This is a genomic window from Morganella psychrotolerans (genome assembly GCF_001676055.1).
GTDB classification, from domain to species: domain Bacteria; phylum Pseudomonadota; class Gammaproteobacteria; order Enterobacterales; family Enterobacteriaceae; genus Morganella; species Morganella psychrotolerans_B.
Genome location: NZ_LZEX01000043.1, coordinates 115,344 through 173,014, shown reverse-complemented (window position 1 = coordinate 173,014; position 57,671 = coordinate 115,344). Strand labels below are relative to the sequence as shown.

Sequence of the window (57,671 nt, the reverse complement as noted above, 5' to 3'; positions counted from 1 at the left end):
GCCATGCCGGATCAGGCTGTAATGCTTCTGCGTGTAACTGTGATGTGGCTGCAATCAGGACGCCACCGAGTAAAACACGTAAATAAGAGCGTTGCATACTAACCTCTTTTGATATGAATCCCTGGTATGCCTTCTTCTGAGGTTTACCACTGATGCCGGAAATAAATATGACGTCAGGCGACAATGCGCTGGCAAAAATGACCGGCTTCCGGGACGTCCTTATGACTCGTCTGAGCTTAGACAGCAAACTAACCGGGAAGTTTTCATGATGGCCCTGATTTATGCTTATTAAGCTGATTTTGATAGCCTTTTGCTAACAAACCAATCTCATCATCCTCATGATACGGTGAACAGCTGAGCGTTTCTGCCGGCTCAGTGCTGTTCAGCTCACGGGCCATATTACGTAACGGGCGCACCATCAGGCGGTTAATACACCAACTTATCGCGATCACGAGGACAAGTGCCAGTAACAGATAACTGGTTACCATCAGAGCCAATGTATTCATTGCAAAGCGATAAATCCGGTTATCATCCACCTGAAGAATAAGATACCCCTGCGGGGGTTTTGCAACATGTGCCACGCCGTATGCGTAAAGCGGAACCCGGATTTCAACCGGGATCCCGAAGATCATTTTTGCTGCAGCCGGAATAGGCCGGTATGTGGCAAAATCCAGGCTGATAACCTGAATATTATCCGGCGTCATCACGATTGCCCGACCTAAAATACCACTGGCACGCAATGTTATCAGGATAGATTTGATTTCATTTAAATCAGATCCTAACAATGCATCTGCCAGCGGTTTTCTGACCTGGACTGACGAATTAAAAAGCTGATTGATGTAATCATCTTTCCGTTGCTGTATCAAATGCGATAACTGAAGGGTAATAAAAAGTGCGACAGTCACCAAAGTCACCACTGCAACAACTGACATCTGCTTAATTGTCAGCGACTTTTTGACTTTTACACGCATATTTCACGCCTTTCGTTGCAATTCAGTTATCACATCTTTCGTCGTACGCAGTGATTATACGTCATCATTGTGCTTTCTGCTGAGCTAATCTCACTCCGTTAACAGTAAAGGCGATAATGAGGCCTCTCATTATCGCCTTTTGCCTTTCAGGAAAACATGTTTTTCTGTAATTTGCTGTAAAACAGCGCATTTATTCCATCGTTTCTGACTGCTCTTCCCGGTCAACCGCAAAGCAGGCAATAAGCTGTCCGCCATAGGATTTCAACTGCGGCTGAAACTGTGTGCAGGTACTGAATGCATGGCGGCAACGGGCAGCAAAAGCACAGCCGGGTGGCGGATTCAGCGGGCTGGGCAGTTCGCCGGTCAGCTTGATCCGTTCACGCCGTTGCGCCGGGTTCAGACGCGGTGTTGCAGAAAGAAGTGCCTGTGTGTACGGATGACGCGGATTATCAAAAATCTGCGCTTTAGTCCCTTTCTCCACACAACGCCCCAGATACATCACCATCACATCATCGGCAATATGCTCCACGACAGATAAATCATGAGAAATAAACACATACGATAAACCTAATTCATCCTGCAAATCCATCATCAGGTTCAATACCTGGGCACGGACAGACACATCCAACGCGGAAACCGGTTCATCTGCGATCACCACATCGGGTTCCAGCATCAGCCCGCGGGCGATAGCAATGCGCTGGCGCTGCCCGCCGGAAAACATGTGCGGATAGCGGCTGTAATGCTCTGTTTTCAGTCCCACTTTCGCCATCATGGCCAGCACTTTCTCTTTGCGTTGCGCCGCACTGAGAGAGGTATTGATAACCAGCGGTTCTTCCAGGATCTGCCCGACTTTCTTACGCGGATTCAGTGAGCCGTACGGGTTCTGGAAAACAATCTGGATTTTCTGACGGCGCAGTTTTTCTGCCTGTTTGTCTTCAACCAGCAGATTCTGGCCCTGATAAAATAACTCACCGCCGGTGGGTTTCTCAATCATAGTCAGCAAACGCCCCAGGGTGGATTTTCCGCAACCGGATTCCCCCACAACCGCCAGCGTTTTTCCGCGCGCAAGGTCAAATGAGACGCCGTCAAGCGCTTTTACCATCCGCTCCGGTGAAAAAAAGCCTTTCTTCACCGGATAATGTTTTTTCAGATCCTTTACATGCAGCAGGGGTTGCGTGATTTCACTCATGGCCCGGTCTCCCTTGATCATCCAGCGGTGTATGACATTTCACCTGACGTGACCCGACAGTGCGCAGTGCCGGTTCTTCCGTGCGGCAAATCTCTGTTGCATACGGACAGCGCGGGTTCAGCAGACACCCGTCAGGGCGGTCATACTTACCGGGCACGACGCCCGGCAGTGATTCCAGGCGGCTCTTATTGCCCGCAAATTCCGGCAGCGCCCGTAACAGTACCTGGGTGTAAGGATGCCGGGGCGCACGGAAAATATCTGATGCTTTACCGGATTCCACCACCTGCCCCGCATACATCACAATGATGTGGTGTGCCGCTTCCGCCACCAGCGCCAGATCATGGGTGATAAGCACCAGTGCCATATTTTCCTGCTGCTGTAATTCAAGCAATAACTCAATAATCTGAGCCTGGATAGTGACATCCAGCGCCGTTGTCGGTTCATCGGCAATCAGCAGTTTCGGGCGGCAGGCAATTGCCATCGCAATCATCACCCGCTGGCTCATCCCGCCGGATAACTGATGCGGATAGACATCCAGCCTTGATGCCGGATCAGGAATACCCACCAGCAGCAGCAAATCAATGGTGCGCTGTAACCGGGTTTTGCGGTTACCACCCTGATGCACTTTCAGGGCTTCCATTATCTGAAAACCGACGGTATAGCACGGATTGAGGCTGGTCATCGGATCCTGGAAAATCATCGCCACGTCCGATCCCACCAGTTCACGCCGCTCTTTTTCCGAAATAGTCAGCAGGTGGCGGCCGTCAAATTCCAGATTATCCGCCATCACACGACCGGGAAAATCAATCAATCCCATAATGGCCAGTGAACTGACGGATTTTCCGGAGCCGGACTCCCCGACAATGCCCAGCACCTGACCTTCATCAACCTGATAGCTGATCCGGTCAACGGCGCGGAATGGCATCTCTTTTTCACCGAAGTGAACAGATAATTTATCAACTGTTAATAACGCCATGTCTGCACCTCTACTGCTTCAGCTTAGGATCAAGGGCATCACGTAATCCGTCGCCCATCAGGTTAAACGCCAGTACCGTCAGTAAAATCGCCAGCCCCGGGAAGGTCACCACCCACCAGGCGCTTTGCGTAAACTGTAAAACATCGGAGAGCATGGTTCCCCACTCCGGTGTCGGTGGTTGTGCGCCCATTCCTAAGAAACCTAACGCCGCCATATCCAGGATGGCATTGGAAAAACCCAGAGACGCCTGCACAATAAGCGGTGCGAGACAGTTCGGTAAAATATTCACAAACATCTGACGTGCAGCACCTGCGCCCGCCACACCGGACGCCGTGACATAATCACGGCTGACTTCCGTCAGTACCGCCGCTCGCGTCAGGCGGATATAGTGCGGCAGTGCAACAAAGGTCAGCGCCAGCGAAGCATTCACAATCGATGGTCCGAAGATAGCCACCAGCACCAGCGCCAGCAGCAGGCTCGGCAGTGCCAGCATGATATCGACGATGCGCATGATCAGAGCATCAATCCAGCCGCCGAAATAGCCGGCAACTAATCCCACAACCACACCCATAAGTAATGAGAGCGCAACCACCAGACAGCCCACCAGCAGCGAGAGGCGGGCACCAAACATCAGGCGGGACAATATATCCCTTCCGATATCATCAGTGCCGAGTATAAATTCCCATGAACCGCCTTCCTGCCAGACAGGCGGCTGCAATAAATGTGTACGGAACTGTTCATCCGGCAGATGCGGGGCAAGCAACGGGGCAAAAATTGCAATCAGTAACATCAGCAGGATATAAATCAATCCGATTAATGCACCTTTGTTGCGGCTGAAATAAACCCAGAATTCGCGCAGCGGAGAGAGAGGCTCAGGCGCGCGGGTAACAACATTGTTCGTTGAATCAGACATCGTGCGCTCCTCTTATTTTTTGTGGCGGATCCGCGGATTAATGACACCGTAGAGTAAATCCACACACAGGTTAACCAGGATGATAAGGATGGCGATCAATAATACTCCGCCCTGAACCACCGGATAGTCACGGCGTTGCAGTGCATCAATCAGCCAGCGCCCGATACCGGGCCAGGAGAAAATGGTTTCTGTCAGAATGGCTCCTGCCAGCATGACACCGACCTGTAAGCCAATTACTGTCACGACCGGTAACAATGCATTACGCAGCGCATGCACCACAATCACCCGCAGACGGCTCAGCCCTTTGGCGCGCGCGGTACGGATATAATCTTCACCCAGAACTTCCAGCATGGCAGAGCGCGTCATACGGACAATCACCGCCAGCGGAATAGTACCGAGAACGATGGACGGCAAAATCAGATGCATCACGGCATCTTTAAAATCACCCTCCTCGCCCCAGACCAGGGTATCAATCAGCATAAATCCGGTGAGCGGCTGAGTGTCATCCAGGAAAACGCTGTCTGCCAACCTTCCCGATACCGGGGTGAGGTCAAGATTGACCGACACCAGCATGATAAGCATGATGCCCCACCAGAAAATCGGCATGGAATAGCCCGTCAGTGAAATGCCGATAACGGTGTGATCAAACACCGAACCGCGTTTAACTGCTGCCAGTACACCTGCCGGGATACCGACGGAGATGGCGAAAATCATGGCGCAGGTGGCAAGTTCCAGCGTGGCTTTAAAACGGGGAACAAATTCATCCCACACCGGCTGACGGCTCTTTAATGAGATACCGAGGTCGCCGTGCAGGACACCATTGATATAATGAAGATACTGTTTCCAGTAAGGCTGATCTAATCCGAGAGCCGCCATTAACTGGGCGTGACGCTCAGGAGAAATTCCGCGCTCACCCGCCATAATCGTGACCGGGTCGCCCGGGATCAGATGAACAAATATAAACGTCAGTAATGTGATACCGATAAATGTCGGTATAACCATCCCTACCCGTCGGAGGATAAATTGCAGCATATCCCTGATTCCCTTGTAATGCCCGCTGACAGCGCTCAGGTCATAAAGACCGGACGAAAGGGGGGTCTTCCCCTTTATACTCACACCATGAATAATATTATTTTAATTATATGTTCTGCATCGACCGTACTATGCGGTGCGATACAGGGTTCGCCGCCCTTACAGAGACGGCGAACCTGAGACACTAATTACTGACTTATTATTTTTCGATTGAGACTTTATCAAAGTGATGTTTGCCCAGTGGATCAACCACATAGCCTTTCACTTCTTTGCGAACAGGCTCATACACTGTGGAATGCGCAACAATCAGCGCCGGTTCCTGCTCTTTCATCACGACCTGAGCCTGCTCATACAGCTTGGCGCGCTCTTTCGGATCAGCAGTGGTACGCGCCGGCAGGATGATGTTTTCAAAGGATTGATCGCACCATTTCGAGTAATTCGATCCCTGCGCTTTCGCGGCACAGCTGAAGAGTGTCGCGAAGAAGTTATCCGGATCCCCGTTATCGCCTGTCCAACCCATCATAACAGTCTGAGGTTCGCCCGCTTTCGCACGCTTGAGGTACTCACCCCACTCATAAGTAACAATTTTGGCTTTCACGCCGACTTTCGCCCAGTCAGCCTGGATCATCTCAGCCATACGGCGCGCATTCGGGTTATACGGACGCTGAACCGGCATTGCCCACAGGTCAATTTCAAACCCGTTTTCCATTCCGGCTTCTTTCAGCAAGGCTTTTGCTTTTTCAGGATCGTACGGATAGTCCTGTAAGTCTTTGTTATAGCCCCACATGGTTGGCGGGATCAGGTTTTTCGCTTTCTGTCCGGCGCCCTGATAAACCGCGTCAATAATGGCGTCTTTATTCACTGCCATGCTCAGTGCCTGGCGGACTTTGACATTATCCAGTGGTTTTTTCTCAACATTATAAGAGAGATAGCCGACATTCAGGCCCGGCTGCTCTTTCAGTACAATGTTGTTATCCGCGCGCATGCGATCCAAATCAGCCGGGTTCGGGTACGGCATTACCTGACATTCGTTTTTCTGCAATTTAGCATAGCGGACAGAGGCATCAGGCGTGATAGAGAACACCAGGCGATCCAGTTGCGGGCGGCCATTCCAGTAATCATCATTCGCTTTATACAGGATGCGGGAATCTTTCTGATACTGCTGCAATACAAACGGACCGGTGCCGACCGGGTTCAGATCCACTTTTTCCGGTGTTCCGGCTTTCAGCATCTGATCCGCATATTCAGCAGAGAGAATGGAAGCAAAGTCCATTCCGAGGTTTGCAAGGAAAGGCGCTTCTGAACGGCTCAGTTGGAAACGGACAGTGTTATCATCGACTTTCTCGATTTTTTCGATGATTTTATCCATATCCATGCCGCTGAAATATTCATAACTGCCGCCGGATACTTTGTGGTACGGATTATCCGCATTTTTCTGACGATCAAACGTGAAAATCACATCATCAGCATTAAAATCACGGGTTGGTTTAAACTCTTTACTGGTATGGAATTTAACCCCTTTGCGCAGATGGAATGTGTACGTTTTACCATCCGGACTCACATCCCAGGACTCAGCCAGACCCGGCTCCAGTTCTGTCGTTCCGGCTTTAAACTCGACCAGCCGGTTGTAGAGCGGAACAGAGCTCGCATCATAGGTTGTTCCGGAGGTAAATAACTGCGGGTTAAAGCCTTCCGGTGATCCTTCCGAGCAGAAAACCAGCGTGCCTGCCGCGTTAACACTTGCAGACACTGCCAGTGCAATCAGTGTGACACTCAGCTTCATCAATCCTGTCTTACGTTTGGCGACTTTCATCATCGTTATCTCCGCCTGTCATTGTATGTTGTGTTTGTCTGCGGCCCGGCCGGTAAAGCAGTGCGTACCACAGATTTCAGTTTGATTATTATTTTTTGACTCTTCACTAAATCAACTGTCACACAGGCAGTCAATACTATTGACTGTAGACCCCGACAACACATAAGGCACATAAACTAAACGGTTTTATAACAAAAACAGGTAAAATGTTTGAGTTGGCGCACATTAGCGCGCTAATTAATCCGGTTGATAAAAAGTGAGCAGAACAAACAACTGTCAAAAATTATACGATTTTTGTGACTGAATGCTTAATTACTATCCGATTATTTTGCCTGCTCACCCTGAACCAGTGCTTTACGTTGCCTGTTTCATCACATTGCAATACATGATCCGTGTAACACCTGATACACAGAGGGATTATCACGTCACGAAAACAAACGCTCTGCAAAATACGGATCTCATCAGTAGCTCAGACTGACAGAAAAGCCGGCATTAACAGAAAACGGTCGAATATCATCAGCCTTTATCAGCGGTATCCCGGCAAAAACCTGATAACCAACTGATTTATAACTGCCTTTAATACCAATCTCACTTCCCGCCAGCCAGTCCGGCGAAGCCATCCCGATGACTTGCGCATAAGGCTGTGCAGCATCTGCCGCGATATATATATTGTGGTTCACAAAGGGCTGCTGCCAGACAAATTCATTCCGGCTGATAATAGCCCGCTCAGCACTCATGCTGTAAGCAAACGGATACCCCCGTACAGCGTAGCGATCACCTAATGAGACGTAATCCATTCCGTCTGACTTATCCGCATTAGTCACTCCCCGCAGCATACCTTCATAATAAAAAGCCTGCCCGCCGCCACGAAACGGCACGGTCAGTGTTGTTTCTGCAATAACCTGTCTTGTCGGCTTAATTTTTTTAGGTGACAACGGCATGGCACCAAACCGGTTCAGTGAATGCTTATATTGAATTTGATACCGCAAGGTAAACACCGGATGATGATAACGATGGTTCAGCGCAAGATCCCAGTACACGGAACGCCGTTCAGGTGCTTGCAGAGCAGAGCCCGCAAGTGTGATGCTACGGGTCACCGCAGATACCCCGCTGCTGAGCGTCATATCATGTATTGGTGTCAGAAGCAGTTTGCGGGCAATACTGAGATCCAGCATTTTGCTGCGGGTAAAATAATCCAGTGTATCGTTTACCACCGGGTACTGCTGTTTCTGCTCACTGTAGCTGCCGCCGGCCGTAAATTCCCAGTGCTGATACGGTACCCGGTATTGAGCATAGATAAATTTAGTTCCGCCTGAATAGTTTTTATCCAGATCCCGCAGGGTATAAATAAACAAGCGGTCATACAGTCGGAGCGGATTCTCAATACTGAGCCGGTTATTTATTTGCAGGCGACCGGTTGACGGGCTGCCGTGATTGTTAACATCCAGCCTGCCACTCAAACTGCGTGTTTTTTGCTGTGACACCATAATAACAGAGCTGCCGGGCTTATCCGGATCAGGCACAACTGCTGCCTGCGCCCCCAATCCCGCCAACTCATTCAGGTGAGTCATTCCCAGTTCCGTATCACGGATATTCAACTGTCTGTCTGCTCTCTGCGGAAAAATCAGATTCAGACCAAAACGGGATTCTCCGCTCTCCTGATCGCGGTAACCACTCAAATATCCGGGCTGATAACTGACGACAAGTATGCCGTCACTGACATTTTGCGGCGGTACACTGACCAGGGCTGTAATAAAACCCGCCTGATGGATCCCTGATTCCAGCCCCATGATGGCTTCCGCCATTTGCCCGGATGTCAGACACTGTCCTGTGACCTGATGTTCGAATTGATCTGCCAGATGAGATGGTGCGATCAATTCACGCTGTTCAATAATTACTGCTGAAAGTGTGGCGCAAGGTTCTGCTGAAGGTATAGACGAGGGATTTTCCGTGCTCCACGCACAAGTACTGGCTGCTATCGCAATAGCAGCCGTTATTTTCTTTATCATATGTCAGTCCGCTTGACGATATATCCATTTTGAACAGCCAGTTAAGCGGAAAAAAAAGAAGAGAGATATCAAAAAACACCGTAATTTTACGGGAGATAATAAGGCGGAAGGATAAAAAGAGTGGCAGCAGAAGCCGGAAAGCAAAAAGCCCTGCCATAAGGCAGGGCTTTTCTTGAATATGGTCGGCGAGATAGGATTCGAACCTACGACCCACTGGTCCCAAACCAGTTGCGCTACCAAGCTGCGCTACTCGCCGAAGCGGGACGAATATTACTGCCGGAAAGGTAAAACGTCAAGGTAAGAAACCGAAAATATCTACTTTCCGACGCTTTATTTTTGCTTTGCTGGTTTATTGTCCAAATTGATGTTTTCAATCTGCTTATTAGTAATAATATATGTTTTTTATTTGCTATCAGAATGCGTAAAACTGACAAAAAATGACCACTGAATTTATATCGTACATTTGCTACTTCACTTATTGTACTTGTGTTTTTACTCATCAATCAGAACCAGGGAAAGGTTATGCAAACTATTTTTAAACTCTCCGTTATCAGCAGTACACTTTTAATCAGCCAGTTCGCACTGGCAGCACCTCACAACGGCATTATTGTTAATCAGGTATCTGCGGATACAACCCGTGTTGTTACTCAGAACAATCAGACCACTATTAATATTGCACCGGCAAATAATCACGGTGTTTCTTATAATAGCTATAATTCATTTAATGTTGATAAAAATGGTGTGACGTTTAATAATCAAACAGCCGGGGCCGGCCTGATTATTAATGAAGTAGTTTCGGATCAAAAATCGTATCTGAATGGTAACATGCATGTAGATGGTCAAAAAGCACATCTTATTATTGCCAATCCTAATGGGATTGCTTGTAATGGTTGCAGTGTTTCCGGTGCAGATCAATTAACACTGGCAGGCGGAAAAATAGTATTATCTCAGGATGATGTATTGCTTGGTTATCACAATGAAAATCATAAAAGCAATATCCGTATTAACAATACAAATGAAAACACTTTCTCTTCAGTGGATAAACTCAATATTATTGCTGAAAATATTACTTTCCGTGACAGTAAAATAAATACACCCAATCTGACTGTTTTCAGCGGTCATGAATTAGTTAAATATTCACCGGATACCGTACGGGGCCTGGAAGCACTTCCCGGCACGAGTGGTACTCAAAAAAGTAAATTGACTATCAATCAGGATAGCCATATTAAAACAGATAATATGTATATCAGCGCAAATAACACCGACATAAAAAATCATGGCAACATTGAGGTTGGCCCGGTTGGTAATGCGCAAAAACAACGCTATATGAACAGCCAACTGACAATGGATCTGGTCAATTCATACCTGATCAATGGCAGCAAAGGCAATATACGTGCAACAGCAGCAGATTCAATATTGGAAAACAGTGAGTTAACCAATAACGGAAATATTCAGATTGATAATAAGCATAAAATACACGAAATAGGCCACGCTGTTATTAATAATAAGGGAAATAAGTCCTCAGATGCCATGGAAATTACCGGTTCAGATAAAATGACATCCGGTGCCGGTATCTGAAGCTGAGATAAAAAATCCACTTCAGTAAAAAACAAAACCCGGTACTGTCATCAGACAGACCGGGTTTTTTATCTTATTAAAAGTGACGTATTACTGTAACAGCGAAATATCCGCTACTTCCAGGAACAGATTACGTAATTCATTTAATAAGGTCAGACGGTTACGGCGGATATTGTCATCCTTATCCATCACCATCACACTATCAAAGAACGCATCCACAGCTTCGCGCAGTGATGCCAGCTCAGTCAGTGCTTCCTGATATTTGCCTTCAGCATACAGCGGTGTCAGCTGTGCTTTCAGATCAATAACATATGCCGCCAGTCGGATCTCTTCCGGAGCATTAAGCAGAGATGCCTGAACAGCATCATTGAGTGCATCATCACTCTTGGACAGAATATTAGACACACGTTTATTTGCTGCCGCCAGTGCCGCCGCCTCTTCCAGAGAACGGAAGTGAGTGACCGCTTTCATACGGGCATCAAAGTCTGCCGGACGGGTAGGACGACGCGCCAGGACCGCCTGGATAGTATCAATCGCATAACCCTGCTCCTGATACCATGCGCGGAAACGGCCTAACATAAAGTCAGTGACATCCGTGACCACATTCTTATTGGTCAGTTTATCGCCGTACAGACGAACCGCTTCCTGTGTCAGCGTATCGAGATCAAGGTTATAGCCTTTCTCAACAATAATACGCAGCACACCCAGCGCAGCACGGCGCAGAGCAAACGGGTCTTTGTCCCCTTTAGGATGCTGACCAATACCGAAGATCCCCGCGAGGGTATCCATTTTCTCGGCAATCGCCAGCGCAGCAGAAACCAGTGTGGACGGCAAAGTATCACCGGCATAGCGCGGCTGATACTGCTCTTTCAGCGCCAGAGCCACATCTTCAGATTCACCATCGTGACGTGCATAGTGCATACCCATCACACCTTGCGTGTCAGTGAATTCAAAGACCATGTTGGTCAGCAGGTCACATTTTGCCAGCAGGCCGGCACGGGTCGCATGATTAACATCTGCGCCAATCTGACCGGCAATCCAGCCGGCAAGAGCTTGCAGACGATCTGTTTTATCACGCAGAGTACCAAGCTGCTGCTGGAACAATACGGTACTCAGGCGCGGCAGATTATCTTCAAGGCGTTTTTTGCAGTCGGTTTTAAAGAAGAATTCCGCATCCGCCAGACGCGGGCGAACCACTTTTTCATTACCGGAAATAATCTGTACCGGATCAGAGGATTCGATATTGGCGACAAAAATAAAATTCGGCATCAGTTTGCCGCTTTTGTCATACACCGGGAAATATTTCTGGTCACCTTTCATGGTGTAAACCAGTGCTTCTGAAGGAACCGCCAGGAATTTTTCTTCAAATTTCGCTGTCAGAACAACCGGCCATTCCACCAGTGAGGTCACTTCTTCCAGTAAGCTGTCAGTCAGATCAGCCACACCGCCGAGCGCCTGTGCCGCTTTTTCCGCATCACGCTTAATAATGGCTTTACGTGCATCGTAATCTGCCATCACTTTACCGCGGGTTTCCAGCACAGCCGGATACTCGTCCGCGTGAGCAATCGTGAATTCCGGCTCACCCATAAAACGGTGCCCGCGGATAATACGATCAGATTTAATCCCCAGAACCTCGCCCGGGATAATATCCGCGCCCATCAGCAACGTCACGGTGTGAACCGGACGCACAAAGTGCGTGTCTTTATCACCCCAGCGCATCAGTTTAGGGATAGGCAGTTTTGCCAGTGCGCGGCTGACCATATCAGCCAGCAATTCTTTGGCGTTATTCCCTTTTTCCACCGCACGGTAAAGTAACCATTCGCCTTTATCCGTGACCATGCGCTCAGCCTGATCAACGGTAATACCACACCCGCGTGCCCAGCCTTCAGCCGCTTTGGTTGGTTTACCCTCTGCATCAAATGCCTGCGCAACGGCAGGACCGCGTTTTTCAACTTCGCGATCAGCGGCAGAATCTGCTAATGCGGCAATTTTTACCGCTAAGCGACGTGGTGCGGCATACCATGCCACATCCCCGTGTGTCAGATTGGCGGCTGCCAGTTCAGATGTTAAATTCGCTGCAAATGACTCAGCAAGAGAACGGAGCGCCTTCGGTGGTAACTCTTCGGTACCGATTTCCACCAGGAAAGTCTGTTGTGTCATGACGGCCTCTCAGTTCTTTTTACACATCGGAAAGCCCATTGCCTCACGGGAGGCGTAATAGGCTTCTGCAACGGATTTGGTCAGAGTACGGATACGCAGGATATAGCGCTGACGTTCAGTCACCGAAATCGCTTTTCGCGCATCAAGCAGGTTGAAAGAGTGAGCGGCTTTCAGAATACGTTCGTAAGCCGGTAACGGCAGCGGTGTTTCCAGCGCTAACAACGACTGTGCTTCTTTTTCATACTGTTCAAAACAGGTGAATAAGAAATCCACATCCGCGTATTCAAAGTTATAAGTGGATTGCTCAACTTCATTCTGATGATAGATATCGCCATAGGTCGTTTTACCCAGAGGACCGTCACACCAGACCAGGTCATAGACACTGTCCACGCCCTGAATGTACATCGCAAGGCGTTCCAGACCATATGTGACTTCCCCGGTAACCGGTTTGCACTCCAGGCCGCCGACCTGCTGGAAATAGGTAAACTGAGTCACTTCCATTCCGTTCAGCCAGACTTCCCAGCCTAATCCCCAGGCACCCAGCGTCGGGTTTTCCCAGTTATCTTCAACAAAACGGATATCATGAACCGTCGGGTCAATGCCCAGCTCTTTCAGTGAGCCGAGGTACAGTTCCTGGATATTATCCGGTGACGGTTTGATGATGACCTGAAACTGATAATAGTGTTGCAGGCGATTCGGGTTTTCCCCGTAACGGCCATCCGTCGGACGACGGGATGGCTGAACATAGGCTGCCGCAATTGGCTCCGGCCCTAAGGCTCTTAAGCACGTCATCGGGTGTGAAGTGCCAGCGCCGACTTCCATGTCCAGTGGTTGAACAATGGTACAGCCCTGACGCGCCCAGTAATCCTGTAATGTCAGGATAAGCCCCTGGAAGGTTTTGGTATCAAACTTTTGCATGTTAGATCCGCACGCGAGAGAGTTAAAAAAATAAAAGTCATTCAGTATACCCTCTGACCGCCTGACGGGACAGCGCTTACCCGATCATTTTTCCGCACAGGAGGAAAAAAGAGTAAACACCTCATTTACATGTATGCATATACAGTATAAATTACAGGGAAGCCTCTCGCCACCGGAGAAAATAAATGACACTATCTGCCGCTTCACAGGTACGCTGCGCCTGGGTTACCGATGATCCACTCTACATTCATTATCACGACAATGAATGGGGCGTGCCCGAACGGGATAATCACAAATTATTTGAAATGATATGTCTTGAAGGCCAGCAAGCGGGGCTTTCCTGGCTGATTATTCTGAAAAAACGGGAAAATTACCGGCAGGCCTTTTTTAATTTCGATCCGGCCAAGGTCGCCGCTATGACTGAAGATGATGTAGACAGACTGATGCAGAACTCGGGTATCGTCCGCCAGCGCACGAAAATTAAAGCCATTATCAGTAACGCGGCCGCCTATCTGGCGATGGCGGAAAAAGGGGAAGATTTCAGCCGGTTTTTGTGGAATTTTGTCGATAATACACCCCTCGTCAATCAGCACACTGACAGCAGCAGTATTCCGACAGATACCCCGCTTTCCCACTCATTGGCTAAAGAACTGAAAAAACGCGGATTTAAATTTTGCGGACCTGTAATTTGCTACTCTTTCATGCAGGCCATCGGCATGATTAACGATCATCTCCCGCACTGCTGTAACCGTCACTAAAAAAAGCCCCCTGTTGTGTAAAACAAACAGGGGAAAAATATAACAAGGACTTCGGATCTCTTAATTTATACCTAACGTCATTCAAGGTGCAGCCAACGAATCTGCAATTTGGATGAACAAAGGTATAGATAATTAACAGATATGATTCACAAGGCTTATGTGGCTCATACTATCAACTAACAGTCCCTATTTTATCCGGCTCCGCAATACGCAATCGCGTTAGTATCCCTCATTTTATCAAGGTGTTAATACCAATGAATTTCATTCATTGATAAATAACTGAACACTTTTTTACAGATATACATTCATTATTCTGTTAAAACCCCCGCCTGCATCTTGAATGACGTTGGGTATTTTGTCTGTGGTCTGGTTCATTACATAAAATATAATTACCAGGTCAACCAGTCTTGTATAAATACAGTAGTAAAAAAACAAAGACTTCTCAGTACTATCTATTTATGGAATAGTACGCCGGTATGGTAAGGAAGCATCACTACCATCAGCTATACAGGGATATATAATGACACGTACCTATATACACAACAGCATAATAGTCAGCGGATTACTGAGCTTAAGCACGGTACTCAGCGGCTGCTCAAGTATCATGACCCGAACCGGTCCGACCGAAGGCTACTATGCCGGAACAAAAAACAGTATTGCCATGTTGCAGGATGACGAAACAGGTTGGGTAATGAAACCCGTCATCGCCATTGATCTACCTCTGTCTGCTGCCCTGGATACGCTTCTTGCCCCGGTCGACTATGCGCTGGAAGATAAAGATAACAGCCTGACGTCCCCGGCGGCGCGGGTAAAACAACTCGAAGCCGCGAAAACAACACAGCATCAGCCCGACGCTCAGCCGGTACAGGATTAAAACAGCCCGGAGTTGCCGGAGATAAATCTTATATCCTGCCACCGGGCTCAGATACTGTACCGGTTACCGCAACCCGGTATCTGCCACCCAAATTTGCTGCCAGCCATTTGTTTCCCGTAAAAAAGCCACCTGGCGGTTATCCGGGGAAAATACGACGGCATCACCTGAAATCCGTGCCTCTGAACGTGCTGTAATTGCCCTGCACACCCCGGTTTCAACGCAGCACAGCATCACCTGCCCCCGGCGGATAAAAGTCAGATACTCTCCGTTACTGTTCCAGTTGAAAGCCGATTCAATACCTTCTGCCCCGGAGGTTATCTGACGAAGATTTCCGCCATTCGGAGAGAGTGTCCATATCTGGGCAACACCTTGGTCATCCTGCATCAGAAACGCGATTTTATCGCCCTGCGGTGAACTGCGCAGCCAGAAACGCGGGGTTTTTGCCAGCCCGGGATAGACACGATCATGAGTAAATGTCAGGCGGGTCTGAGTCACGCCCGCCGGTGGTGCCGGCATTGTGTACTCAGTGCCCTCAAGAGGAGACGAACCGGGTTTTGCATAATCACCGGCAGCTTCCGGCAGATCAAGGCGGAAGATTTCCGGGATAACATCACCATTCTCAGCCCGCGTATCGCCGATAAACGCGATAGCCCGGCGCTGATGTGTACCATCTGGTTTTATATATCCTTCCCTTCCAATCCAGCCCTCTTCATACGCCCGGCTGATATCATCGCTGCCGGGTAAAGGAGCCGGCGTGGTCTTTGATACCACACAGCAGAAAAATTCACCGTTATATTCACGCGGGTGATCCCCGGCAACTGTCACCGGATGCAGCGGAACGGCGACTGCCACATTGCGTAAATCCAGCGCAGGATCCCGTTCATGCAAAACATGGTCGTTATACGTAAAACTAAGCCATTCTCCGTCCGGACTGAACATATGAACATGCGTTCCGCCCCGCAGCGCACCCGGCTGATATGGCGAGGTAATACAGAAAGCATCAATGTTATGTGCGGTACCGGGTGCAGCATCATTAACAATAACGCCCTGCCGGTGATGAAAATCGTAGTGCCACGCTGTATCCGGATGCTGTGGTCCGCGAATAAACGCGTAACGTACCGGAATTTCAGGGCTGACAGTCACAACACCCACATGAGCCCCCGCCGTCCCCCGGTAAATTTCGGTGATTTTTTTCGTTTTTACATGAATTTTTTCTATCGTTTCACCAGTAAAAGAAGCGCCTTGCGGGCGAACATCATAAACCAGCCATTGGCTATCTGGTGTCCATATATTACTATTAGTAAGCTGATGATTACGGGGTGTTGTTGTTATCTGATATTCATTCATTAGGGTGATACTCTCTTCTTATATCATCAGTTCGGATAACAATAACTAATCCGAATGTGTCAGACTAAAAAAACTCAGTCGAGACTTCCGGCTGCACTGACTATGCTAACCTTCCGATAACCCGGCAATGATAAAATTATGTTACTCAGTATCCTGTACATTATTGGTATTACCGCTGAAGCAATGACCGGCGCACTCGCCGCAGGCCGCCGTAAAATGGATGTTTTCGGCGTTATTATTATCGCCTCCGCAACCGCCATCGGCGGCGGCTCTGTACGCGATATGCTGCTGGGTCACTACCCTCTGGGCTGGGTTAAACATCCCGAATATATTATTACGGTTGCCTGTGCTGCCGTCATTACTATCTGGGTCGCACCGATGATGAAACATCTGCGTCGTCTGTTCCTGATCCTCGATGCCATTGGTCTGATGGTATTCTCCATTATCGGCGCACAGATAGCACTCGATATGAATTACGGCCCCGTAATTGCCGCTATCGCTGCCGTTATCACCGGGGTATTCGGCGGTGTGCTGCGCGATATGCTCTGTAATACGATCCCCCTGGTTTTCCAGAAAGAGTTATATGCCGGTATTTCATTTGGTGCGGCATGGCTCTATATGGGATTGCTGTTTTATACACCGCTGCCCCGTGATGCGGTCATTATTATCACCCTGGTGGCCGGCCTCAGCTCCCGTTTAATCGCTATCCGCTACCGCCTGGGTCTGCCGGTTTTTAATTATGAGAATCAGGATTAGCACCGGTAAATCCGTCCACACCCTGTAATTGTAATGACGCAACCACACCTTCCGCTTCCAGCGCCTGTGCATAGTGGTTGCGCTCAGCTTTCAGCCGGTTTTCCTGCCTGAACAGTAACCAGTCAGCCGGTAACGGACCCTTTCCCGGCACACCCAGCGCCTTTATCCAGACAGAAAAAGGCTTTTGCCGTGCCGCATCAGCCTGCCGGTAAAAATTCACGCCCCTCACGTTACCCAATGCTGCTTTAAGCTGATCTTCGTCCAGCGACATCCAATCCAGCAGGCCGGAAAATGTATAGTGATCTGCCAGCTTACCCCAGTTGCGTACACCGGTTCCGGTCATGCCGAGTTGCTTTCCCAGCCAGACCAGGCGGGCCAGATACTGCTGACGACATACAGGCGTATATGTCAGACAACTTGTGCGGTGAAAATCCGCTTTACCGGGGACATTCAATTCCGGCGGTGTTTCTGTTTTCCGGATAACCTCCCGTACTTTCGGGATACCGTGCCCGTGCAATCCCACCACAATCAGATCTCCCGGATAAATACGCTGTTTCATCCAGACCGCCGGCGACCCCATAGCTACCCGCTTAATCGTTTTTCCGTCAATAATAACCGGCTCAACAGAGAGTAACACCGTAATACGCCCTGTCCGTCCGACCGGAAACTGAACATGACGAACTTCGGTAACCGCTGTTTGTACCGGGTATTTCCATGCCAGTGACCAGTGGTTATGACCCGTCTGCCAGCGGGAAGTGTCCTGTGGCGGCATTTGCTTGAGAACAACACCATCACCGGCAAACGGCATCGGTTGGCGATACCAGGCTTCCCGCTGCTCTGCGGCACTTTCCGGATCACTAACCGCCTTTGTATATTGCGCGGTCAGCGGAAATCCCCATTCTGTCAGGGTATTTAAACTCTGCTGCATATTTGTCGCCCCGCCAGGCCATGCCCAGATAAAAATATCCAGCTCCCGCAGTTGTTTGTCATTTGCCTGCCTCATCAGCAGACCGGCAGTGACTGAGCGGAGATTTTTCCCGCCGTCACGGGACTGCACATGACCATCACGGCGCAGAAAAATTTCTCCCTGCAAAATAACATCTGTAAGCTCTGTTGCAATTTCCTGCGGGATGGCGGGGATACGCCCGGCTTTCTCCGTCCAGTCAAGGCCGTAATGCCCGTCTCCGCGGCTTATCATGTGAGCCAGTTTTCCCTTGCTGTACACGAGGGATACCGCCACGCCATCAACTTTAGGCTGGATCAGAACATTTTTCCGGTGACGCAGCCATTGCGTAACTTCGTTATCTGATGCGGCTTTACGCACACCGGTGTGCACCACCGGATGCTTCACTTTATAGCGTACTGAAGACGGCAGGATAACCGGGGTCTGCGGCCCGTAACACTGCTCAAGCCTGACCAGTCGCGCCCGCATCTGATCATAGGTTTCATCACTGACCTCACTGATACCTTGCGTATGATAACGTTTATCCCAGTGAGCCAGTTGGTTGCGTAATTCAGCCAGTGCTGTTTCCGCCTGCTCCACCATGTGTGGCGGGCATCCGGATTGTATTCCGGTTGCCGCAAATGCCGGCATCACACAAAGCAATCCACCGGATAAAACACCGGCGATAAAAACCCGTTTTATAAGAAATAATTTAATCCTGAACATTATGTCACTCCCTGTCCGCCTGAATTCAGGACATTACACAGCAGCAGACTCTCAGCCCAGAACAACGGAACTGTTTTTCCTGTTGTGCCGCACTGTCATGTAAACAAAGGAGCAATACGTATATTTCTTTCGATCCGGGCGGAAAAAGCGTAAACACAGGTTCATCTGAACGCAAAAATAAGAAATTTTCAGCGGATAATCACCGGAACGCTGCATGTCGCTTCGGGTGCGTGTATACTATATGTGGGGATTTATTTCCTCATGGCTTTTTCAACCTCCAATCAGACAAGACATCAACATGACCCAAGGTACGTTATATATTGTCTCTGCGCCGAGTGGTGCGGGAAAATCAAGTCTTATTCAGGCGTTACTGAAAACACAGCCTTTGTATGACACCCAGGTTTCTGTTTCGCACACAACCCGGGGTATCCGCCCGGGCGAAGTGCACGGCGAGCATTATTTCTTTATAGCTGAAGACGAATTCAAAAGCATGATCGGTAACGGTGAGTTTCTCGAACATGCCTGTGTATTCGGTAATTATTACGGTACTGCCCGTAAAACAGTTGAAGATATACTAAACTCCGGTGTTGATGTTTTTCTTGATATTGACTGGCAGGGAGCCCGCCAGATCCGGGAGCAAATGCCGGCAGCCCGCAGTATTTTTATTCTGCCGCCGTCCCGTGATGAGTTGCTGCGCCGTCTGCGCGGCCGTGGTCAGGATAGTGATGAAATCATTACCGGACGCATGGCGCAGGCGGTGAATGAAATGCAGCACTATGGCGAGTACGATTATCTGATTGTGAACGATGATTTCAATGTCGCTCTGGCTGATTTGCAAACGATCATCCGTGCTGAACGACTTCGTTCAGGTCGCCAGGTTCAGCGACATGATGCTTTAATCGCCAAATTATTGGCACAGTGATACAACTTTCAGTATCATGCCGAGTCATTTATTTATCTGTGGAGTAGTACACTTATGGCACGCGTAACAGTCCAGGACGCAGTAGAAAAAATTGGTAACCGCTTTGACCTCGTATTAGTGGCTGCACGCCGTGCACGTCAGTTACAGTCAGGCGGAAAAGAACCGCTGGTTCCTGAAGAAAATGATAAAGTCACCGTGATCGCCCTGCGCGAAATCGAAGAGAATCTGATTAATGCTCAGATTCTTGATGCCCGTGAGCGCCAGGAACAACAGGAGCAGGATGCTGCTGAAATGCAAGCTGTCTCTGCAATCGCCGAAGGACGTCGTTAAGTTAAGGTAGGTCTGCCTTGTACCTGTTTGAAAGCCTGAACCATATTGTAACGGACTACCTGCCCTCTGAGCAGATTGCGCTGTTAAAACAAGCCTTTGTCGTTGCGCGGGATGCTCACGAAGGGCAGACCCGCTCCAGTGGTGAGCCGTATATTACTCACCCGGTTGCTGTCGCCTGTATCCTGGCTGAGATGCGTCTCGACCTCGAAACACTGATGGCAGCACTGCTGCACGACGTTATCGAAGATACGCCTGCAACATTTCAGGATATCGAACAACTGTTCGGCACAACGGTTGCCGGGCTGGTGGAGGGAGTCTCAAAGTTAGATAAACTGAACTTCCGCGATAAAAAAGAAGCTCAGGCTGAAAACTTCCGCAAGATGGTGATGGCGATGGTAAAAGACATCCGCGTCATCCTCATCAAGCTGGCAGACCGCACGCACAATATGCGCACGCTCGGTTCCCTGCGTCCCGATAAGCGCCGCCGCATTGCGAGCGAAACCCTTGAAATCTACAGTCCTCTGGCTCATCGTCTCGGTATTCACCATATCAAGACGGAGCTTGAGGAGCTGGGATTTGAAGCGCTTTACCCGAACCGCTACCGTGTCATCAAAGAAGTGGTAAAAGCCGCCCGCGGCAACCGCAAAGAGATGATCCAGAAGATTTTATCTGAAATCGAAGGACGTCTGACAGAAGCCGGTATTTCATGCCGGGTCAGCGGACGGGAAAAACATCTCTACTCTATTTACCGTAAAATGCACCTGAAAGAGCAGCGTTTTCACTCCATCATGGATATTTACGCCTTCCGCGTTATCGTGAACAGTGTGGATACCTGCTACCGCGTGCTGGGTCAGGCTCACAGCCTGTATAAACCCCGCCCGGGACGGGTCAAAGATTATATTGCTATCCCCAAAGCTAACGGCTATCAATCCTTACATACGTCTCTGATAGGTCCTCACGGCGTGCCCGTGGAAGTTCAGATCCGGACAGAAGATATGGATCAGATGGCGGAAATGGGGGTCGCTGCCCACTGGGCATATAAAGCACAGGGTGAAGCCGGCACTACCGCGCAGGTACGTGCTCACCGCTGGATGCAAAGCCTGATCGAATTACAGCAAAGTACCGGTAACACCTTTGAATTTATTGAAAGTGTTAAATCGGATCTCTTCCCGGATGAGATTTACGTCTTCACCCCGGAAGGACGCATTGTCGAACTGCCGACCGGCTCCACACCGGTGGATTTCGCCTACGCCGTACATACTGATATAGGGCACTCCTGTGTCGGGGCGCGTGTTGACCGCCAGCCATATCCGCTGTCTCAGCAATTAACCAGCGGACAAACTGTTGAAATTATTACCGCACCCGGTGCGCGTCCGAATGCGGCGTGGCTGAACTTTGTCGTCAGCTCCAAAGCCCGTGCGAAAATCCGCCAGTTACTGAAAAATCTCAAACGGGATGATTCCGTTAATCTGGGCCGTCGCCTGCTGAACCATGCTCTCGGTAACGGACGAAAAATCACAGATGTGCCGCAGGAAAATATCACCCGCGAACTGGTACGTATGAAACTGGCGACAGTGGATGACCTGCTCGCTGAAATCGGTCTGGGTAACACCATGAGTGTGGTGGTTGCCCGTAACCTGCTCAATGAACCACATGTCAATACGGATGAGAACACATCGCGCAAGCTGCCGATTAAAGGCGCGGATGGTGTGCTTATCACCTTTGCAAAATGCTGTCGTCCTGTCCCGGGTGACCCGATCATTGCTCATATCAGTCCCGGAAAAGGACTGGTTATTCACCATGAATCCTGCCGCAATATCCGCGGGTATGAAAAAGAACCGGAAAAATTCATGGCCGTTGAGTGGGACAGTGATATAGACACTGACTTTATTGCTGAAATCAAAGTGGATATGTTTAATCACCAGGGCGCCCTGGCGAATCTGACAGCAGCAATTAATGATGCGAACTCAAGTATTCAGAGCATGAATACAGAAGAGAAAGATGGCCGCGTATACTGTGCCTTTATCCGGCTGACAGCAAAAGACCGTATCCAGCTTGCGAATATTATGCGTAAGATCCGGATTATGCCGGATGTCCTGCGCGTCAGCCGCAACCGGAATTAAGAATGAATCCCCAACGTTATGAGCGCATCTGCCGGATGATGGCGATGCGCCAGCCAGACCTTACACTGTGCCTTGAAGAAGTTCATAAGCCCCACAATGTCTCTGCGGTTATCCGCAGTGCCGATGCAGTCGGTATTCATGATTTACATGCCATCTGGCCGGAAAAAATCAGAACCCGGATCTCATCCGCCGCCGGCAGTAACAGCTGGGTCAATGTCCATAACCACGCCACTCTCAATGATGCTGTCGGTATGCTGAAATCACAGGGGATGCAGATCCTGGCAACCCATCTGTCTGACAGCTCGGTGGATTTTCGTACCGTCGATTTTACCCGTCCGACCTGCATTATCATGGGATCAGAAAAGTACGGTATTTCACCTGATGCCATTAATATTGCCGATACCCATATTATGATCCCGATGTCCGGCATGGTGCAGTCTCTGAATGTATCCGTTGCTGCCGCCGTGATCTTGTATGAAGCCCAGCGTCAGCGCGAAGCTGCGGGGTTATATACCCATCCGCGCTGTGCATTACCGCAGAATGAACAGCAGCGCCTGCTCTTTGAGCGCGGCTATCCGGTTCTGGCTCAGGTTGCGCTTGAGAAGAAACTTCCCCGCCCGCAGATTGACGATCAGGGCCATATCATTGCACCTGACAGTTGGTGGGCTGCGATGCAACAGAAAAAAATATCCGCCTCAACCCAATAAACGGAGCAGAGAATGAAAGGCCAACTGCTTGATGCTATCCCGCTCACGACGCTGCATGGCGTCGGAGCCAGCCAGGCGGGTAAACTTGCCGGTATCGGTCTGCATACTCTTCAGGATCTGCTGTTCCATCTCCCGCTGCGTTACGAAGATCAAACCCGTCTCTATTCAATAACCGACCTTCTGCCCGGGCTTTACGCTACCGTCAGCGGCGAAGTGTTGCGCACCGATGTCGTCTTCGGACGCAAACGGATGATGACCTGCCAGATAAGTGACGGCACCGGGGTACTAACACTGCGGTTTTTCAATTTTTCTGCTGCAATGAAAAATACGCTGGCAGCCGGAGTGCAGATAACCGCTTACGGTGAGGTAAAGCGCGGAAAAAACGGACCGGAAATCTTTCATCCCGAATATAAAATCCGCCGGGACGATCGTGACGTTGCATTGCAGGAAACTCTTACCCCGATTTATCCGACAACAGAAGGTGTCCGCCAGGCCACACTGCGTAAGCTGCTTGATCAGGCGCTGGAATTACTCGATACCTGCGCTATCCGTGAATTATTACCCCCGGAACTGGTACGCCCGCTGATGAGCCTGCCGGAGGCGCTGAAAACACTGCACCGCCCGCCTGCCGATACACAACTTGCAGAGCTGGAAAGTGGTCAGCATCCGGCACTGAAACGTATTGTGCTGGAAGAACTGCTGGCGCATCACCTCAGTATGCTGGCAATACGCGCAGGAGCACAACGCTGCCATGCCGAACCACTGGCTCCGCAGGAAGCGCTGAAAAATCAGTTTCTGGCGCAACTCCCCTTTACCCCGACCCGTGCCCAGCAGCGTGTGACAACAGAAATTGAACAGGATCTGGAAAAAAATGTACCGATGCTGCGTCTGATCCAGGGCGATGTCGGCTCCGGGAAAACGGTTGTCGCCGCACTGGCGGCCATCCGTGCGATTGCGCATGGTAATCAGGCTGCACTGATGGCGCCGACTGAACTGTTAGCCGAACAACATGCCAATACATTCCGCCAGTGGCTGGAGCCGCTGGGGATCAATGTCGGCTGGGTTGCCGGTAAACAAAAAGGTAAAGCCCGTCAGGCACAGGAAGAGGCGATTGCCTCCGGCGACGTCGCAATGGTTATCGGCACACATGCTATTTTTCAGGAACATATCCGTTTTCACTCACTGGCACTGGTCATTATTGATGAGCAGCACCGCTTCGGGGTGCATCAGCGCCTGGCGCTGCGGGAAAAAGGGGAACAGCAGGGCTTCCACCCTCATCAGCTGATTATGACCGCCACGCCTATCCCCCGCACGCTGGCAATGACCGCGTATGCTGATCTCGATACCTCAGTCATTGATGAATTACCGCCCGGCAGAACACCGGTTACCACTGTCGCTATCCCGGACAGCCGCCGGGGCGATATTATTGAACGGGTACGCAGTGCCTGCATGGATGAACAGCGCCAGGCATACTGGGTCTGCACACTGATTGATGAATCAGAGATGCTGGAGGCTCAGGCCGCACAGGTTACCTTTGATGATTTATCCGCCGCACTGCCCGGTCTGCGGGTTGGTCTGGTTCACGGGCGTCTTAAATCAGCGGAAAAACAGGCGGTCATGGCGCAGTTCAAAGCCGGCGAATTAGATTTGCTGGTTGCAACCACCGTGATTGAAGTGGGTGTTGATGTCCCGAATGCCAGTCTGATGATTATTGAAAACCCGGAGCGGCTGGGGCTGGCACAGCTTCATCAGTTACGCGGACGTGTCGGGCGGGGAGCAACTGCATCCCACTGTGTACTGCTGTATAAAACACCGCTGACACAAACAGCAAAACTGCGTCTTCAGGTATTACGGGACAGCAATGACGGGTTTGTTATCGCACAGAAAGACCTTGAAATCCGCGGGCCGGGTGAGTTACTCGGTACACGCCAGACAGGGAATGCAGAGTTTAAAGTCGCAGACTTACTGCGGGATCAGGCGATGTTACCGGAAGTACAGCGTATTGCCCGGCATCTGCACCAGAATTACCCGGAACAGGCAAAAGCCCTGACCGAACGCTGGCTGCCGGAACGCAGTCAGTATACAAACGTCTGATATACCCAACATCATTCAAGTTGCAGGCAGGCGGCAAGGGAAGATAAACGGGGAGCATACATTAGTATGTGACCCGGTTAGCTGAGCGTAGCCAACACACCTGCAGTTTGAATGAATAAGGGTATAATGAAAAAAGCCACCCGAACGGATGGCTTACCTGCTTTAATAATAACGTTCTGTTATCCGCCCACAGTCGGGAAGATAGGTAATGCCAGGAAGAACGGAATGACCAGTGCGTTAATCAAATCAAGGAAGAACGCGCCGACCATTGGTACCACCAGGAAAGCGACATGAGAAGGTCCGAAACGATCGGTTACCGCCTGCATGTTAGCAATCGCTGTTGGCGTTGCCCCCATACCAAAGCCGCAGTGACCCGCTGCTAATACTGCAGCATCATAGTTTTTACCCATCACGCGGTAAGTCACGAAAATAGCATACAGCGCCATCACAACAGTTTGTACCGCCAGGATAACCAGCATCGGCACGGCCAGTGAGGCTATATCCCAGAGTTTCAGGCTCATCAGTGCCATTGCCAGGAAAAGCGACAGGCTGACGTTGCCGAGAACAGATACCGCACGCTCAAATACGCGGTAAAAACCCATTAATGACAAGCTGTTACTCAATATAACGCCGATAAATAGCACGCAAACGAATGTCGGGATCTGAACTTTCCATCCTCTGCTGAGGAAGAAGTCAGATAACACGCCGAACAGATACGAACCCGCCAGCAGACAAATCGCGATCAGTGCAATAGTTTCCAGCAATACCATCGAGGTGATCATGCGCCCGGCCTGCGGTTTTTCAAACGCGCTCGGTGCTTCATCATCCTGCTGATTTACATCATTCATTGCTGTTTTCTTGATAAGAAAACGGGCAACCGGACCACCAATCAGACCACCGAGTACCAGACCGAATGTTGCACAGGCAATGGCCACTTCAGTTGCACTGCTGAAGCCATAGCTGTCTGTGAAGATTTTACCCCACGCCGCACCCGTACCATGTCCGCCGGATAACGTAATCGAGCCTGCAAGCAGACCAATCAGCGGATCAAGACCCATCATTTTTGCCAGTGAAATACCGACCGTGTTCTGCACAATAAGCAGACCCACAACAGCTAATACGAAGATAAATAACGTTTTGCCACCTGCCCGCAGGCTGGCAAGATTTGCGTTTAACCCGATAGTGGCGAAAAATGCCAGCATCAGCGGGTCTTTCAGGGAGTCATCAAATTTAACTTCCAGATCCATCCCCGATTTGAACCCGAGTAATACAATTGCAACCAGAAGACCACCGGCCACAGGTTCAGGAATGGTATATTTTTCGAGGAATGGTACTGATTTTACGAGTTTACGTCCTAATAAGAGGACGAGTGTGGCCGCTACAAGCGTGCCGTAAACGTCGAGTTGATACATTCATGTACCCCTTTTATTGTAGGTATTTATTACATCAATAATCGCGCTAAAAACATCCTTATTACGCAAGAAGAAAAGCAGGTATCCGGATTAAAGGGAAAAAAGATGATAAAGACAAGTTAAAATAAATAAAAGTGTGATTATATTCCACTATAAAAAATAACATCACCGGTACGCAATCGATTGCTTTTGTGGCGCAGATCATTAAAATACGCCCATTGCTTATCCCGGACCCCACTAAATGAACAGTACTGCACCTGATAAAAACACCGTAATTCCCCCGGTAAATACCAATAGTGAGCTAATCTACCACCTGGAAGATCGCCCGCCTCTGCCACAAACACTGTTTGCAGCCAGTCAGCATCTGCTGGCCATGTTTGTTGCTGTGATAACCCCGGGACTGCTTATCGCACAGGCACTCGGTCTTTCAGCGCATGATACCCAGCGCATTATCAGTATGTCGCTATTTGCCTCCGGGCTGGCGTCATTACTGCAAATCCGGACCTGGGGACCGGTCGGCTCCGGGTTACTGTCTATCCAGGGAACCAGTTTTAACTTTGTCGCTCCGCTGATTATGGGGGGAATGGCACTGAAAAATAATGGTGTGGATACTGAAGGAATGATGGCGGCACTGTTCGGCACGCTGATGCTGGCGGCAATGACAGAGGTTATTCTCTCCCGCTTTCTGCACCTTGCCCGCAGAATTATCACGCCGCTGGTGTCAGGTGTGGTGGTGATGATTATCGGTCTGTCACTGATTCAGGTTGGTCTGACATCCATCGGTGGCGGCTATGCCGCTATGTCTGACAATACCTTTGGCTCTGCCGGTAACCTGATCCTCGCAGGGATTGTCCTTGCCGTTATTGTGCTGCTGAACCGCCAGAAAAATCAGTATTTGCGGGTTGCCTCACTGGTGATCGCGATGGCCGCCGGCTATCTTGCCGCCTGGTGGATGGGCATGCTGCCGGATAATCATACCCAACTTCCGGAAGAACTGCTGGTTATCCCTGCACCACTTTATTATGGTTTATCAATAGACTGGAATCTGCTTCTGCCGCTGATCCTGATTTTTATGGTGACATCACTGGAAACTATCGGCGATATTACGGCGACTTCAGATGTTTCAGAGCAACCGGTTTCCGGTCCGCTGTATATGAAGCGCCTGAAAGGCGGCGTACTGGCAAATGGTCTGAACTCGGCTCTTTCTGCGGTATTCAATACCTTTCCCAACTCCTGTTTCGGGCAGAATAACGGTGTTATCCAGCTGACCGGGGTTGCCAGCCGCTATGTCGGTTATGTGATTGCACTGATGCTGATTGTTCTGGGGTTGTTCCCGGCAGTTGCAGGGTTTGTGCAGCATATTCCTGAGCCGGTACTCGGCGGCGCAACTATTGTTATGTTCGGAACCATTGCTGCATCAGGCGTGCGTATTGTCTCCCGCGAGACACTTAACCGCCGCGCAATTATGATTATCGCGCTCTCATTGGCGGTAGGAATGGGTGTCTCCCAGCAACCACTGATACTGCAATTTGCACCGGACTGGCTGAAAACACTGCTCTCTTCCGGGATCGCCGCCGGTGGCCTGACTGCCATTGTACTGAACCTGGTTTTCCCGCCGGAAAAATAATCACTCGTTTGACTGCGTGACCGGAAACGGTCACGCGTGCCACTCATCACAGAAAAACAGCAATAATCCTTGTCACCGTAAATAGCCTCACGCTAGTATGCCCAACGAGCTGCACTACGGAGAGAGTAAATATGAAATGGTTAGGACGAACTGTTTTCCGGCTGATAATACTGGCAATTATACTCATTGTTGCTGCCGGGATCCTGATACAGACATCCTGGGGTACGCGCCAGATTGCCGGGCTAATCAGCGACAATACCCGTTATAAAGTATCGCTGTCCGCTATCGATCACTCCCTGTCCTCTCCGTCTCTGCTGTCACTGCGGGATATCAGTATCAGTACCGTTTCCGGTGACATGGCGCTGGAAGCCGCAAATATTGAACTGACGCTTGATTGGCGCAGTTTCACAGAGCCGGGCTGGTTTTCCCGGATAATTATTCAGAAAGGGGAGATTGAGATCTCCACTGCCGCCGACAACCGGACACTGCCGGTCAGTGCCGGGCTGTTACAGCTTAATCAGGTAAATGTACGCCGTACTGATGGTAATCAGGATATTACCGCCGAAGGTGTCACCGGCGGGATCACGCCGTGGCAGCCACAAGACAGCGCCATTACCGGTGACGGAAAGTATCAGTTTTCTGCCAAAGGTCTGGATTATTACGGTCTGCCGCTGAAAAACGTACTGACACAGGGAAATATCAGCGGTGCGCAGTTCACCTTTGATAATCTCACCGCCACGCTGGAAAACGGGCTGATCACTGCAACGGGACAACGCACTGCGCAAGGCAGTTGGCTGCTTGATAATCTGCTGCTCAATGACATCCGCTGGCAGACGCCGTTATCCCTGACACAGCTGACAGAAAACAGCGGGCATCTGCCGGATATTCAGATAAAAAATATTACCGCGACAAATATTAAGCTCGAGGGGGATCAGTGGGCGGTTAATTATCTGGAAGGCACGCTGAAAAATCTGGCTTACACAAAAGGCAGCTGGCAGACCGATAACGGATTGGCAGACGTTGGTATCGCGGATCTGACTTTGGGCGGGCAGCACTTTTCCGATATTCTTGGAACACTGGAATTTGCCGGTGACCACATTGCGGTAAAACGGCTGAGCGGGCGCTATGATAAAAGTATTCTGCGCTTCACCGGTGACTGGAACCGCACATCACGAACACTGGATATCAGCAGCGGCGTTGTGGATAACCTGCTTTTCAGCTTACCTGAACAATGGTTCACCCTGTTACAGGAAAGCGCGCCACAGGGGATAGACACTATCCGTGTGCAGGATGTGAAAGTCTCCAATGCGTTACTGATTGATACCCGTCCGGCGTTTCCGTTCCAGATGACCAACGTCAACAGTTATATTAAAACCATGCAGATCCTGAAATCAGGCCAGTGGGGATTATGGAATGGCGAGCTTTCTGCCAGCGCGGGCAGCGCCACCTTTGCCCGCGTCGAATTGCACCGTCCTTACCTGACACTCACCGCAGGTGAAACCGGCGCTGAAACCACTCAATTTTCCGCCTCCGCCGGTGACGGTCTGCTGAAAATGCAGTTTCAGGTGACACCATCCGGTACTGCGCCGTTCACATTCAACTTACAGGCAACCGGCGCCGACAGTCAGATCCTGTCACAATGGGGATGGGCATCCGCGCCACTGAACAGCACTGCAAATTACACACTGCGTCTGAGCGGACAGTTGCGCACTGATGATGTACGCAATACGCTGAGTGGCTCGCTCTCCGGACAAGACAAGCTGGGAAATAAGATAAACCGGGCGATTACACAGGGACAAATAAGCAACTCACCTGCACCGGCAGAAAATACCCCGTCAGCACCACCGGTACAGCGGGTTATTCCGGATACATCTGAGAACAGTGATATTCTGTAATACTGATTAGTTATATAAAAACAGCGCCTTATGGTGCTGTTTTTTGAGATTACAGATAAGTAAAATCCTGTTTCCGCAGCTATTGCGCGCTATGTTTCTGACCGGGTAACACCATATAAGTCCCGGTAAAGACAGCCCCGACCTCACTTCCCTGACCGACAGTCACGTCCAGTTTGAGTCTGGCCTTGCTCCCGCGCGCCAGGCGGTCAAGATCCCCGCTGAGCTTATCGCGGGATGCAATAGCTTGCGGGCGGCCTGTCACAGCCTTACGGTAGCGGATATTCGCATCGACCAGCACAATGTCGCCGTTCAGTTCATTTTCCTGAAGCAGCAACCAGATAAGCCCCCAGCCGGTAAGCGTCGCCATCGAAAACTGGCTGCCCGCAAAAATAGTCTGATGCAGGTTTTGGTTCGGTCCCTCAGGCATCGTCGTCATAAATTCCTGCCCGGTATACTGCGCGATACGTATTCCCATTTTTTCACTCAGCGGAATAGTTTCATACCATGCTTTTTGTAATTCAGCGCACCAGTCAGGGCGATGCAAAATCGTATCAAGGGTTTCAACGGATTTAATCATAAAAAAATGTCGAACAGGCGTCGTTTGCGGACCTGTAATCGTTCCCCGGTTTTCAAAGCCTAATTTTTCAAAAAATGCGACCGCTTCCTCACGCGCACTGCATACAATCCGTTTGAGTCCTTCCTGACGGGCCACCGATTCCAGCGCACGCGCGATCAGTGTACCCAGCCCACGTCCCTGTAAATGCGGATCGACTGCCAGAAAGCGGATCGCGCCTTCATTTTCTGCATTTATATACAAACGTCCGGCAGCCACAGGTTGCCCTGTTTCATCAACCACCATCTGATGGTGTGCAAGTGTCTCGTACCCGTCTTTCTCCGATCCCTGCGGCTGATTCAGCGGTTTACGCAGCATCTCCCAGCGGAAAAAAAAAATAGCTCTCCAGCTCCTGATCGGTTTTTGGTACACGTAAGTGATACATCGCACTTTCTCCTGTCAGTAGTGACCGGCGACCGGTCTGAGACTGTTGTATCATACCTGAAGCCAGAAAGTGACCGGACCATCGTTTGTCAGGCTGACCTGCATGTCTGCCGCAAACTGCCCGGTTTCTGTCACCATACCTGTCGCGCGGCATTGCGCCACAAAGTACTCATATAAAACATTCGCTTTTTCCGGCGCAGCGCCGCCTGAAAACCCCGGACGCATACCTTTTTGTGTGTCTGCCGCCAGTGTGAACTGTGAAACCACCAGCAACTGACCTCCGGCCTGCGCCACGTTCAGATTCATTTTCCCGTCAGCATCGCTGAAAATCCGGTATCCGGTTACTTTGTCACACAAGCGCTTCGCTTTTTGCTCATCATCGTCCCGTTCCACACCCAGCAGAACTAACAGTCCCGGTCCTATTTCACCGGCGATATCACCGGCTATGCGGACATCTGCGCGGGTTACACGCTGTATTAATGCAATCATGTCCCGTCCGTTCAAACATAATGACTATTTTATTATTCAGAGACTTCAACAGAGAAATCATGATCTGCAAAATACCGGCGTACGGTGTCGCGATCCTCCACGTACACACCTTTGATGCCCAGTTCAACTGCTGCATCCACGTTTTCACGGATGTCATCAAAGAAAACTGCATCCTGAGCCTCAAACTCTTCGCTTTCGAGAACATACTGATAAATATCCGGATCCGGTTTACGTAACCCTAAATCCTGCGATAAATAAAGGAAATCCGCGGACGCGGCTATTTCCGGATAGTGCTGCGGCCAGTAGTCCTGATGCAGGCGGTTGGTATTAGAGAGCACAACCACACGATGTCCCTGTTCACGCAACCTATTCATGATATCAATGACATCAGGACGGACAGACATAAAAATAGCCTGCCAGCCTTCGGCAAACTCATCAAAACTCAGCGACATGCCCAGTTCATCATTAATTGCTTCGGCAAATTCAACATCCGAAATTCTGCCGCGTTCATGCTGCTTAAATGTCTCACCAGAAATAAAATTACTATTCAGTTCAGATAACGGCTTACCGCTTAAATTACTCCAGACTGATAAAACACGTTGGAAATCAATATCAATAATGACATTGCCCATATCAAAGATATACAGCATACCATCCTCCGGGTTGATGAATTATTTTTACTCTACCCGCAGATCTGCCCGCTGAACAGAGTGAAAACGACATTCAGACAGAAAAAAGATCAATGTCTGCGATCTCCGCCCACATTTCTGACCCGTTACCAGTCTGTGACGGTATTGTGATCAGGGCGAAAAAATGAAACATAGCAAGAAAGGCGGCGGCGGGAAATGCATTTATGTGCAAAATATCTGGCGGGAGTACCCTGAAAAAGCTCAGGGCGCCCGAAAGGCGCCCTGAGTGGCATTGAATAAAAACGACGATTAATCTTTGCTGCGGTGTGCGCGCTTGCGGTCGTTTTCAGTCAGGTAACGCTTACGAAGACGGATAGACTTCGGTGTTACTTCCACTAATTCGTCATCATCGATAAATTCTAACGCCTGTTCCAGCGTTTTCTCAATGAACGGAGACAGTGTTGTTGCTTCATCAGTACCGGAAGCACGCATGTTAGTCAGTTTTTTACCGGTTAAGCAGTTCACGGTCAGGTCGTTAGAACGTGAGTGAATACCGATGAGCTGACCTTCATAGACTTCAGTACCGTGACCGATAAATAATTTACCGCGATCCTGGAGGCTGTACAGTGCGTATGCAACTGCTTTACCCTGGCCGTTAGAGATCATTACGCCGTTCTGACGACGACCAATTTCACCCTGCTTCACATCACCGTAGTGACTGAATGTTGCGTACAGTAAACCTGTACCGGATGTCATTGTCATAAATTCAGTACGGAAGCCAATCAGACCACGGCTAGGAATGCTGTAATCCAAACGTACGCGGCCTTTACCATCCGGCATCATGTTGCTCAGTTCGCCTTTACGCTCACCGAGAGCACGCATGACATCGCCTGATGCTGTTCTTCGATATCCAGAGTAACCTGCTCGAACGGCTCTTGTTTACGGCCATCGATATCACGGAAGATAACGCGCGGACGGGATACCGCCAGCTCAAAACCTTCACGGCGCATGTTTTCAATCAGAACAGATAAGTGCAGTTCACCACGGCCTGATACGCGGAATGCATCCGGGTCTTCAGTCTCTTCGACACGCAGTGCCACGTTGTGAACCAGCTCTTTCTTCAGACGGTCTAAGATCTGGCGGGACGTTACAAACTTACCTTCTTTACCGCAGAATGGTGAGGTGTTAACGCAGAAATACATGCTTACGGTCGGCTCATCAACAGCCAGTGGCGTTAATGCTTCAACACAGCTGGTTTCACAGATGGTATCGGAGATACCCAGTTCGCCCAGACCGGTCAGCGCGATGATATCACCCGCTTCAGCGATTTCTGACTCGATACGCTCCAGACCCAGATGGCTCAGAACTTTACCGACTTTACCGTTACGGGTTTTGCCTTCTGAATCAATAACTGTGATCTGCTGGTTAGGCTTCACTTTACCGCGTTTGATACGACCAATCCCGATTACACCCAGGTAGTTGTTGTAATCAAGCTGGGAGATTTGCATCTGGAACGGACCGTCGAGATCCACTTTTGGTGGCTCAACGTATTTAACAATGGCTTTGTACAGCGGAGTCATGTCTTCCGCCATCTCATTGTAATCATCTCCCGCGATACCCATCAGCGCAGATGCGTAGATGATCGGGAAGTCGAGCTGTTCGTCAGTCGCACCGAGGTTAACAAACAGATCAAAGACCTGGTCGATAACCCAGTCAGGACGTGCGCCCGGACGGTCAATTTTGTTAATAACAACGATAGGGCTCAGGCCGTTTGCAAACGCTTTCTGCGTTACAAAGCGGGTCTGCGGCATCGGACCATCGATTGCATCAACCAGCAACAGTACGCTGTCAACCATGGACATAACACGTTCTACTTCACCACCGAAATCGGCGTGCCCCGGGGTGTCAACGATGTTGATGTGATAGTCTTCCCACGTAATCGCGGTATTTTTTGCCAAAATAGTAATGCCGCGCTCTCTTTCCAGATCGCCGGAGTCCATTACACGCTCTTCCGGTTTGGTACGATCACCAAAAGTACCGGACTGCTGTAATAATTTATCGACCAGCGTGGTTTTGCCATGGTCAACGTGAGCGATGATGGCAATATTTCTTAATTTCTCGATAGACAAAGACTTGTACCGTTTTCGTTAATGGATGGGAATTACGTCACAGATAGCATTCTTTTCAGCAACGCCCATCTATGGAGTAGATGATTGGTGGTATTTTACACGTTATCTCAGGCAAGTGAAAGAAGTGTGATAGATCTCACTTAAAAAATAAATCTTTATAAAACAAAAAGATAAAATTCATCCTGCCATTTTTTACAAATAAGCTGCGCATACCACGCTCTGCGACGAATTCAGAGGCACTTATCATAAACCTATTCAGGAAAAAAGAGATACTTTTTTTGTGACAGTCGGGCAGGAATCTGACCGGGATCAGCATAAAAGCGTGTCATATCAGCAAAATGTCTCTTTTAGCTTAGAGATTCTGCTTATTTGCACCATTATAGTGCAAGCCGGATAGGATAGTAACCGCACCGACTGCACCAAAGCAGTGCAATCCGGTCTGTTTCCACTATCCTTATGTGAGTAACATGCTGGTGTAAGGCGGTTTACGGCGTTACAAAAAAGTTGGCACGCTTTTCGCTTTATATTTATCAGGTAATTTGAGAACCGCAATCAGCGTCCCCCCCGGGTGACCAACTGAAGATTGCCGGGTCATCCCAAACCAGGAGAATTGACTATGTCCGTTGAACATGTACTGAACATGATGGAAGAGCACGGCGTTAAGTTCGTGGACTTACGTTTTACCGATACCAAAGGCAAGGAACAGCACATGAGCATTCCTTACCATCAGGTAAATGAAGATTTCTTCGAAGACGGAAAGATGTTCGATGGTTCCTCTATGGCCGGCTGGAAAGGCATTAATGAATCTGACATGGTGCTGATGCCGATTGCACAATCTGCCCTGATCGACCCGTTCTTTGAAGTGCCGACACTGGTTCTGCGTTGTGATGTATTAGAACCGAATACCATGCAGGGTTATGATCGTGACCCGCGCTCTATTTCAAAACGTGCCGAAGATTATCTGCGCACCAGCGGAATTGCCGATACCGTCCTGTTCGGACCGGAACCGGAGTTTTTCCTGTTTGATGACATCCGTTTCGGCGCAGATATTTCCGGTGCTTACTACCATATTAATGATATTGAAGCAGCCTGGAATACCGGTACCGAATATGCAGAAGGCAATAAAGGCCATCGTCCGCGTGTGAAAGGCGGTTATTTCCCGCTGCCGCCGGTTGATTCTTCCCAGGATCTGCGTTCTGAAATGTGCCTGGTAATGGAAGAAATGGGTCTGGTTGTGGAAGCACATCACCACGAAGTCGGTACTGCCGGCCAGAACGAAATTGCGACCCGTTTCAATACCATGACGCTCAAAGCTGACGAAACGCAGATGTACAAGTATGTCGTCCAGAATGTAGCGCACCGCTACGGCAAAACGGCGACCTTTATGCCAAAACCGCTGGTCGGCGATAACGGCTCCGGTATGCACTGCCACATGTCTCTGGCTAAAGACGGCGTCAACCTGTTCTCCGGTGACAAATATGCCGGTCTGTCAGAAATGGCACTGTATTACATCGGCGGGATCATTAAACACGCCCGTGCGCTGAATGCCTTTACCAACCCGACGACCAACTCATACAAGCGTCTGGTTCCGGGCTACGAAGCTCCGGTCATGCTGGCATATTCCGCCCGTAACCGCTCAGCGTCTATCCGTATTCCGATTGTACCAAGCGCAAAAGCACGCCGTATTGAAGTCCGCTTCCCTGATCCTGCCGCAAACCCGTATCTGGCCTTTGCTGCACAGCTGATGGCCGGTCTGGACGGGATCATCAATAAAATCCATCCGGGCGATGCGATGGATAAAAATCTGTATGACCTGCCGCCGGAAGAAGCGAAAGAAATTCCGACTGTTGCCCCTTCTCTGGGTGATGCACTTGATGCCCTGGCCGCTGATCACGAATTTTTAACCCGTGGCGGTGTATTTACTGAAGATGCAATCAACACCTATATCGATCTGCTGCGCGCAGATGTTCAGCGCCTGAATATGACGCCGCATCCGGTTGAATTTGATATGTATTACAGCGTGTAATTCTGTCTGTGCCGGATATGATTCAAGCGGCACGCAGACTGACACGCTCCGGTTTATTTTGTTGCCGTGAAGCACTTGACCCGCCGTTGGGCGGGTCCTTTTCTCTTACGGGGTAAATACGCTACAATGCACCAAAGTGGTGCAACCGGGGCAGAGACAATGGACAGGGATAATAAACCGCAGGCAGAGCAACTTCTTAACTCACTGATCAATTGTGTACTGTTACTGGATACCGATTTAATTATCCGCTATGCCAACCAGGCCGCCATGCAGCTGTTTGCCCAGAGCACCCGTAAACTCTCCGGCACTCCGCTCCCCATCTTATTCAGTTATCTTTCGCTCGACAGCGCCACATTGCAGGCAACGCTGGCGGAAGGACTCAGTTTTACCGATAACGATGTCACCCTGGTCGTCAATAACCAGATGCACGCCCTCTCTCTGAGTGCCCAGCCGGTTTCCGGTAATTTTATCCTGCTGGAGCTGACGCCGCTCGACAGCCACCGCCGTATCAGTCAGGAACAATTGCAACAGGCGCAACAGGCAGCCGCAAGAGATTTGGTGCGCGGGCTGGCACATGAGATAAAAAATCCGCTCGGCGGACTTCGCGGAGCGGCACAGCTTCTGTCCCGCGCATTGCCGGACCCGGCGCTGCAGGAATACACACAAGTGATTATCGAGCAGGCCGACCGTCTGCGGGCACTGGTTGATCGCCTGCTGGGTCCCCAGCATCCGGGACAAAAAAGCCTGCAAAGTATTCACCATGTGGCGGAACGGGTATTTCAGCTGATCAATCTGGAAAAACCGGAAAACATCCGGCTGATTAAAGATTATGACCCCAGTTTGCCGGAGTTATCGCATTATCCCGACCAGATAGAGCAGGTTATCCTCAATATTATGCGTAATGCCCTGGAAGCTCTGAAAACACCGGGCGGCACCATCACATTACGCACCCGCACTGCATTTCAGGTAACGCTGCACGGCGAACGCTACCGGCTGGCAGCCCGCATTGATATTGAAGACAACGGACCGGGCATTCCGGCCCACATCAGAGATACCCTGTTTTACCCGATGGTCAGCGGGCGTGAAGGCGGCTCCGGTCTCGGGCTGTCCATTGCACGGAGTCTGACCGATCAACACCATGGCAAAATAGAATTTACCAGTTGGCCGGGTCACACCTTATTTTCACTTTATTTGCCAATCCGTCAGTAACTGCATTTATCAGGGGAGGTTCACATGCAACCGGGAAAAATTTGGGTCGTCGATGATGACAGTGCGATCCGCTGGGTACTGGAGCGCGCGCTGAGCAGTGCGGGCTATGCATGTGTCTGTTTTGACAGCGGTGAAAGCGTGCTTACCGCCCTGGAGAACGCGTCACCGGATGTGCTTATCTCCGATATCCGGATGCCGGGTATGGACGGTTTTTCTCTTCTCTCTGCAATTAAACAACATAACCCGTTGTTACCGGTGATTATTATGACCGCCCATTCTGATTTGGATGCCGCCGTCAATGCTTACCAGCGGGGGGCATTTGATTATCTGCCCAAGCCGTTTGATATCGACGATGCCGTAACGCTGGTTGCCCGTGCGCTGGAGCATCACCGCGAACAACACCAGCCATCCCGCCGCGAAGAACCGGCAGATCCGGTGTCTGATATTATCGGCGAATCCCCGGCGATGCAGGAGGTTTACCGGGTTATCGGCAGGCTGTCCCGTTCTTCAATCAGTGTGCTTATCAACGGTGAGTCGGGAACCGGAAAAGAGCTGGTCGCTCATGCGCTGCATCGTCACAGCCCGCGTGCTGATGCGCCGTTTATTGCCCTGAATATGGCCGCTATCCCGAAAGACTTAATCGAATCCGAACTGTTCGGGCACGAAAAAGGCGCATTCACAGGGGCAAACCAGGTTCGTCAGGGACGTTTTGAGCAGGCTGACGGCGGCTCACTGTTTCTCGATGAGATTGGTGATATGCCGCTGGATATTCAGACCCGGCTGCTGCGGGTGCTGGCAGAAGGTCAGTTTTACCGTGTCGGCGGTTATGCGCCGGTGCGGGTGGATGTCCGTATTATTGCCGCAACGCATCAGGATCTGGAACGTCTGGTAACAGGCGGGAAATTCCGTGAAGATCTGTTTCACCGCCTGAATGTCATCCGTGTACAGTTGCCGCCGCTGCGGGAACGTCCCGGTGATATTCCGCGCCTGACACGTCATTTCCTGCAAAAAACAGCGAAAGAGTTGGGAACAGAGGCAAAAATACTGCATCCGGATACCGAAAGCCTGCTGATGCATCTGCCCTGGTCCGGCAATGTCCGTCAGTTGGAAAATGTGTGCCGCTGGCTGACAGTGATGTCTGCCACTCAGGAAGTGTTGCCGCAGGACTTGCCCGCTGATCTGACCGCCGATATCAGTCAGGTAAATAATAGCGCTATTCATTATGACGCCATAAATTATACACAGTCATGGGATAAGCAACTGGCACTGTGGGCCGATGCGCAGTTACGCGCGGGGAAAACAGATCTGCTGGCAGAAGCACTGCCGCTGTTTGAGCGTACCCTGCTGCAATGCGCACTGAATCACAGCGGCGGCCATAAGCAGGATGCCGCCCGGTTACTGGGCTGGGGAAGAAACACACTGACCAGAAAACTGAAAGAGGCCGGGATTGATGATGATGCATCAACCCCGGACCAGTCTCAGATAACGCGGGAAAACTGACGCTGGCGCATCTGATTACGCAGATAAGTATCAAAACACATACAGATATTGCGGATCAGCAAACGCCCGCGCGGGGTGACCACCAGGGCACTATCCAGGATTTCCACCATACCGTCATCCGCCATTGGCTGTAATAATTGCAAATCTTCGGCGAAATGGGCTTTAAAATCGAGGTTATACAGAGATTCAATCTCTGAATAGTCCAGACGGAAATTACAAATCAGTGCCTTAATCACATCACGGCGCAGGCAGTCTTCGTCTGTCAGCACCAGGCCGCGCCACAGTGCGTTTCCGCCCTCTTCCACCTGTGCGTAATACGTTTTCAGGTCTTTCTGGTTTTGTGCGTAATGGTCACCCAGCATACTGATTGCCGACACACCAAAACCGAGCAAATCACACTCTTCATGAGTGGTGTAGCCCTGGAAGTTGCGGTGCAAAATCCCGTTATTCTGCGCTATCGCCAGCTCATCTTCCGGTTTGGCAAAATGATCCATGCCGATAAACTGATAACCGCTGCCGGTCAGGCTTTCAATAGTCTGTTGCAGAATAATCAGTTTCTGCTCCGCAGACGGCAAATCGTCATCTTTAATTTTCCGCTGGGCGGCAAACAGATTCGGCAGGTGCGCATAGTTAAAGACACTCAGGCGATCCGGGGAGAGCTCAGCCACCCGTTTCAGCGTGAATGCAAAACTTTCCGGGGTCTGTTTCGGTAAACCATAAATCAGGTCAATACTGACGGAGTCAAACCCGGTCGCGCGGGCGCGCTCTACCAGAGCAAAAATAGTGGCTTCGTCCTGCTCGCGGTTGACCAGGCGCTGAACCTCTTTATTGAAATCCTGCACACCCATACTCAGACGGTTAAAGCCCTCTGCGCGCAGATGGTCAATAACATCCAATTCAATTTCGCGCGGATCAATTTCAATTGAGAGCTCAGCATTATCCGTAAAATGAAAATACCGGCGCAGCATGCCGGTCAGGCGGCTTATCTGTGCTTTATCCAGATAGGTCGGTGTACCACCGCCCCAATGCATCTGATGCACATCACGTCCGGCAAACAGTGCTGCGCGGGCCGCTATCTCTTTTTCCAGTATTGTCAGGTATTCATCCGCTTTATGTTTCTGCCGGGTAACTAATTTATTACAGCCGCAGAAATAACAGAGTTTATGGCAGAACGGAATATGCACATATAACGACAGCGGGCGCTGCGGGTAGCGGTTTGCCGAGGCGAGAAAATCACCGTCACTGTATTGCTGGTTAAACTCCAGCGCAGTGGGATACGAGGTGTATCGCGGGCCGGAATAGTTATATTTCTGGATCAATGGCAGATCCCAGATGATCGCGTCGGACATGCTCTCCCCTTTGCTTCGCCTTAAAAAATCACATCAATGTGTTTTCCGCTCTGTGACGGACTCATTTAATCATACAGTTTATCGGATCCGCCCGCTGATTCATATGACAGTACAACAGACGGTCTGATCTTCGTTGCACCATTACAGTGCAGTGAGGGCAGCCACCAAACCAAAAAGCACACCGGGTGCATTGGCGATTGCTACCGGCAAATCTTTCACTTTTATACCGTAGATAACCCACAAGGTGCAGTTAAATGCGGCGGCCAGAGGCTGTAACGGCGAGGTTTTGTGCCCGTCAAGATTATCGATAATCTGAGGAATATAAGAGACATACATGCAGAATGCAGTAAACGTGGCAATCCAGCCCAGATAGCGGATAAAACGGCTGTGCCCGTTTGGCTTACTTTCAGAGTCACTCACTCATTCCTCCGGAAAAGGCATTATCAGTATGATGCTATATTGTTAACCTAAATTATTTATTACTTTCAGTCATGTATCTGCCACTCACATCACATAAAAACATGGCTCGTGTTGTAAATAGCCGCCCTTCCGGAAGCTCTTAATCCGCTATTAAGGCAAACAATGGCGGTCCCGCGTAGGCTGAAATGAAAACCGGAACCGCAAGAAGACCTGCCGTTCCGGTTATTAACTAATACTGTATTACATTCGTTACGCGATACTAATGATCGCAATAACGGATCAGCGTCCTTTCAGGAGCTGCATGATGTCTTCGGTTTTCTCTTCGTCATCATCTTCATCAAGAGAAATACCGAGCTCCGCCATCAGGGTATCAATGCGTTCCAGCATCTTATCCACATAGGCGTTTTCATCAGCTGTCAGGGTTTCGTCCTGCTCAAGACGTAACAGTAACGCATCGAGGCGCTCGTCGTTCTCGAGTTTTGTCAGTTCATCCTGAGGCGATAATTTGATTTTTGCCGGTTCAGCCGGTTTTTTCACAGCAGGTTTGGCAGAGGTTTTAGCTTCCGCGATAAGCGGAACCGGTTTTTTGCTGCCGATACGCGGATCAGCGACGACATTATCCGTACCACGACCACCTTTGCGGGCATTATCCTGCTGGCGGGCACCGGATGGATTGCCGCGATGCTTTTTCTGCTGCTTACGTTCACGGCCTTCCGTGTTGAGCTCTTCACGGCTTTTTTTCGTTGTCCGTGACCGGGCTGGTTTTTTCTGAATAGCGGCCATATACCTTACTCGCTTAAAAAATAACAAATTAATATGTGTTAGCATTCATCAAATGAATGAACAGTACAAAACGATACGATACCCAACGTCATTCAAGATGCAGGCAGGCGGCAAGCTCCGACCGCCGTGGAGCATACATCAGTATGTGACCCGGCGGGCGTAGTGCGGCCAACGAACCTGCAGTTTGAATGAATAAGGGTATATTTATGGCACATTTCTATCTGTAGCCATGACAATGATTCGCTGACGATTAGTTTACCCTGATTTTCGTCAAAACGATCCATCATTTCGCCGGGAACGGTGCGATGGGATCACCACCCTTATTTCAGACAAGATATAGAATTATGCATTTTTCACAACAAACGTCGCACCGCCCCCTCTGGTTTTGGATAGCAGGTTATACCGCACTCTGGATTATGGTCAGTTGGTATTTGGATCCGACCGTCCCTTATGATGCCGTCGAAGCAATCAACTGGGGAAAAAATGGTCAATGGGGATCACCGAAAAACCCGTGGCTGGTCGGTATGCTGATGTATCCGGTGATTACCTTTCCGGATTTTATCCCCGCTGATTTTTACTGGTATTTTATTCATTTTACGGGGATCGGGGCGGGGATGGCAGGCGTCTGGCATCTGACGTATCGTATCACGCAACGTCTTGATTATGCATGGCTGGCACTGCTGTCACTGAACCTGTCGGGGATAATTAATTTCGATTTAATTCCCTATAACGACAACTATATCCTGGTGGCATTCTGGCCGTGGGCGCTCTTCTTTTTTGTCCGTGCCGTTTATGATAACCCGGTATGGTGGATAGGATTTGCCCTGTGTTCCGGGCTGGCAACCATGGGAAAGTACTCCACACTGGCACTGGTCGGTATGGTATTTCTGTTCTCCCTGTTTGTACCGAAAGTCCGTGAAAGCTACCGTTCACCCTGGTTTTATGCCGCTATCGCACTCTGGTTTGCGCTGGTTGTTCCGAACCTGGTGTGGCTGATAAATAATGATTTTGCCGCCTTTAAATGGGTCGATTCACAGATAGAAACCGGCTTTACCCTGAAAACAACCGGGTCGCTGGTGATGGTCTTTTATCCGCTGATTATTATCGCGGGGATTATCAAATTCAAAGGCGGTGGTTTCGGATGGTCAAAAAATCAGGCGGTGCGTCTGATAAATATCCTGATTCTGGTACCGCTTATCTTTATCTGGATCTGGTTCACCTTTCATAAAGGCGGACGGATCACCGAGTGGTTACAGCCCTTTGTGCTGCTGAGTATCCCGGCACTGATCTGTTCTGTTACCAGAGCGCCAACCCGGCCGCTGAAAAATATCATGAATGCCCTGATGGTATTCGCCGTTGTGATTCTGGCAGGATATGCAGCGGTAATGAGCCTTGATATCAAAGGCGCAGGGCAAAAAAATATCGGACTGAAAACCTTCACCGCCGAAGCAGAAAACTGGTGGGAGAAAGAAACGGGTTATCCGCTGAAATATACAGGTGGTGAATACCTGCATGAGTGGATCACGTTTTACGGCAAACATCAGCCGGAAACTATTCAGCCGTGGATCAACGAATACGGTCATATTTACCGCGCCACAAATATCTATAATCTGCATGTTACCCGTGATGATATCCGCCGCGACGGTGCATTACTGGTCGGGAAAGTCGGTCAATCCTGTGCGGATGAATCCTTTATCAATGCACTGGAAGACTGGCCGGATCTTATTATCACGCAGCGCAGAGAGGTTATTTATCAGCCGCAGGCGGGTGCAAAAGAGCGGGTAGTTTGCCTCGCGATTGTTCCGCCGGGACAATAAACAGGCCGTCATAAAAAAAAGAAAAGCCGCGTGAATTATCATCATGCGGCTTTTTTTATATCGCTGTATTTAAATTACGTTGTTGCCGGTATCAGGCGGCGTCAACAAACACCATCTTGAGAATAAACATCAGCGAAACAATAATCACGCACAGGTTCAGCTCACGCCAGCGCCCGGAGCCCAATTTCATCGCGCAGTAGGCGATAAAGCCTAATGCGATCCCTTCTGTGATAGAAAAACTGAACGGCATCATCACGGCGGTCACAAATGCAGGCACAGATTCTGTCAGGTCGTTCCAGTTCACGCGCACAAGGCTCGATGTCATTAATACGCCGACATAAATCAGCGCCCCGGCAGTTGCATAACCCGGCACCATTGCCGCCAGAGGCGAAATAAAGATAGCCGCCAGGAACAGCAGACCAACCACAATCGCAGTAAGTCCGGTACGCCCGCCGACAGAAACCCCGGAGGTACTTTCGATAAATGCAGTGACGGATGATGTCCCCATCGCAGAGCCTGCCACAGAGCTGATACTGTCAACATAGAGCGCTTTTTTCATATTCGGGAAGCGCCCTTTTTCATCAGACAGCCCGGCTTTGTCTGTTACACCAATCAGTGTGCCGGAGGAGTCAAACAGGTTTACCAGCATAAAGGAGAAAATAATACCGGCGAGGGATAAATCCAGTGCACCCATAATATCAACGTGCCCGACAACCGTCATCATACTCGGCGGCATATCAAACACCCCTTGGTAAGTGACGTCACCGAGGAGAAGCCCGGCAACGGTTGTCACCACAATCGACACTAATACCGCGGCATGAATATTACGTGCGGCCAGAATGGCGATAATAAAGAAGCCCAGCGATCCCAGCAGAACACTGTGCGAGGTGAAGTTACCGACTGCAACCAGTGTGTCCGGATTTGCCACAATAATACCGGCATTTTTCAGCCCCATCATGGCAATGAACAGCCCGATACCGCTGGTGATCCCCACCCGCAGACTCAGCGGAATATGGGCAATCAGCCAGTAACGGATGCGCAGTAATGTCAGGATAAATAACCCGACCGCGCCCCAGAAAATGGCACCCATCGCCACTTCCCATGAATAGTGCATCGCGCCGACCACCACAAAAGCGAAAAAGGCATTCAGCCCCATCGCAGGTGCAACAGCAACCGGCAGATTAGCAAATAATCCCATGCCGATACTGCCGATAGCGGCAATCAGACAGGTGGTGACAAATACGGCTTTGATATCCATCCCGGCAAAAGAGAGAATTTGCGGGTTAACGAAGATGATATACACCATGGTGAGGAATGTGGTCAGCCCGGCAATGATTTCAGTACGGACTGTTGTGCCGTGTTCCTGTAATTTAAACACGCGCTGAAGCAGGCTCTGATGAGGATCAGTGCCGGAGGTCGGAGTAGTCATGAGTAAGGAGTCCCGGAAATTTATTTTTTTCGGCTTATTCTACCCCATCACAAAAAAAAAAGAAAACGTTTGCGTTCTACCCTTATTCATTCAAACCGCAGGTTCGTTGACTGCGGGCATATTGAATGACGTCGGGTATATACAGGAAGAAAATCCCGGCATTTATCCGTACCGGAATTGTCACTGATCAAATTTAAGGCAAACAGGTAACAGATTGCGATTGTTTCTCTGGTTTCACTGCTGTTTTCAACCGGCGAAACCCTGTCAGGCGCGCAAACCAGGACTGCTGCGGCTGCCGCTGTAATGACCAGCGCCGCATCAGCGCATTGGCACTTAATTCCAGACCAAAGCACATCACAAAATAGATAAACGCCACAAACAGGAAAATCTCCAGCGGATAGACCATGCTGCGGTTATTGACCTGTGTCGCGAGGAAAGAGAGCTCTCCCACACCGACAATATACGCAAGCGAAGTATCTTTAATCAGCGCAATCCACTGATTAATAAAGGATGGGATCATCATCCGCAGCGCCTGTGGCAGAACGATATGCCACAACACCGCCCAACGCCCCAGACCGAGCGACATGCCTGCCTGCCACTGGCCTCTGCCGATAGCCAGGATGCCGGCTTTGACGCCGTGCGCAATGTACGCCGAGGTGATCAGCGCCAGCGCGCACACAACCGTGGTAATTTCCGGCACATCCACACCAAAGGCAATCGGCAGCAGGAAATAGACCCAAAAAATCAGCATAATGACGGGGATCGCGCGGAAAAATCCGAGAAATGCCGCAAACAGGTTTACCCACCAGCCCCGCAGCATAGCCAGCATCACACCGCCAATGATCCCGAATACCACCGAAATGGCGCCCGCAGCCAAGCTGATCACCAATGTCAGTGCCGCGCCCTCTAACGGGCCATCAGGAAATGTGCCGAACAGCAGATATTCCCAATTTTCCTGAATAACCGTGAAGTCCATCTTAATGCTCCTGAGCAATTGCCCGTTGTGTCCGCCACTGCCCGAACGCTTCCATTACCGCAATAGTGAAAATATACAGCACGGTCGCCACCCCGAAGGCTTCAAAGGTTTGTAAGGTCTGGCTTTCCACCTGACGCGATGCGTATGACAGCTCTGCCACACCAATCGCCATGGTCAGTGAGGAGTTTTTCACCACATTCATGTATTGCCCGAGCAGCGGCGGCATGGCAATTTTCACCGCCTGCGGCAATATCACATAGCGCATCGACTGCCACGGCGTCAGCCCCAGCGCGAGTGCCGCTGATTTCTGCTGACGTCCGGTGCCCGCGATCCCCGCCCGCAGTTCTTCTGCAATAAAGGGAGCAGAATAGAGGGTCAGTCCGAACCAGCCGGCGATAAATTCAAAGGATGGCCACGCCAGTGTCAATCCGGAAAATTCAATTTCATGAGGGGTATTCAGCCAGACTTTCAGCACCTGCGGTAAAATTTCGCCGGAGGCGAAATACCAGAAAAAAAGCTGAACCAACAGTGGCGTATTACGGAACACACTGGTGTAAGCACTGACTAACCAGCGGATCAAAAATATCTGACTGTCCCGCCCTGTCACCAGCAAAAAACCCAGCAATGTGGCCGCCAGAATCGTCCAGAGTGAGATAAGGAGTGTAATTACAAACCCTTGTCCAAGCCAGCTCAGGTATTCCGGAGCAAGTAAGTGCGTACTTATAAATTGCTCAAACATCCGATATCCCCATCATCATACTGTGGCACAGGTTACAAAAAAACGCCTGAAGCCCCACCGGAGTGAGGCTTCATCACATGCAACTGCACTCTTATTTTGCCTGACTTTCCAGCGGGCCGAATTTAAAGTCGCCGCGAGGTTGTTCTGCTTTGGTACCGGGACCAAACCACTGGTTATAAATCTGCTGTGATTTGCCGTCACTTTCCAGTTTCGTCAGTGTTTTGTTCACGGCTTCCACCAGACGGGTTTCCCCTTTTGGTGCTGCCAGCGCCTGATATTCACGGGTCAGGCTGAACGGAGAGAGTTCAAACTCTGCTTTAACCGCTTCCGGCAGGTTGCCCAGCAACCCGACCAGTTTGGCATCATCCTGTGTGATAGCATCTACGTTACCATTACGCAGTGCTGCAAACGCCAGCGGTGTATCATCATAGGAAATAACTTTTGTGCCCGGGAATTTCTCGCGCAGAGTCACTTCCTGAACCGTGCCTTTATCCGCACCGATGCGCAGTTTTGCTACATCATCAGGGGTTTTCAGCACACCTTTGCGGGCAATAAATTTTTGTCCGGTCTGAAAATCAGGAATGGAGAAATCCACCTGTTTGTCGCGCTCATCAGTGATAGTGAAGTTAGCGCCGATTAAATCCACTTTGCCGGACACCAGCAGCGGAATACGGTTTGCCGGGTTAGTCGGACGAAGTTCGAGTTTCACACCTAAATCATCGGCTACCGCCTGTGCGATATCCACATCATAACCGGCGAGTTTTTTGGTTTGCGGATCAATAAATCCGAATGGCGGGTTGCTGTCAAAAACCGAAATGCGGATCACACCGGCTTTCTGAATGTCATCAAGCTTGTCAGCCTGCGCGGCACCACTTACTAATGCTAAACCGGCGAGCAGTGCCGGAACAAAATAGGTCGGTTTCATACACACCCCTGAATCAGTCTGAGATAACGTCAATTTGTGTAAATCACACTCTCACGCTATCAACTCCCGCTTAGTTCCTGAAATACTAAGAAGGTATAATTCTATAACTGTTAGTTCTAACGGGGAATGAACGATATAATTTCTGCAATAAATACAATATTTATAACCAAAAGGCATATAAAGACATAGCTGTTATTCCCTCTCGCAGATGAATAATCCACCACATGATACCGGACAAAATAAAACCGCCGGTCATATTCACTGACCGGCGGTTTTGTTATTCAGATGGAAAACGCAGTAATTACGTTGATTCGTCTTTATTACCATTGCTGTTTGCAGCCACTTCAATGACATGCTCACCCAGCAAAATGCGCTCGACATCATCCCCTTTGACGTGACGGAAATCCTGTCCCTTCACATAATAGAAGATAAATTCGCAGATATTCTGACAACGATCGCCGATACGCTCGATAGAGCGGGCACAGAACAGTGCGGTCAGCACACTCGGGATAGTGCGCGGATCTTCCATCATGTATGTCATAAGCTGGCGGACAATGCCTTCGTACTCCTGGTCAACTTTCTCGTCTTCCCGGTAGATACGGATGGCTTCTTGGATATCCATGCGGGCAAACGCATCCAGCACATCATGCAGCATCTGAATGGCATGGCGCCCGAGTGATTCCAGGCTGACCAGCAACGGCTGATGCTGCTGTGAAAATTTTTCCAGTGCGGTTTTAGCGATTTTATCACCGACATCACCAATACGCTCCAGCTCGGCAATCGTCTTGGAAATGGCCATAATCAGGCGCAGATCACTGGCGGTCGGCTGGCGCTTGGCAATGATACGGACACAGGCCTCATCAATGGCAACTTCCATCATATTGACCTGTTTATCACCGGCGATCACTTCCCGCGCCAGATCTTCATCCTGATGGTGCATCGCTGTAATCGCTTTGCTGAGCTGCTCTTCCACCAGCCCGCCCATGGTCATCATTTCAGTGCGGATATGTTCTAACTCGGCATTAAACTGCCCGGAAATATGTTTATTGTGATTCAGATTTTCCATGATTGTCTCCGCATCAGCCATAACGACCGGTGATGTAATCTTCAGTTTGTTTCTTGCCCGGTGTGGTAAACAGTGTATCAGTATCACTGAATTCAATCAGTTCGCCCAGATACATAAATGCAGTATGGTCAGAGCAGCGCGCCGCCTGTTGCATGTTATGGGTCACGATAACCACGGTATATTCAGATTTCAGTTCGCTGATAAGCTCTTCGATGCGCCCGGTGGATATCGGGTCGAGCGCGGAGCACGGCTCATCCAGTAACAGTACTTCCGGACGGATAGCAATACCGCGCGCGATACACAAACGCTGCTGCTGACCGCCGGATAAACTGTAGCCGCTCTGGTGCAGTTTGTCTTTGGTTTCATTCCACAGCGCTGCTTTGGTCAGCGCCCACTGCACGCGTTCATCCATCTCAGCTCGCGGCAGTTTTTCAAACAGACGGACACCAAACGCGATATTGTCATAAATCGACATCGGGAACGGCGTCGGCTTCTGGAATACCATTCCGACTTTAGCACGTAATAACGCAATATCTTGCTTATCCGTCAGGATATTGGTGCCATCAAGCAGAATTTCGCCTTCTGCACGCTGCTCATTATACAGCGCATACATTTTATTAAAGGTGCGCAGTAAGGTCGATTTTCCGCAACCTGACGGCCCGATAAAGGCCGTGACTTTATTTTTTTCAATATCCAGCGAGATGTTTTTCAGCGCGTGGAACTGACCGTAATAGAAGTTCAGATCGCGGACCCGGATTTTGCTTTCAGTTACGTCTTGAATTTTACTCATGACTCTCTCTCATTATTCCGTCATCATTCAATCAGTGCGCTTTCTTCGCAAACAGCACACGCGCCACGATATTAATTAACAGTACACACAAGGTTATCAGCAGAACACCCGCCCATGCGAGGCTCTGCCACTCGGCAAACGGGCTCATGGCAAATTTAAAGATGGTCACCGGCAGGTTGGCAATCGGCTGCATCAGATCCGTACTCCAGAACTGGTTGGAGAGGGAGGTAAAGAGCAGCGGTGCGGTTTCACCGGCAATACGGGCAATCGCCAGCAGCACCCCGGTGATAATCCCGGAGACAGAGGCTTTCAGGGTGATTGCCGAAATCATTTTCCATTTTGGTGTTCCCAGGGCATACGCGGCTTCACGCAGGCTGTCCGGTACAAGGCGCAGCATGTTTTCTGTCGTCCGGATAACAATCGGGATTTGCAACAGTGCCAGCGCGATAACACCCGCCCAGCCGGAAAAGTGCTGCATCTGCATCACCACAATGGTGTAAACAAACAGCCCGACCACAATGGATGGCGCAGATAATAAAATATCGTTAATAAACCGGGTGGTTTCCGCCAGCCAGGAGCGGCGGCCGTATTCCGCCAGATAAATCCCCGCCAGAATACCCAGCGGCGTACCAATCACGGTCGCCCACAGGATAAGTAATCCGCTTCCGACAATGGCGTTTGCCAGACCACCACCTTCTGTGTTCGGCGGCGGTGTCATTTCAGTGAACAGCGCAAGAGACATACCGTCCATGCCTTTAGTCACTGTGGAGAACAGGATCCAGATTAACCAGAACAGCCCGAACGCCATGGTGGATACAGACAGGAACAAGGCAACCCGGTTCTTCTGACGCCGCCAGTGCTGGCGTTTCTCACGCGCTTTCAGGTCCACTTTTGGTTGTTGAATATCCATCTCAGCCATTCTAGCGCCCCTCGTTCTTATTCAGCCGCATCACCATAAATTTGGAGATAGCAAGGACGATAAAGGTGATGACAAACAGGATCAGCCCCAGCTCCATCAGTGCCGCCGTATGCAGCCCGGATTCTGCTTCGGCGAATTCATTTGCCAGCGCCGAGGTAATACTGTTGCCCGGCATATAAAGCGAAACACTGTCCAGTTGATACGTATTACCGATGATAAAGGTGACCGCCATGGTTTCACCCAGTGCACGTCCCAGGCCGAGCATCACACCGCCGATCACACCATTGCGGGTATAGGGCAGAACAATGCGCCGGATAACTTCCCACGTCGTACAGCCGATGCCGTAAGCGGATTCTTTCATCATCACCGGTGTCTGTTCGAACACATCACGCATGACTGACGCGATATACGGGATGATCATAATGGCGAGAATAACACCCGCCGCAAGAATACCGATACCAAACGCAGGGCCGGAAAACAGCTCGCCGACAATCGGAATGCTCGACATCACATCACCGACCGGCTGCTGGAAATAGGTGGCAAACAGCGGAGCAAAGACAAACAGACCCCACATGCCGTAAACAATACTCGGAATAGCTGCCAGCAGCTCAATCGCGATACCCAGCGGGCGGCGCAGCCATTTTGGTGCAAGTTCGGTCAGGAACAGCGCTATCCCGAAACTGACGGGAACCGCAATCAGTAATGCAATCACTGAGGTAACAATGGTGCCGTAAATCGGTACCAGCGCCCCGTACTCTTCCGCGGGCGGATTCCACTCTTTATTCCATAAAAATCCCAGACCGAATTTCTCAATGCTGGGCCATGATGCAATGATCAGTGAAATGATAATTCCACCCAGCAGCAATAGCGTAATCAGCGCCGCCAGTTTTACCAGGGCACTGAAGATTTGGTCGCCGCGCTTTCCGGGTGGTTTCATTGCCGTTTTCAGTTCGGCCATAGTCGCTTCCGTTTTTGCACTGATCCCCCGCAACCGGGGGGATCAATTACTGATAGATTGCTGTATTTCAGTTATCCGCTGTATTAATACAGTGGCTTACCGCTGCTGTCTTTAACACTGGTTTTCCATGCTGCACGAACTTGTTCAATCACTTCCTGCGGCAGAACAGCATAATCGAGTTTCTCTGCCTGTGCGCCACCGTTCTTATAAGCCCAGTCAAAGAATTTCAGCACTTCCTGACCTTTGTCTGCATCTTTCTGGCTGGTGTGAACCAGGATGAACGTGGTGGATGAAATCGGCCATGCATTCACACCCGCCTGATTAGTCAGATCCTGAGCAAAGCTCTTCGACCATTCCGCTTTACGCGCTGCATTACTGAAGCTTTCGCCGCTCGGAGAAACCGCTTCGCCATCTGCAGAAATCAGTTTGGTGTAAGCCAGTTTATTTTGTTTCGCATATGCATATTCCACATACCCGATTGAGCCCGGCAGACGCTGAACAAAAGCAGCGATACCGTCGTTACCTTTACCACCCAGACCAACCGGCCAGTTTACGGTGGAGCCTGCGCCGACTTTCTCTTTCCAGTCAGGGCTGACTTTCGCGAGATAACTGGTGAAGACAAAAGACGTACCGGAGCCATCCGCACGACGGACAACCGCAATATCCTGATCCGGCAGTTTAACGTTCGGGTTCAGTTTGGTGATTGCCGGGTCATTCCATTTTTTAATATTACCCAGGTAGATATCACCGAGGGTTTTGCCGTCTAACACCAGCTCACCGGACTTCAGTCCCGGCAGGTTGACAGCCAGCACCACACCGCCGATAACGGTCGGGAACTGGAATAAATTATCTGCGGCAAGTTTATCTTCGGATAACGGCGCATCTGACGCCCCGAAATCAACGGTATTGGCCACAATCTGTTTTACACCACCAGATGAACCAATTCCCTGATAGTTAACCTTATTGCCTGTTTCTTTTTGATAAGTATCGGCCCACTGCGCGTATACCGGCGCCGGGAATGTTGCACCCGCCCCGGTAAGACTGGTCGCGGCAAATGCAGAAAATGCAGAGAGAGAAAGTGTCGCTGCCATAACAGTGGCTACTGCGGTACGCATCGGTTTCATGATCCCTCCTGACGGGATTTTAGATAATGACATAAACGTTGTGTCTGATTAACGTCGGAACATGAGGGAAAATAGGTCAAACTGGTGACAATAATATGTAGGTTGTGTGACAGTTTTATGACATCACCGGCGAGCGGGTGCACAAAACAGGATATCAGCGCCCGGGCGGGCATTACCGAAAAGATAAATAACAGATTGATATACAACAATTAAAATGCAAAAAACCCGTAAAAACGGGTTATTACAGGCATATGTGACAGTAAAATGAAAATGACATTCCATTGTCATATTTCCCGGTTATCTCAGTCGTCTCTGTCGTCCGGCAGCGCCAGCAGAACCCGGATACGGAACCCGCCACGCTGACTGCGCCCGACCTCAATTTTACCGTCATGCGCATCCACAATACGTCGTAAAATTGCCAGCCCCAGACCGGTTCCCTTGTTACTGCGCGCTTTTTCACCCTGAACAAACGGCTGGAACAAATTCGGGATATCCGCTTCATCAATGCCGCTACCGTCATCTTCCACCTGGAACCAGGCGAAATGATCATCATTACCGCTGGTAACCCGGATCCACCCGTTACCATAGCGTGAAGCATTCACCAGCATATTGCCCAGCGCACGCTTGACCGCAATAGCATTTCCGGTGATATATACCGGCTTTTGCGTGACATCATTATGAATTTCATTCTCGGCGCTGCTTTGTGCGCCGATCACTTCATTGAGAATGCCGGTCAGCTCAAGCTGTGCCATCTCCATTTCCTGACCTGTCCGCAGATAGGCCATAAACTGCTCGATGATCGCATCACACTCTTCAATGTCATGATTAATGGACTCCGCCAGATACTCATCAGCCGGCCCCATCATTTCTGTTGCCAGGCGGATACGGGTCAGAGGCGTACGCAAATCATGGCTCACACCGGCCATCAGCACAGTGCGATCCTGCTCCAGCATTTTAATGTCCCGTGACATCTGATTAAACGAGCGGATCACCGAGCGCACTTCTGCGGCACCTGCTTCACGCACCGTCGTCTGTGGCCCGCCGGTACCCATTTGCCGGGCAGCCGATTCCAGTTCCGTCAGCGGGCGGTTCTGATAACGGATAAATACCCAGACGCCGGCGAACACAAACAACAGAAAAGCAAAAATATAGCGGAAAACCGGCGAGAACTGATCCTGACCAATTTCAGTCAGCGGAACCCGCACCCACACATCCGGTGAAATATACGAATTCAGCCACAGAACCGGGTAATCCCGGTTAATTTCCAGCCTGACATCCGCATATCCTTCCAGATAATGGCTCATTTGCCCGCTGAGCGACTCAAAATGACGCGCCCAGCGCAACCCGGCATCATCGGCTTCTTTTTCCGTAAAAAAGGTGATCCCCAGCTCTTCATAAATTTTCTTACGCAGCGCCGGAGAAACACGGACAACGGTTCCGTCCTTCAGCACCATTTTTTCGCTCATCAATGTGCGGACTTCATACGCCAGAACCCGGTTAAACTGTTGCAGGCTCGGCATAACAATGAAGTTCACAACCGCCAGATAACTTGTTGTCAATGTCGCAAACAACAGAAAAATGACTAAAAACAGTGAGCGCGAAAAGGTGCTCCTGGGGGAGAACCGGAGCCTCTTCATGGCTTGGTATTGCCGTCCGGTACAAAGACATAACCCAATCCCCATACCGTCTGGATATAGCGCGGGTGAGTCGGATCTTCTTCAATCATGCGGCGCAGACGGGAAATCTGCACATCGATTGAGCGCTCCATCGCACTGTACTCACGACCACGTGCCAGACTCATCAGTTTGTCACGGGACAGTGGCTCACGTGGGTGTGAAACCAGCACTTTCAGGACAGCGAATTCCCCGCTGGTCAGCGGCATATTCTCTTCATCGTGGAACATTTCACGCGTACCGAGGTTCAGTTTAAACTTACCAAACTGAATAACCGCATCATCCTGTGACGGCGCACCCGGCAGCTCATTTGCCTGACGACGCAGCACCGCACGGATACGGGCTAATAATTCACGCGGGTTAAACGGCTTGGGAATGTAATCATCCGCGCCGATTTCCAGACCAACGATACGGTCAACTTCTTCCCCTTTCGCCGTCACCATGATGATAGGGATCGGGTTATTCTGACTTCTCAGACGACGGCAAATGGATAAACCATCCTCACCCGGTAACATCAGATCAAGGACGATAAGATGAATAGACTCACGTGTCAGCAGGCGATCCATCTGTTCAGAGTTAGCCGCAGTACGTACCTGGAAGCCCTGCTCACTCAGATACCGCTCAAGCAGAGCACGCAGACGCATGTCATCATCAACGACAAGGATTTTATAACTTTCTTGCATGTTTGACTCTCCAGATTCGTTTTTGCATACAAATACTCAGGTTATTTCGTTTATTCAGTGACGGACTGATACCGAATAGATAAAACGACGTAATTTACTTCGCCGTCAGGTGTTAGTACTGTTATTTCATCATCCGTCTGCTTGCCGATTAATGCCCGGGCTACAGGGGAGTCCACAGAAATCCATTTCTTTGCCGGTGAAAACTCATCAGGTCCCACGATGCGAAAAGTCTTAATTTCTTCATCATCATTTTCAAGCGTGACCCACGCCCCGAAGAATACCTTTCCTTCCTGGCGGGGATCAGGATCAACTATCTTCAGACTATCCAGACGTTTTGCAAGAAAACGGATTCGCCGGTCTATTTCACGCAGACGTTTTTTTCCGTATATATACTCGGCATTCTCAGAGCGATCTCCTTGCGCAGCCGCTTCTGACACGGCCTGAGTGACCTGCGGACGCTCCGTTTTCCAGAGATATTTAAGCTCTTTATCCAGTGTATCCCATCCCATACGGGTAATGAGGTTACTTTTTGCCATATATTACCTAAACAAATAATAAATTATTTAAATAAATTGTAATACGAAATACTTTTAACGAAAGATAACAGACACACATAATCTGTTTATATTGCCTTTATGCGACTGGTAATTCCCTTTCTGAGCACGTATAACTGTCCTCCGGACTTTTTTTAAGTCACTTTATTTAAGCCACTTTATCGCAGGCAGAAAGAATATCATGATGAATGACACTCTGAGTCAGATTATTGCCGGTGAGCTGAATGCGCAGACAAAACAAGTCACTGCCGCTATTACCTTGCTGGATGAGGGGAACACGGTTCCCTTTATTGCCCGTTACCGGAAAGAAGTTACCGGTGGTCTGGATGATACGCAATTGCGCCAGTTGGAAACCCGCCTCAGTTATCTGCGTGAGCTCAATGATCGCCGTCAGACTATCCTCAAATCCATTGAAGATCAGGGCAAACTGACACCGGAACTGGCGGCGGCTCTCAACGGTACACTCAGTAAAACGGAACTGGAAGACCTCTATCTGCCTTATAAGCCCAAGCGCCGCACGCGCGGGCAGATTGCCATTGAAGCCGGACTGGAGCCACTGGCAGACAGCCTGTGGCAGGATCCGTCACAAGACCCGGAAACGCTTGCCGCTACGTTTACTGACAGTGAAAAAGGTGTGGCAGATACCAAAGCCGCCCTGGACGGCGCCCGTTATATTCTGATGGAGCGCTTTGCCGAAGACGCCGGTCTGCTGAGCAAAATCCGCGACTATCTGTGGCGCAATGCACACCTGGTTTCAACGGTTATCAGCGGTAAAGAAGCGGAAGGTGCTAAATTCAGTGACTATTTTGCACATCACGAAGCGATTGCCAAAGTTCCGTCTCACCGCGCACTCGCGATGTTCCGCGGGCGCAACGAAGGCATTTTACAACTTGCCCTGAATGCTGACCCGCAAAGTGAAGAGCCACCGAAAGAGAGCTACTGCGAAGAACTTATCCGCGATCACCTGGGTATCCGCTTTAACAGCGCCCCGGCTGATGGCTGGCGCAAAGCGGTTGTGAGCTGGACATGGCGGGTGAAGGTGCTGCTGCACCTGGAAACAGAACTGATGTCTGCACTGCGCGAGAAATCAGAAGATGAAGCCATCAATGTGTTTGCCCGTAACCTCAGCGACCTGCTGATGGCTGCTCCCGCAGGAATGCGGGCCACTATGGGGCTGGATCCCGGTCTGCGTACCGGCGTCAAAGTCGCGGTGGTGGATGCCACAGGGAAACTGCTGGCAACCGATACTATTTATCCGCATACCGGCCAGGCTGCCAAAGCCGCGGCGGCAACTGCCGCACTTTGCATAAAATATAATGTGGAGCTGGTGGCAATCGGTAACGGAACCGCGTCCCGTGAAACAGAACGTTTCTTTGCTGATGTGCAGACACAATTCCCGGCCGTCAAAGGACAAAAAGTGATTGTCAGTGAGGCCGGTGCCTCTGTGTATTCTGCGTCAGAGCTGGCGGCACTGGAATTTCCCGACCTTGATGTCACCCTGCGCGGCGCAGTCTCTATCGCCCGTCGTTTACAGGATCCGCTGGCAGAACTGGTGAAAATTGACCCCAAATCTATCGGGGTCGGTCAGTATCAGCATGATGTCAGCCAGACACAGCTTGCCCGTAAACTCGATGCCGTGGTGGAAGACTGCGTAAACGCCGTGGGCGTCGATCTCAATACCGCGTCTGTTCCGCTGCTGACCCGTGTTGCCGGGCTGAGCAAAGTAATTGCACAGAATATTGTGGACTGGCGGGATGAAAACGGTCGCTTTGCTGATCGCAAACAGTTACTGAAAGTTGCACGTCTCGGCCCGAAAGCCTTTGAACAGTGCGCCGGGTTCCTGCGCATTGCCGGCGGGAAAAATGCACTGGATGCCTCCACGGTTCACCCGGAAGCGTACCCGGTAGTGGAAAAAATCCTGCTCGCCACCGAAAAAACGCTCAGTGACCTGATGAGCAACAGTGATGTGCTGCGTGACCTGAAGCCACAGCAGTTTGTTACAGAACAGTTTGGTGTGCCGACTGTCACCGATATCCTGAAAGAGCTGCAAAAACCGGGGCACGACCCGCGCCCTGAATTTAAAACAGCCACATTTGCCGACGGCATTGAAACCATGAATGACCTGACGCCGGGCATGGTTCTGGAAGGTGCTGTCACCAACGTGACTAATTTCGGGGCATTTGTGGATATCGGCGTGCACCAGGATGGTCTGGTTCATATTTCATCGCTGTCAAACCGCTTTGTGGAAGATCCGCATACCGTGGTGAAAGCCGGAGATATCGTCAGTGTCAAAGTGCTGGATGTGGATATCGCCCGCAAGCGCATTGCCCTGACTATGCGCATGGATGAAGAGCCGGAAACCATGACCCGCCGCGGCGCGGCAAGTGATAAACCGCAGACAGAAAAACGCAATG

The 57,671-nt window shown here is 50.2% G+C and carries 46 protein-coding genes, 1 tRNA gene and 2 pseudogenes (2 of these 49 cut by a window edge); 16 read left to right on the top strand and 33 right to left on the bottom strand.

The window, feature by feature from the left end:
* From AYY17_RS17815 to AYY17_RS17770, 9 genes are all read right to left on the bottom strand, one after another.
* Positions 1–97, bottom strand: partial view of a M16 family metallopeptidase gene (locus AYY17_RS17815; protein WP_067426011.1) — the 5' end (the start) only. It extends 1,634 nt beyond the left edge of the window; the window shows 97 of its 1,731 coding nt (coding positions 1–97); it begins with the start codon at positions 95–97; its stop codon lies beyond the left edge, outside the window.
* 166 nt (positions 98–263) lie between these two features.
* Positions 264–971, bottom strand: a complete 708-nt coding sequence (locus tag AYY17_RS17810) for a HAMP domain-containing protein (protein WP_067405643.1) — start codon at positions 969–971, stop codon at positions 264–266.
* A gap of 190 nt (positions 972–1,161) precedes the next feature.
* A complete protein-coding gene (gene dppF / locus AYY17_RS17805; RefSeq protein ID WP_067426009.1) occupies positions 1,162–2,160 on the bottom strand; it encodes a dipeptide ABC transporter ATP-binding subunit DppF in 999 nt (332 codons plus the stop codon).
* Positions 2,153–3,136 carry a dipeptide ABC transporter ATP-binding protein gene (gene dppD, locus AYY17_RS17800; protein ID WP_067426007.1) on the bottom strand — a complete coding sequence of 328 codons (984 nt, stop codon included), beginning with the start codon at positions 3,134–3,136 and terminating at the stop codon, positions 2,153–2,155. Before dppD ends, dppF begins: the two co-directional genes overlap by 8 nt.
* Positions 3,137–3,146: 10 nt before the next feature.
* A complete protein-coding gene (gene dppC, locus AYY17_RS17795) occupies positions 3,147–4,049 on the bottom strand; it encodes a dipeptide ABC transporter permease DppC (protein ID WP_067405655.1) in 903 nt (300 codons plus the stop codon).
* A gap of 12 nt (positions 4,050–4,061) precedes the next feature.
* A complete protein-coding gene (dppB, locus tag AYY17_RS17790) occupies positions 4,062–5,081 on the bottom strand; it encodes a dipeptide ABC transporter permease DppB (RefSeq protein WP_067426005.1) in 1,020 nt (339 codons plus the stop codon).
* Between the two features lie 199 nt (positions 5,082–5,280).
* Positions 5,281–6,894 (bottom strand): dipeptide ABC transporter periplasmic-binding protein DppA, encoded by a 1,614-nt coding sequence (gene dppA / locus AYY17_RS17785; RefSeq protein ID WP_067426090.1) that lies wholly within the window; start codon positions 6,892–6,894, stop codon positions 5,281–5,283.
* A gap of 461 nt (positions 6,895–7,355) precedes the next feature.
* Positions 7,356–8,903 carry a ShlB/FhaC/HecB family hemolysin secretion/activation protein gene (locus AYY17_RS17780; RefSeq protein WP_082981446.1) on the bottom strand — a complete coding sequence of 516 codons (1,548 nt, stop codon included), beginning with the start codon at positions 8,901–8,903 and terminating at the stop codon, positions 7,356–7,358.
* Positions 8,904–9,082: 179 nt separating this feature from the next.
* Positions 9,083–9,159: transfer RNA gene (locus tag AYY17_RS17770), tRNA-Pro, on the bottom strand.
* A 266-nt stretch (positions 9,160–9,425) separates the two neighbouring features.
* Here AYY17_RS17770 and AYY17_RS17765 point away from each other — a divergent pair.
* Positions 9,426–10,481, top strand: coding sequence for a two-partner secretion domain-containing protein (locus tag AYY17_RS17765; protein WP_082981445.1), 1,056 nt, complete (start codon positions 9,426–9,428; stop codon positions 10,479–10,481).
* Between the two features lie 90 nt (positions 10,482–10,571).
* Here the strand turns inward: AYY17_RS17765 and glyS are convergent, their stop codons facing one another.
* The gene (glyS, locus tag AYY17_RS17760) at positions 10,572–12,641 is read right to left on the bottom strand and encodes a glycine--tRNA ligase subunit beta (RefSeq protein ID WP_067426000.1); all 2,070 of its coding nucleotides are present in this window, start codon (positions 12,639–12,641) and stop codon (positions 10,572–10,574) included.
* 9 nt (positions 12,642–12,650) lie between these two features.
* The gene (glyQ, locus tag AYY17_RS17755) at positions 12,651–13,559 is read right to left on the bottom strand and encodes a glycine--tRNA ligase subunit alpha (RefSeq protein WP_067405667.1); all 909 of its coding nucleotides are present in this window, start codon (positions 13,557–13,559) and stop codon (positions 12,651–12,653) included.
* 185 nt (positions 13,560–13,744) lie between these two features.
* Between glyQ and AYY17_RS17750 the strand changes: the two genes are divergently transcribed.
* Together AYY17_RS17750 and AYY17_RS17745 are read left to right on the top strand one after the other, a co-directional pair.
* A complete protein-coding gene (locus AYY17_RS17750) occupies positions 13,745–14,317 on the top strand; it encodes a DNA-3-methyladenine glycosylase I (protein WP_067425998.1) in 573 nt (190 codons plus the stop codon).
* A gap of 520 nt (positions 14,318–14,837) precedes the next feature.
* Entirely contained in the window at positions 14,838–15,191 is a 354-nt protein-coding gene (locus tag AYY17_RS17745; protein ID WP_067425996.1) for a YceK/YidQ family lipoprotein, read from the top strand.
* A gap of 63 nt (positions 15,192–15,254) precedes the next feature.
* Here AYY17_RS17745 and AYY17_RS17740 read toward each other — a convergent pair whose 3' ends face one another.
* Positions 15,255–16,538: a DUF3748 domain-containing protein gene (locus AYY17_RS17740; protein ID WP_067425994.1), complete on the bottom strand. Its 1,284-nt coding sequence runs from the start codon at positions 16,536–16,538 to the stop codon at positions 15,255–15,257.
* A gap of 138 nt (positions 16,539–16,676) precedes the next feature.
* Here AYY17_RS17740 and AYY17_RS17735 point away from each other — a divergent pair, with 138 nt between their 5' ends.
* Positions 16,677–17,294: a trimeric intracellular cation channel family protein gene (locus AYY17_RS17735; protein WP_067368756.1), complete on the top strand. Its 618-nt coding sequence runs from the start codon at positions 16,677–16,679 to the stop codon at positions 17,292–17,294.
* On the opposite strand, the gene ligB is transcribed toward AYY17_RS17735, so the two are convergent.
* Positions 17,272–18,963, bottom strand: coding sequence for an NAD-dependent DNA ligase LigB (gene ligB / locus AYY17_RS17730; protein ID WP_082981444.1), 1,692 nt, complete (start codon positions 18,961–18,963; stop codon positions 17,272–17,274). The two genes, AYY17_RS17735 and ligB, sit on opposite strands and share 23 nt — an antisense overlap.
* Before the next feature lie 298 nt (positions 18,964–19,261).
* Here ligB and gmk point away from each other — a divergent pair, with 298 nt between their 5' ends.
* From gmk to recG, 5 genes are read left to right on the top strand one after another with little or no spacing between them, the layout of a single operon-like run.
* Positions 19,262–19,885 (top strand): guanylate kinase, encoded by a 624-nt coding sequence (gmk, locus tag AYY17_RS17720; protein ID WP_067405678.1) that lies wholly within the window; start codon positions 19,262–19,264, stop codon positions 19,883–19,885.
* A gap of 54 nt (positions 19,886–19,939) precedes the next feature.
* Complete coding sequence (gene rpoZ, locus AYY17_RS17715) at positions 19,940–20,215, top strand: DNA-directed RNA polymerase subunit omega (protein WP_067405681.1); 276 nt, start codon at positions 19,940–19,942, stop codon at positions 20,213–20,215.
* A gap of 17 nt (positions 20,216–20,232) precedes the next feature.
* Positions 20,233–22,338 (top strand): bifunctional GTP diphosphokinase/guanosine-3',5'-bis pyrophosphate 3'-pyrophosphohydrolase, encoded by a 2,106-nt coding sequence (gene spoT, locus AYY17_RS17710; protein ID WP_067425989.1) that lies wholly within the window; start codon positions 20,233–20,235, stop codon positions 22,336–22,338.
* Positions 22,339–22,340: 2 nt separating this feature from the next.
* A complete protein-coding gene (trmH, locus tag AYY17_RS17705; RefSeq protein WP_067425987.1) occupies positions 22,341–23,045 on the top strand; it encodes a tRNA (guanosine(18)-2'-O)-methyltransferase TrmH in 705 nt (234 codons plus the stop codon).
* A gap of 12 nt (positions 23,046–23,057) precedes the next feature.
* A complete protein-coding gene (gene recG, locus AYY17_RS17700; RefSeq protein WP_067425984.1) occupies positions 23,058–25,139 on the top strand; it encodes an ATP-dependent DNA helicase RecG in 2,082 nt (693 codons plus the stop codon).
* 179 nt (positions 25,140–25,318) lie between these two features.
* On the opposite strand, the gene gltS is transcribed toward recG, so the two are convergent.
* Complete coding sequence (gene gltS / locus AYY17_RS17695) at positions 25,319–26,551, bottom strand: sodium/glutamate symporter (RefSeq protein WP_067425981.1); 1,233 nt, start codon at positions 26,549–26,551, stop codon at positions 25,319–25,321.
* Between the two features lie 241 nt (positions 26,552–26,792).
* On the opposite strand from gltS, the gene AYY17_RS17690 reads away from it, so the two are divergent.
* Positions 26,793–28,178 (top strand): uracil-xanthine permease family protein, encoded by a 1,386-nt coding sequence (locus tag AYY17_RS17690; protein ID WP_067425978.1) that lies wholly within the window; start codon positions 26,793–26,795, stop codon positions 28,176–28,178.
* 131 nt (positions 28,179–28,309) lie between these two features.
* Complete coding sequence (locus tag AYY17_RS17685; RefSeq protein WP_067425975.1) at positions 28,310–30,073, top strand: AsmA family protein; 1,764 nt, start codon at positions 28,310–28,312, stop codon at positions 30,071–30,073.
* Positions 30,074–30,152: 79 nt separating this feature from the next.
* Here the strand turns inward: AYY17_RS17685 and fabY are convergent.
* The 4 genes and pseudogenes from fabY to typA all read right to left on the bottom strand — a co-directional run bounded on the left by fabY (position 30,153) and on the right by typA (position 34,317).
* A pseudogene (gene fabY / locus AYY17_RS17680) lies at positions 30,153–31,071 on the bottom strand (fatty acid biosynthesis protein FabY).
* Between the two features lie 50 nt (positions 31,072–31,121).
* The gene (gene dtd, locus AYY17_RS17675) at positions 31,122–31,559 is read right to left on the bottom strand and encodes a D-aminoacyl-tRNA deacylase (protein ID WP_067368732.1); all 438 of its coding nucleotides are present in this window, start codon (positions 31,557–31,559) and stop codon (positions 31,122–31,124) included.
* Between the two features lie 32 nt (positions 31,560–31,591).
* Positions 31,592–32,209 carry a glucose-1-phosphatase gene (yihX, locus tag AYY17_RS17670; protein ID WP_067425973.1) on the bottom strand — a complete coding sequence of 206 codons (618 nt, stop codon included), beginning with the start codon at positions 32,207–32,209 and terminating at the stop codon, positions 31,592–31,594.
* A gap of 288 nt (positions 32,210–32,497) precedes the next feature.
* A pseudogene (gene typA, locus AYY17_RS17665) lies at positions 32,498–34,317 on the bottom strand (translational GTPase TypA).
* Between the two features lie 616 nt (positions 34,318–34,933).
* On the opposite strand from typA, the gene glnA reads away from it, so the two are divergent.
* The 3 genes from glnA to glnG all read left to right on the top strand — a co-directional run bounded on the left by glnA (position 34,934) and on the right by glnG (position 39,052).
* The gene (gene glnA, locus AYY17_RS17655) at positions 34,934–36,343 is read left to right on the top strand and encodes a glutamate--ammonia ligase (protein ID WP_067425967.1); all 1,410 of its coding nucleotides are present in this window, start codon (positions 34,934–34,936) and stop codon (positions 36,341–36,343) included.
* Positions 36,344–36,502: 159 nt separating this feature from the next.
* A complete protein-coding gene (gene glnL, locus AYY17_RS17650) occupies positions 36,503–37,552 on the top strand; it encodes a nitrogen regulation protein NR(II) (RefSeq protein ID WP_067425964.1) in 1,050 nt (349 codons plus the stop codon).
* A gap of 24 nt (positions 37,553–37,576) precedes the next feature.
* Positions 37,577–39,052 (top strand): nitrogen regulation protein NR(I), encoded by a 1,476-nt coding sequence (gene glnG, locus AYY17_RS17645; RefSeq protein WP_067425961.1) that lies wholly within the window; start codon positions 37,577–37,579, stop codon positions 39,050–39,052.
* Here glnG and hemN read toward each other — a convergent pair.
* The 3 genes from hemN to yihI form a co-directional block, all read right to left on the bottom strand.
* The gene (gene hemN, locus AYY17_RS17640) at positions 39,031–40,401 is read right to left on the bottom strand and encodes an oxygen-independent coproporphyrinogen III oxidase (RefSeq protein WP_067425958.1); all 1,371 of its coding nucleotides are present in this window, start codon (positions 40,399–40,401) and stop codon (positions 39,031–39,033) included. The genes glnG and hemN overlap by 22 nt on opposite strands.
* Positions 40,402–40,542: 141 nt before the next feature.
* Positions 40,543–40,821: a SemiSWEET family transporter gene (locus AYY17_RS17635; RefSeq protein WP_067405720.1), complete on the bottom strand. Its 279-nt coding sequence runs from the start codon at positions 40,819–40,821 to the stop codon at positions 40,543–40,545.
* 279 nt (positions 40,822–41,100) lie between these two features.
* A complete protein-coding gene (gene yihI / locus AYY17_RS17630) occupies positions 41,101–41,604 on the bottom strand; it encodes a Der GTPase-activating protein YihI (RefSeq protein WP_067425955.1) in 504 nt (167 codons plus the stop codon).
* Positions 41,605–41,948: 344 nt separating this feature from the next.
* Here yihI and AYY17_RS17625 point away from each other — a divergent pair, with 344 nt between their 5' ends.
* Positions 41,949–43,421 carry a glycosyltransferase family 39 protein gene (locus AYY17_RS17625; RefSeq protein WP_067425952.1) on the top strand — a complete coding sequence of 491 codons (1,473 nt, stop codon included), beginning with the start codon at positions 41,949–41,951 and terminating at the stop codon, positions 43,419–43,421.
* A gap of 91 nt (positions 43,422–43,512) precedes the next feature.
* On the opposite strand, the gene AYY17_RS17620 is transcribed toward AYY17_RS17625, so the two are convergent.
* The 12 genes from AYY17_RS17620 to greB form a co-directional block, all read right to left on the bottom strand.
* Positions 43,513–44,850 (bottom strand): NCS2 family permease, encoded by a 1,338-nt coding sequence (locus AYY17_RS17620; protein ID WP_067405728.1) that lies wholly within the window; start codon positions 44,848–44,850, stop codon positions 43,513–43,515.
* Positions 44,851–45,043: 193 nt separating this feature from the next.
* The gene (locus AYY17_RS17610; protein ID WP_067425946.1) at positions 45,044–45,826 is read right to left on the bottom strand and encodes an amino acid ABC transporter permease; all 783 of its coding nucleotides are present in this window, start codon (positions 45,824–45,826) and stop codon (positions 45,044–45,046) included.
* Between the two features lies 1 nt (position 45,827).
* Positions 45,828–46,565 (bottom strand): amino acid ABC transporter permease, encoded by a 738-nt coding sequence (locus AYY17_RS17605; RefSeq protein ID WP_067425943.1) that lies wholly within the window; start codon positions 46,563–46,565, stop codon positions 45,828–45,830.
* Positions 46,566–46,656: 91 nt separating this feature from the next.
* On the bottom strand, positions 46,657–47,490 hold the full coding sequence (locus tag AYY17_RS17600) for an ABC transporter substrate-binding protein (protein ID WP_067425940.1): 834 nt from the start codon (positions 47,488–47,490) through the stop codon (positions 46,657–46,659).
* A 301-nt stretch (positions 47,491–47,791) separates the two neighbouring features.
* Positions 47,792–48,556 (bottom strand): phosphate signaling complex protein PhoU, encoded by a 765-nt coding sequence (gene phoU, locus AYY17_RS17595; RefSeq protein WP_067425937.1) that lies wholly within the window; start codon positions 48,554–48,556, stop codon positions 47,792–47,794.
* Between the two features lie 13 nt (positions 48,557–48,569).
* Positions 48,570–49,346: a phosphate ABC transporter ATP-binding protein PstB gene (gene pstB, locus AYY17_RS17590; protein WP_067405741.1), complete on the bottom strand. Its 777-nt coding sequence runs from the start codon at positions 49,344–49,346 to the stop codon at positions 48,570–48,572.
* Positions 49,347–49,377: 31 nt separating this feature from the next.
* The gene (gene pstA, locus AYY17_RS17585; RefSeq protein WP_067368686.1) at positions 49,378–50,265 is read right to left on the bottom strand and encodes a phosphate ABC transporter permease PstA; all 888 of its coding nucleotides are present in this window, start codon (positions 50,263–50,265) and stop codon (positions 49,378–49,380) included.
* 1 nt (position 50,266) lies between these two features.
* Positions 50,267–51,223 (bottom strand): phosphate ABC transporter permease PstC, encoded by a 957-nt coding sequence (gene pstC / locus AYY17_RS17580; protein ID WP_067368683.1) that lies wholly within the window; start codon positions 51,221–51,223, stop codon positions 50,267–50,269.
* A gap of 83 nt (positions 51,224–51,306) precedes the next feature.
* The gene (pstS, locus tag AYY17_RS17575) at positions 51,307–52,347 is read right to left on the bottom strand and encodes a phosphate ABC transporter substrate-binding protein PstS (protein WP_067405744.1); all 1,041 of its coding nucleotides are present in this window, start codon (positions 52,345–52,347) and stop codon (positions 51,307–51,309) included.
* A gap of 302 nt (positions 52,348–52,649) precedes the next feature.
* The gene (envZ, locus tag AYY17_RS17570) at positions 52,650–53,984 is read right to left on the bottom strand and encodes a two-component system sensor histidine kinase EnvZ (protein ID WP_067425934.1); all 1,335 of its coding nucleotides are present in this window, start codon (positions 53,982–53,984) and stop codon (positions 52,650–52,652) included.
* The gene (ompR, locus tag AYY17_RS17565) at positions 53,981–54,703 is read right to left on the bottom strand and encodes an osmolarity response regulator transcription factor OmpR (protein ID WP_067425931.1); all 723 of its coding nucleotides are present in this window, start codon (positions 54,701–54,703) and stop codon (positions 53,981–53,983) included. Before ompR ends, envZ begins: the two co-directional genes overlap by 4 nt.
* Before the next feature lie 50 nt (positions 54,704–54,753).
* Positions 54,754–55,239, bottom strand: a complete 486-nt coding sequence (gene greB / locus AYY17_RS17560; RefSeq protein ID WP_067405755.1) for a transcription elongation factor GreB — start codon at positions 55,237–55,239, stop codon at positions 54,754–54,756.
* A 199-nt stretch (positions 55,240–55,438) separates the two neighbouring features.
* Here greB and AYY17_RS17555 point away from each other — a divergent pair, with 199 nt between their 5' ends.
* Positions 55,439–57,671, top strand: the 5' portion of a protein-coding gene (locus AYY17_RS17555; protein ID WP_067425926.1) for a Tex family protein. The gene runs 98 nt beyond the window's last position; the window shows 2,233 of its 2,331 coding nt (coding positions 1–2,233); the start codon lies at positions 55,439–55,441; its stop codon lies beyond the right edge, outside the window.

Excerpts from the sequence above, each read along its gene's own strand:
- AYY17_RS17810 (WP_067405643.1), bottom strand. The coding sequence starts at position 971 with ATGCGTGTAAAAGTCAAAAAGTCGCTGACAATTAAGCAGATGTCAGTT.
- dppF (WP_067426009.1), bottom strand. The coding sequence starts at position 2,160 with ATGAGTGAAATCACGCAACCCCTGCTGCATGTAAAGGATCTGAAAAAA.
- dppD (WP_067426007.1), bottom strand. The coding sequence starts at position 3,136 with ATGGCGTTATTAACAGTTGATAAATTATCTGTTCACTTCGGTGAAAAA.
- dppC (WP_067405655.1), bottom strand. The coding sequence starts at position 4,049 with ATGTCTGATTCAACGAACAATGTTGTTACCCGCGCGCCTGAGCCTCTC.
- dppB (WP_067426005.1), bottom strand. The coding sequence starts at position 5,081 with ATGCTGCAATTTATCCTCCGACGGGTAGGGATGGTTATACCGACATTT.
- dppA (WP_067426090.1), bottom strand. The coding sequence starts at position 6,894 with ATGAAAGTCGCCAAACGTAAGACAGGATTGATGAAGCTGAGTGTCACA.
- AYY17_RS17780 (WP_082981446.1), bottom strand. The coding sequence starts at position 8,903 with ATGATAAAGAAAATAACGGCTGCTATTGCGATAGCAGCCAGTACTTGT.
- AYY17_RS17765 (WP_082981445.1), top strand. The coding sequence starts at position 9,426 with ATGCAAACTATTTTTAAACTCTCCGTTATCAGCAGTACACTTTTAATC.
- glyS (WP_067426000.1), bottom strand. The coding sequence starts at position 12,641 with ATGACACAACAGACTTTCCTGGTGGAAATCGGTACCGAAGAGTTACCA.
- glyQ (WP_067405667.1), bottom strand. The coding sequence starts at position 13,559 with ATGCAAAAGTTTGATACCAAAACCTTCCAGGGGCTTATCCTGACATTA.
- AYY17_RS17750 (WP_067425998.1), top strand. The coding sequence starts at position 13,745 with ATGACACTATCTGCCGCTTCACAGGTACGCTGCGCCTGGGTTACCGAT.
- AYY17_RS17745 (WP_067425996.1), top strand. The coding sequence starts at position 14,838 with ATGACACGTACCTATATACACAACAGCATAATAGTCAGCGGATTACTG.
- AYY17_RS17740 (WP_067425994.1), bottom strand. The coding sequence starts at position 16,538 with ATGAATGAATATCAGATAACAACAACACCCCGTAATCATCAGCTTACT.
- AYY17_RS17735 (WP_067368756.1), top strand. The coding sequence starts at position 16,677 with ATGTTACTCAGTATCCTGTACATTATTGGTATTACCGCTGAAGCAATG.
- ligB (WP_082981444.1), bottom strand. The coding sequence starts at position 18,963 with ATGTTCAGGATTAAATTATTTCTTATAAAACGGGTTTTTATCGCCGGT.
- gmk (WP_067405678.1), top strand. The coding sequence starts at position 19,262 with ATGACCCAAGGTACGTTATATATTGTCTCTGCGCCGAGTGGTGCGGGA.
- rpoZ (WP_067405681.1), top strand. The coding sequence starts at position 19,940 with ATGGCACGCGTAACAGTCCAGGACGCAGTAGAAAAAATTGGTAACCGC.
- trmH (WP_067425987.1), top strand. The coding sequence starts at position 22,341 with ATGAATCCCCAACGTTATGAGCGCATCTGCCGGATGATGGCGATGCGC.
- recG (WP_067425984.1), top strand. The coding sequence starts at position 23,058 with ATGAAAGGCCAACTGCTTGATGCTATCCCGCTCACGACGCTGCATGGC.
- gltS (WP_067425981.1), bottom strand. The coding sequence starts at position 26,551 with ATGTATCAACTCGACGTTTACGGCACGCTTGTAGCGGCCACACTCGTC.
- AYY17_RS17690 (WP_067425978.1), top strand. The coding sequence starts at position 26,793 with ATGAACAGTACTGCACCTGATAAAAACACCGTAATTCCCCCGGTAAAT.
- AYY17_RS17685 (WP_067425975.1), top strand. The coding sequence starts at position 28,310 with ATGAAATGGTTAGGACGAACTGTTTTCCGGCTGATAATACTGGCAATT.
- dtd (WP_067368732.1), bottom strand. The coding sequence starts at position 31,559 with ATGATTGCATTAATACAGCGTGTAACCCGCGCAGATGTCCGCATAGCC.
- yihX (WP_067425973.1), bottom strand. The coding sequence starts at position 32,209 with ATGCTGTATATCTTTGATATGGGCAATGTCATTATTGATATTGATTTC.
- glnA (WP_067425967.1), top strand. The coding sequence starts at position 34,934 with ATGTCCGTTGAACATGTACTGAACATGATGGAAGAGCACGGCGTTAAG.
- glnL (WP_067425964.1), top strand. The coding sequence starts at position 36,503 with ATGGACAGGGATAATAAACCGCAGGCAGAGCAACTTCTTAACTCACTG.
- glnG (WP_067425961.1), top strand. The coding sequence starts at position 37,577 with ATGCAACCGGGAAAAATTTGGGTCGTCGATGATGACAGTGCGATCCGC.
- hemN (WP_067425958.1), bottom strand. The coding sequence starts at position 40,401 with ATGTCCGACGCGATCATCTGGGATCTGCCATTGATCCAGAAATATAAC.
- yihI (WP_067425955.1), bottom strand. The coding sequence starts at position 41,604 with ATGGCCGCTATTCAGAAAAAACCAGCCCGGTCACGGACAACGAAAAAA.
- AYY17_RS17625 (WP_067425952.1), top strand. The coding sequence starts at position 41,949 with ATGCATTTTTCACAACAAACGTCGCACCGCCCCCTCTGGTTTTGGATA.
- AYY17_RS17620 (WP_067405728.1), bottom strand. The coding sequence starts at position 44,850 with ATGACTACTCCGACCTCCGGCACTGATCCTCATCAGAGCCTGCTTCAG.
- AYY17_RS17610 (WP_067425946.1), bottom strand. The coding sequence starts at position 45,826 with ATGGACTTCACGGTTATTCAGGAAAATTGGGAATATCTGCTGTTCGGC.
- AYY17_RS17605 (WP_067425943.1), bottom strand. The coding sequence starts at position 46,565 with ATGTTTGAGCAATTTATAAGTACGCACTTACTTGCTCCGGAATACCTG.
- AYY17_RS17600 (WP_067425940.1), bottom strand. The coding sequence starts at position 47,490 with ATGAAACCGACCTATTTTGTTCCGGCACTGCTCGCCGGTTTAGCATTA.
- phoU (WP_067425937.1), bottom strand. The coding sequence starts at position 48,556 with ATGGAAAATCTGAATCACAATAAACATATTTCCGGGCAGTTTAATGCC.
- pstB (WP_067405741.1), bottom strand. The coding sequence starts at position 49,346 with ATGAGTAAAATTCAAGACGTAACTGAAAGCAAAATCCGGGTCCGCGAT.
- pstA (WP_067368686.1), bottom strand. The coding sequence starts at position 50,265 with ATGGCTGAGATGGATATTCAACAACCAAAAGTGGACCTGAAAGCGCGT.
- pstC (WP_067368683.1), bottom strand. The coding sequence starts at position 51,223 with ATGGCCGAACTGAAAACGGCAATGAAACCACCCGGAAAGCGCGGCGAC.
- pstS (WP_067405744.1), bottom strand. The coding sequence starts at position 52,347 with ATGAAACCGATGCGTACCGCAGTAGCCACTGTTATGGCAGCGACACTT.
- envZ (WP_067425934.1), bottom strand. The coding sequence starts at position 53,984 with ATGAAGAGGCTCCGGTTCTCCCCCAGGAGCACCTTTTCGCGCTCACTG.
- ompR (WP_067425931.1), bottom strand. The coding sequence starts at position 54,703 with ATGCAAGAAAGTTATAAAATCCTTGTCGTTGATGATGACATGCGTCTG.
- greB (WP_067405755.1), bottom strand. The coding sequence starts at position 55,239 with ATGGCAAAAAGTAACCTCATTACCCGTATGGGATGGGATACACTGGAT.